48 protein-coding genes, 1 tRNA gene and 21 pseudogenes (2 of these 70 only partly in view) are annotated in these 57,671 nt (G+C 50.8%); 41 read left to right on the top strand and 29 right to left on the bottom strand.

Features of this window, described 5'->3' with window-relative positions; all coding sequences use genetic code 11:
• From ACMZI0_RS04090 to fadE, 5 genes and pseudogenes are all read right to left on the bottom strand, one after another.
• Positions 1–504, bottom strand: a pseudogene (locus tag ACMZI0_RS04090) (3-oxoacid CoA-transferase subunit B); it reaches 161 nt to the left of the window's first position.
• Positions 505–506: 2 nt separating this feature from the next.
• Complete coding sequence (atoD, locus tag ACMZI0_RS04085; RefSeq protein WP_415672038.1) at positions 507–1,166, bottom strand: acetate CoA-transferase subunit alpha; 660 nt, start codon at positions 1,164–1,166, stop codon at positions 507–509.
• Positions 1,167–1,415: 249 nt separating this feature from the next.
• Positions 1,416–2,783, bottom strand: a complete 1,368-nt coding sequence (atoC, locus tag ACMZI0_RS04080; protein ID WP_415672037.1) for an acetoacetate metabolism transcriptional regulator AtoC — start codon at positions 2,781–2,783, stop codon at positions 1,416–1,418.
• Positions 2,780–4,630: a two-component system sensor histidine kinase AtoS gene (atoS, locus tag ACMZI0_RS04075; RefSeq protein WP_415672036.1), complete on the bottom strand. Its 1,851-nt coding sequence runs from the start codon at positions 4,628–4,630 to the stop codon at positions 2,780–2,782. Before atoS ends, atoC begins: the two co-directional genes overlap by 4 nt.
• A 188-nt stretch (positions 4,631–4,818) precedes the next feature.
• Positions 4,819–7,266, bottom strand: a complete 2,448-nt coding sequence (gene fadE / locus ACMZI0_RS04070) for an acyl-CoA dehydrogenase FadE (protein ID WP_415672035.1) — start codon at positions 7,264–7,266, stop codon at positions 4,819–4,821.
• 360 nt (positions 7,267–7,626) lie between these two features.
• Between fadE and lpcA the strand changes: the two genes are divergently transcribed.
• Both lpcA and ACMZI0_RS04060 read left to right on the top strand, forming a co-directional pair.
• Positions 7,627–8,211 (top strand): D-sedoheptulose 7-phosphate isomerase, encoded by a 585-nt coding sequence (lpcA, locus tag ACMZI0_RS04065; RefSeq protein ID WP_415672034.1) that lies wholly within the window; start codon positions 7,627–7,629, stop codon positions 8,209–8,211.
• A gap of 39 nt (positions 8,212–8,250) precedes the next feature.
• A complete protein-coding gene (locus tag ACMZI0_RS04060; protein WP_415672033.1) occupies positions 8,251–8,850 on the top strand; it encodes a class II glutamine amidotransferase in 600 nt (199 codons plus the stop codon).
• On the opposite strand, the pseudogene dpaA reads toward ACMZI0_RS04060, so the two are convergent.
• Together dpaA and ACMZI0_RS04050 are read right to left on the bottom strand one after the other, a co-directional pair.
• Positions 8,821–9,544: pseudogene (gene dpaA, locus ACMZI0_RS04055) on the bottom strand (peptidoglycan meso-diaminopimelic acid protein amidase). The gene ACMZI0_RS04060 and the pseudogene dpaA overlap by 30 nt on opposite strands.
• Before the next feature lie 224 nt (positions 9,545–9,768).
• Positions 9,769–10,540 (bottom strand): annotated as a pseudogene (locus ACMZI0_RS04050) (class I SAM-dependent methyltransferase).
• A gap of 239 nt (positions 10,541–10,779) precedes the next feature.
• Here ACMZI0_RS04050 and dinB point away from each other — a divergent pair.
• Positions 10,780–11,786: pseudogene (gene dinB / locus ACMZI0_RS04045) on the top strand (DNA polymerase IV).
• A 54-nt stretch (positions 11,787–11,840) separates the two neighbouring features.
• Here dinB and pepD read toward each other — a convergent pair.
• Positions 11,841–13,292, bottom strand: a complete 1,452-nt coding sequence (pepD, locus tag ACMZI0_RS04040; RefSeq protein ID WP_415672032.1) for a beta-Ala-His dipeptidase — start codon at positions 13,290–13,292, stop codon at positions 11,841–11,843.
• Between the two features lie 416 nt (positions 13,293–13,708).
• Here pepD and gpt point away from each other — a divergent pair, with 416 nt between their 5' ends.
• The 8 genes and pseudogenes from gpt to ACMZI0_RS04000 all read left to right on the top strand — a co-directional run bounded on the left by gpt (position 13,709) and on the right by ACMZI0_RS04000 (position 19,988).
• The gene (gene gpt, locus ACMZI0_RS04035; RefSeq protein WP_195313987.1) at positions 13,709–14,167 is read left to right on the top strand and encodes a xanthine phosphoribosyltransferase; all 459 of its coding nucleotides are present in this window, start codon (positions 13,709–13,711) and stop codon (positions 14,165–14,167) included.
• A 118-nt stretch (positions 14,168–14,285) separates the two neighbouring features.
• Positions 14,286–15,555, top strand: a pseudogene (gene frsA / locus ACMZI0_RS04030) (esterase FrsA).
• A 97-nt stretch (positions 15,556–15,652) separates the two neighbouring features.
• Positions 15,653–16,027 carry a sigma factor-binding protein Crl gene (gene crl, locus ACMZI0_RS04025; protein ID WP_415672031.1) on the top strand — a complete coding sequence of 125 codons (375 nt, stop codon included), beginning with the start codon at positions 15,653–15,655 and terminating at the stop codon, positions 16,025–16,027.
• Positions 16,028–16,310: 283 nt separating this feature from the next.
• Positions 16,311–17,837, top strand: a complete 1,527-nt coding sequence (gene proA, locus ACMZI0_RS04020; protein WP_415672030.1) for a glutamate-5-semialdehyde dehydrogenase — start codon at positions 16,311–16,313, stop codon at positions 17,835–17,837.
• Positions 17,838–18,028: 191 nt separating this feature from the next.
• A tRNA-Thr gene (locus ACMZI0_RS04015) sits at positions 18,029–18,095 on the top strand.
• A gap of 437 nt (positions 18,096–18,532) precedes the next feature.
• Complete coding sequence (locus ACMZI0_RS04010; protein WP_415672029.1) at positions 18,533–19,348, top strand: isocitrate lyase/PEP mutase family protein; 816 nt, start codon at positions 18,533–18,535, stop codon at positions 19,346–19,348.
• Between the two features lie 94 nt (positions 19,349–19,442).
• A pseudogene (locus ACMZI0_RS04005) lies at positions 19,443–19,622 on the top strand (ash family protein); the annotation flags it as partial.
• Positions 19,623–19,775: 153 nt separating this feature from the next.
• Positions 19,776–19,988, top strand: coding sequence for a hypothetical protein (locus ACMZI0_RS04000; RefSeq protein WP_415672028.1), 213 nt, complete (start codon positions 19,776–19,778; stop codon positions 19,986–19,988).
• 115 nt (positions 19,989–20,103) lie between these two features.
• Here ACMZI0_RS04000 and ACMZI0_RS03995 read toward each other — a convergent pair whose 3' ends face one another.
• The 9 genes and pseudogenes from ACMZI0_RS03995 to ACMZI0_RS03955 form a co-directional block, all read right to left on the bottom strand.
• Complete coding sequence (locus ACMZI0_RS03995; protein ID WP_415672027.1) at positions 20,104–20,739, bottom strand: hypothetical protein; 636 nt, start codon at positions 20,737–20,739, stop codon at positions 20,104–20,106.
• Positions 20,740–20,839: 100 nt separating this feature from the next.
• Complete coding sequence (locus ACMZI0_RS03990) at positions 20,840–21,058, bottom strand: acyl carrier protein (protein ID WP_008454337.1); 219 nt, start codon at positions 21,056–21,058, stop codon at positions 20,840–20,842.
• 18 nt (positions 21,059–21,076) lie between these two features.
• Positions 21,077–22,427, bottom strand: a pseudogene (locus ACMZI0_RS03985) (AMP-binding protein).
• Positions 22,424–23,544 (bottom strand): annotated as a pseudogene (locus ACMZI0_RS03980) (membrane-bound O-acyltransferase). The pseudogenes ACMZI0_RS03985 and ACMZI0_RS03980 overlap by 4 nt, the downstream one beginning before the upstream one ends.
• 125 nt (positions 23,545–23,669) lie before the next feature.
• A pseudogene (locus tag ACMZI0_RS03975) lies at positions 23,670–24,810 on the bottom strand (D-alanyl-lipoteichoic acid biosynthesis protein DltD).
• Positions 24,811–24,978: 168 nt separating this feature from the next.
• Positions 24,979–25,808, bottom strand: a pseudogene (locus ACMZI0_RS03970) (class I SAM-dependent methyltransferase); the annotation flags it as partial.
• Between the two features lie 150 nt (positions 25,809–25,958).
• Positions 25,959–26,423: pseudogene (locus ACMZI0_RS03965) on the bottom strand (SAM-dependent methyltransferase); the annotation flags it as partial.
• A 12-nt stretch (positions 26,424–26,435) separates the two neighbouring features.
• Complete coding sequence (locus tag ACMZI0_RS03960) at positions 26,436–26,558, bottom strand: hypothetical protein (RefSeq protein WP_415672026.1); 123 nt, start codon at positions 26,556–26,558, stop codon at positions 26,436–26,438.
• Between the two features lie 73 nt (positions 26,559–26,631).
• Positions 26,632–26,801: pseudogene (locus tag ACMZI0_RS03955) on the bottom strand (YjhX family toxin); the annotation flags it as partial.
• A 397-nt stretch (positions 26,802–27,198) separates the two neighbouring features.
• Between ACMZI0_RS03955 and ACMZI0_RS03950 the strand changes: the two are divergent.
• The 3 genes and pseudogenes from ACMZI0_RS03950 to ACMZI0_RS03940 all read left to right on the top strand — a co-directional run bounded on the left by ACMZI0_RS03950 (position 27,199) and on the right by ACMZI0_RS03940 (position 28,511).
• Entirely contained in the window at positions 27,199–27,687 is a 489-nt protein-coding gene (locus tag ACMZI0_RS03950) for an NUDIX hydrolase (protein WP_415672025.1), read from the top strand.
• Positions 27,688–27,769: 82 nt separating this feature from the next.
• A pseudogene (locus ACMZI0_RS03945) lies at positions 27,770–27,862 on the top strand (hypothetical protein); the annotation flags it as partial.
• A gap of 4 nt (positions 27,863–27,866) precedes the next feature.
• The gene (locus ACMZI0_RS03940; protein WP_415672024.1) at positions 27,867–28,511 is read left to right on the top strand and encodes a carbon-nitrogen hydrolase family protein; all 645 of its coding nucleotides are present in this window, start codon (positions 27,867–27,869) and stop codon (positions 28,509–28,511) included.
• Between the two features lie 25 nt (positions 28,512–28,536).
• Here the strand turns inward: ACMZI0_RS03940 and ACMZI0_RS03935 are convergent, their stop codons facing one another.
• The 5 genes from ACMZI0_RS03935 to ACMZI0_RS03915 all read right to left on the bottom strand — a co-directional run bounded on the left by ACMZI0_RS03935 (position 28,537) and on the right by ACMZI0_RS03915 (position 31,273).
• Positions 28,537–29,346: a LuxR C-terminal-related transcriptional regulator gene (locus ACMZI0_RS03935; RefSeq protein WP_415672023.1), complete on the bottom strand. Its 810-nt coding sequence runs from the start codon at positions 29,344–29,346 to the stop codon at positions 28,537–28,539.
• Positions 29,322–30,017, bottom strand: a complete 696-nt coding sequence (locus ACMZI0_RS03930) for a hypothetical protein (protein WP_415672022.1) — start codon at positions 30,015–30,017, stop codon at positions 29,322–29,324. The genes ACMZI0_RS03935 and ACMZI0_RS03930 overlap by 25 nt, the downstream gene beginning before the upstream one ends.
• Positions 30,018–30,238: 221 nt before the next feature.
• Positions 30,239–30,514 (bottom strand): hypothetical protein, encoded by a 276-nt coding sequence (locus ACMZI0_RS03925; RefSeq protein WP_415672021.1) that lies wholly within the window; start codon positions 30,512–30,514, stop codon positions 30,239–30,241.
• Positions 30,515–30,643: 129 nt separating this feature from the next.
• On the bottom strand, positions 30,644–30,913 hold the full coding sequence (locus ACMZI0_RS03920) for a hypothetical protein (RefSeq protein WP_415672020.1): 270 nt from the start codon (positions 30,911–30,913) through the stop codon (positions 30,644–30,646).
• Positions 30,914–31,000: 87 nt separating this feature from the next.
• Positions 31,001–31,273: a hypothetical protein gene (locus ACMZI0_RS03915; RefSeq protein ID WP_415672019.1), complete on the bottom strand. Its 273-nt coding sequence runs from the start codon at positions 31,271–31,273 to the stop codon at positions 31,001–31,003.
• Between the two features lie 205 nt (positions 31,274–31,478).
• Between ACMZI0_RS03915 and ACMZI0_RS03910 the strand changes: the two genes are divergently transcribed.
• The 4 genes from ACMZI0_RS03910 to ACMZI0_RS03895 all read left to right on the top strand — a co-directional run bounded on the left by ACMZI0_RS03910 (position 31,479) and on the right by ACMZI0_RS03895 (position 33,872).
• Entirely contained in the window at positions 31,479–32,258 is a 780-nt protein-coding gene (locus ACMZI0_RS03910) for an acetoin reductase (protein ID WP_415672018.1), read from the top strand.
• Between the two features lie 192 nt (positions 32,259–32,450).
• Positions 32,451–33,215, top strand: a complete 765-nt coding sequence (locus ACMZI0_RS03905; protein ID WP_415672017.1) for a PD-(D/E)XK nuclease family protein — start codon at positions 32,451–32,453, stop codon at positions 33,213–33,215.
• 15 nt (positions 33,216–33,230) lie between these two features.
• Positions 33,231–33,677, top strand: coding sequence for a hypothetical protein (locus ACMZI0_RS03900; protein ID WP_415672016.1), 447 nt, complete (start codon positions 33,231–33,233; stop codon positions 33,675–33,677).
• Between the two features lie 24 nt (positions 33,678–33,701).
• A complete protein-coding gene (locus ACMZI0_RS03895; protein WP_415672015.1) occupies positions 33,702–33,872 on the top strand; it encodes a hypothetical protein in 171 nt (56 codons plus the stop codon).
• A gap of 53 nt (positions 33,873–33,925) precedes the next feature.
• On the opposite strand, the gene ACMZI0_RS03890 is transcribed toward ACMZI0_RS03895, so the two are convergent.
• From ACMZI0_RS03890 to ACMZI0_RS03880, 3 genes and pseudogenes are all read right to left on the bottom strand, one after another.
• Positions 33,926–34,624: an ABC transporter ATP-binding protein gene (locus ACMZI0_RS03890; RefSeq protein ID WP_415672014.1), complete on the bottom strand. Its 699-nt coding sequence runs from the start codon at positions 34,622–34,624 to the stop codon at positions 33,926–33,928.
• Positions 34,617–36,213, bottom strand: a pseudogene (locus ACMZI0_RS03885) (ABC transporter permease). Before ACMZI0_RS03885 ends, ACMZI0_RS03890 begins: the two are co-directional and overlap by 8 nt.
• A gap of 16 nt (positions 36,214–36,229) precedes the next feature.
• Positions 36,230–37,276: pseudogene (locus ACMZI0_RS03880) on the bottom strand (Fe(3+) ABC transporter substrate-binding protein).
• A 223-nt stretch (positions 37,277–37,499) separates the two neighbouring features.
• Between ACMZI0_RS03880 and ACMZI0_RS03875 the strand changes: the two are divergent.
• From ACMZI0_RS03875 to ACMZI0_RS03805, 15 genes and pseudogenes are all read left to right on the top strand, one after another.
• A pseudogene (locus ACMZI0_RS03875) lies at positions 37,500–38,261 on the top strand (cupin domain-containing protein); the annotation flags it as partial.
• A 264-nt stretch (positions 38,262–38,525) separates the two neighbouring features.
• Positions 38,526–38,831, top strand: a complete 306-nt coding sequence (locus tag ACMZI0_RS03870; RefSeq protein WP_415672013.1) for a glutamine amidotransferase-related protein — start codon at positions 38,526–38,528, stop codon at positions 38,829–38,831.
• A 20-nt stretch (positions 38,832–38,851) separates the two neighbouring features.
• On the top strand, positions 38,852–39,175 hold the full coding sequence (locus tag ACMZI0_RS03865; RefSeq protein ID WP_415672012.1) for a hypothetical protein: 324 nt from the start codon (positions 38,852–38,854) through the stop codon (positions 39,173–39,175).
• 267 nt (positions 39,176–39,442) lie between these two features.
• Positions 39,443–40,270: a nitrogenase iron protein gene (nifH, locus tag ACMZI0_RS03860; RefSeq protein WP_415672011.1), complete on the top strand. Its 828-nt coding sequence runs from the start codon at positions 39,443–39,445 to the stop codon at positions 40,268–40,270.
• Positions 40,271–40,337: 67 nt separating this feature from the next.
• Positions 40,338–41,294, top strand: a pseudogene (locus ACMZI0_RS03855) (nitrogenase subunit alpha); the annotation flags it as partial.
• A 101-nt stretch (positions 41,295–41,395) separates the two neighbouring features.
• Positions 41,396–41,917, top strand: a complete 522-nt coding sequence (locus tag ACMZI0_RS03850; RefSeq protein ID WP_415672010.1) for a nitrogenase component 1 — start codon at positions 41,396–41,398, stop codon at positions 41,915–41,917.
• Positions 41,914–42,258 (top strand): annotated as a pseudogene (anfG, locus tag ACMZI0_RS03845) (Fe-only nitrogenase subunit delta). Before ACMZI0_RS03850 ends, anfG begins: the two are co-directional and overlap by 4 nt.
• An 11-nt stretch (positions 42,259–42,269) precedes the next feature.
• A complete protein-coding gene (gene anfK, locus ACMZI0_RS03840) occupies positions 42,270–43,658 on the top strand; it encodes a Fe-only nitrogenase subunit beta (protein WP_415672009.1) in 1,389 nt (462 codons plus the stop codon).
• A gap of 66 nt (positions 43,659–43,724) precedes the next feature.
• Positions 43,725–44,168, top strand: coding sequence for a hypothetical protein (locus tag ACMZI0_RS03835; RefSeq protein ID WP_415672008.1), 444 nt, complete (start codon positions 43,725–43,727; stop codon positions 44,166–44,168).
• A 95-nt stretch (positions 44,169–44,263) separates the two neighbouring features.
• Positions 44,264–44,671 (top strand): pyridoxamine 5'-phosphate oxidase family protein, encoded by a 408-nt coding sequence (locus ACMZI0_RS03830; protein WP_415672007.1) that lies wholly within the window; start codon positions 44,264–44,266, stop codon positions 44,669–44,671.
• Positions 44,661–45,302: a Fe-only nitrogenase accessory AnfO family protein gene (locus tag ACMZI0_RS03825; protein WP_415672006.1), complete on the top strand. Its 642-nt coding sequence runs from the start codon at positions 44,661–44,663 to the stop codon at positions 45,300–45,302. Before ACMZI0_RS03830 ends, ACMZI0_RS03825 begins: the two co-directional genes overlap by 11 nt.
• Positions 45,303–45,739: 437 nt before the next feature.
• The gene (locus ACMZI0_RS03820) at positions 45,740–46,894 is read left to right on the top strand and encodes a sigma 54-interacting transcriptional regulator (RefSeq protein ID WP_415672005.1); all 1,155 of its coding nucleotides are present in this window, start codon (positions 45,740–45,742) and stop codon (positions 46,892–46,894) included.
• Positions 46,891–47,166, top strand: coding sequence for a helix-turn-helix domain-containing protein (locus ACMZI0_RS03815; RefSeq protein WP_415672053.1), 276 nt, complete (start codon positions 46,891–46,893; stop codon positions 47,164–47,166). The genes ACMZI0_RS03820 and ACMZI0_RS03815 overlap by 4 nt, the downstream gene beginning before the upstream one ends.
• A 3-nt stretch (positions 47,167–47,169) precedes the next feature.
• Positions 47,170–47,988, top strand: a complete 819-nt coding sequence (locus ACMZI0_RS03810) for a sigma 54-interacting transcriptional regulator (protein WP_415672004.1) — start codon at positions 47,170–47,172, stop codon at positions 47,986–47,988.
• 83 nt (positions 47,989–48,071) lie between these two features.
• Positions 48,072–48,248 (top strand): helix-turn-helix domain-containing protein, encoded by a 177-nt coding sequence (locus ACMZI0_RS03805; RefSeq protein WP_415672003.1) that lies wholly within the window; start codon positions 48,072–48,074, stop codon positions 48,246–48,248.
• Positions 48,249–48,304: 56 nt separating this feature from the next.
• Here the strand turns inward: ACMZI0_RS03805 and ACMZI0_RS03800 are convergent, their stop codons facing one another.
• The 4 genes from ACMZI0_RS03800 to ACMZI0_RS03785 all read right to left on the bottom strand — a co-directional run bounded on the left by ACMZI0_RS03800 (position 48,305) and on the right by ACMZI0_RS03785 (position 50,077).
• Entirely contained in the window at positions 48,305–48,634 is a 330-nt protein-coding gene (locus ACMZI0_RS03800) for a DHCW motif cupin fold protein (RefSeq protein ID WP_415672002.1), read from the bottom strand.
• Positions 48,635–48,740: 106 nt separating this feature from the next.
• Complete coding sequence (locus tag ACMZI0_RS03795) at positions 48,741–49,265, bottom strand: GGDEF domain-containing protein (RefSeq protein ID WP_415672001.1); 525 nt, start codon at positions 49,263–49,265, stop codon at positions 48,741–48,743.
• Positions 49,250–49,429 (bottom strand): hypothetical protein, encoded by a 180-nt coding sequence (locus ACMZI0_RS03790; RefSeq protein ID WP_415672000.1) that lies wholly within the window; start codon positions 49,427–49,429, stop codon positions 49,250–49,252. Before ACMZI0_RS03790 ends, ACMZI0_RS03795 begins: the two co-directional genes overlap by 16 nt.
• A 33-nt stretch (positions 49,430–49,462) precedes the next feature.
• On the bottom strand, positions 49,463–50,077 hold the full coding sequence (locus tag ACMZI0_RS03785) for a PAS domain-containing protein (RefSeq protein ID WP_415671999.1): 615 nt from the start codon (positions 50,075–50,077) through the stop codon (positions 49,463–49,465).
• A gap of 289 nt (positions 50,078–50,366) precedes the next feature.
• Here ACMZI0_RS03785 and ACMZI0_RS03780 point away from each other — a divergent pair, with 289 nt between their 5' ends.
• The 8 genes and pseudogenes from ACMZI0_RS03780 to sctN form a co-directional block, all read left to right on the top strand.
• Complete coding sequence (locus tag ACMZI0_RS03780) at positions 50,367–50,702, top strand: gamma-glutamylcyclotransferase family protein (protein WP_415671998.1); 336 nt, start codon at positions 50,367–50,369, stop codon at positions 50,700–50,702.
• Between the two features lie 292 nt (positions 50,703–50,994).
• On the top strand, positions 50,995–51,750 hold the full coding sequence (locus tag ACMZI0_RS03775; protein WP_415671997.1) for a helix-turn-helix domain-containing protein: 756 nt from the start codon (positions 50,995–50,997) through the stop codon (positions 51,748–51,750).
• Positions 51,751–51,988: 238 nt separating this feature from the next.
• Positions 51,989–53,428 (top strand): type III secretion system outer membrane ring subunit SctC, encoded by a 1,440-nt coding sequence (gene sctC, locus ACMZI0_RS03770; RefSeq protein WP_415671996.1) that lies wholly within the window; start codon positions 51,989–51,991, stop codon positions 53,426–53,428.
• Positions 53,419–54,003: an HrpJ domain-containing protein gene (locus tag ACMZI0_RS03765; RefSeq protein WP_415671995.1), complete on the top strand. Its 585-nt coding sequence runs from the start codon at positions 53,419–53,421 to the stop codon at positions 54,001–54,003. The genes sctC and ACMZI0_RS03765 overlap by 10 nt, the downstream gene beginning before the upstream one ends.
• Before the next feature lie 219 nt (positions 54,004–54,222).
• Positions 54,223–54,486, top strand: a complete 264-nt coding sequence (locus ACMZI0_RS03760; RefSeq protein ID WP_415671994.1) for a hypothetical protein — start codon at positions 54,223–54,225, stop codon at positions 54,484–54,486.
• A 97-nt stretch (positions 54,487–54,583) separates the two neighbouring features.
• Positions 54,584–56,545 (top strand): annotated as a pseudogene (locus ACMZI0_RS03755) (FHIPEP family type III secretion protein).
• 16 nt (positions 56,546–56,561) lie between these two features.
• Positions 56,562–56,963: pseudogene (gene spaK, locus ACMZI0_RS03750) on the top strand (SPI-1 type III secretion system chaperone SpaK).
• Positions 56,964–57,001: 38 nt separating this feature from the next.
• Positions 57,002–57,671: pseudogene (gene sctN / locus ACMZI0_RS03745) on the top strand (type III secretion system ATPase SctN); it runs 576 nt beyond the window's last position.

The following is a 57,671-nucleotide window of genomic DNA, read 5'->3' as shown; positions in this document are numbered from 1 at the left end:
GACCAGCATATGGGCTGCACTCTGTGCGGTCAGCGGCATGGTGCAGCGCTTAAGAATTTTGGCGGTACCGTCTTTGGCGCAGTGTTCCATCGCGATGATCACTTTCTTCGCACCGGTAACCAAATCCATCGCGCCGCCCATGCCGGGCACCATCTTGCCGGGAACGACCCAGTTGGCCAGATTGGCCTCTTCATCCATTTGCAGGCCGCCCAACACACAGGCATCCACGTGGCCGCCGCGGATCAGTGCAAAGGAGAATGCGCTGTCGAACATCGCTGCACCGGGCAGAATGCCGCAGGGTTGGCCGCCCGCGTTGACCAGATCGGGATGCGGTTCGGTAATCGGGCCGAGGCCAAGAAAACCATTTTCTGATTGCAGCGTAATATCAATGCCTTCCGGCAGATAGTTAGCAACCTGAGTCGTCAGGACAATCCCCAGATTGACGACATCGCCATCATGCAGTTCTTGCGCCACGCGGCGCGCAATACGTTGTTTGGCATCCATGATTAACGCTCCTCTGGGGTAATGATGTAATCAACAAGGGCACCGGGCGTGACCACCCGATCCGGCTCGATGTCGCGGATTGAGACCAGCTCATCCGGTTCGACCAGGGTGATATCTGCGGCGAGTGCAAGCAGAGGGTTGAAGTTTCTGGCTCTGAGTTGGTAGGTCAGATTGCCCAGCGGATCGGCCTGATGGGCGCGAATCAGTGCCAAATCTGCGCGTAATGGGCGTTCCAGCAGATAGGTGACGTCATCCAACGTGATCCGCTGTTTGCCTTCTTCAACCACGGTGCCGACGCCTGTTGGGGTGAGCACGCCGCCCAGCCCGGCACCGCCGCAGCGGATCTGTTCGATGAGGGTTCCCTGCGGTACCAGTTGAACCTCCATTTCGCCGTTAATCATGCGGCGACCGGTTTCCGGGTTGGTGCCAATGTGAGAGGCGATCACTTTCTTCACCCGGCCGTTGACGATCAGCGGACCAATGCCGGTACCGACGAACGCGGTGTCGTTTGCGATCAGCGTCAGGTCGCGTACGCCGGAATCCAGTAACGCATTAACGAGACGGGGTGGCGTGCCAATTCCCATAAAACCGCCCACCATGATGGTCATGCCATCACGGAACAAGCGGCTAGCCTGCGGTAAGGTAAGATGTTTATCTTTCATTATTTTTCCCTTTGTATACGCCGAAGTGGGTACGGGCAGGGAATAGCAAGGCGAGTGCCAGCCGTGATTTTCAGGCAATAAAATTTTTATTTATGATGTTTTTCAATTGGTTGTTTTTGTTTTTTCAAAAGTGAACGGTGTCTGGCTGGCTGCGGGAGTGAGAAGGAATTTGCACAGTGCGCAAATTCCTTCTCACGCTAAAGGGGGTTAGCAGTCTGTTTTTGGTGGAAGGGTGCCGATGCCGTATTCCTATAATTTATACATCAGCGCCCGGCGGCTGATACCCAATTGCAATGCACTGTGGGTGCGGTTGCCCTGATGTTTTTCCAGCGTGGAAAGAATCACCTGTTTTTCGTAGCGCTTGATCTCTTCTTTCAGGCTGGATTCACCCTGAGTGAATGACTGCGGCGGCTTTTCTCCATCGGCTCTGGTGGTTGCACTGTGAAGTTGTGCGGGCAGATCGTCGGCGAAAACCACCACGCCCGTGCTCATGATCACCGCACGCTCAATCACATTCGATAACTCACGAATATTGCCAGGCCAATGCCAGGCTTGCAGAACCGCAAGCGCCGCCGGATCGATATCAATGATTTCGCGCTGATTTTCCGCATAGAACTTTTGCAGGAAGTGGTTGGCCAGCAGCGGAATATCTTGCTGGCGTTCACGTAGCGGCGGGATTTCCAGATGGATCACGTTCAGGCGATAAAACAGATCCTGACGGAAATCGCCGGTATCGACCATCGCGGCGAGGTTTCGGTTAGTGGCGGCAATGATACGGATATCAACTTTCACCGTGTTGTGCCCGCCCACCCGTTCAAACTCTCGTTCTTGCAACACGCGCAGCAATTTTACCTGTAAGTTGAGCGGCATTTCGCCCACTTCATCCAGCAGCAGTGTCCCCTGATGGGCGCGCTCAAAGAGTCCTTGCCGCTGCACCTGAGCGCCGGTAAATACGCCTTTCTCATGGCCGAACAGTTCGCTTTCTAGCAACGATTCAGGCAACGCAGCGCAGTTGATTTTGATAATAAATGGGCCGTTGGCACGCCGGCTGTTGTAGTGAATGGCGCGGGCGATCAGCTCTTTGCCCGTGCTGCTTTCGCCGCTGATCAACACACTTGCCTGACTGAGCGCGATCTTGGCGGTGTCGCGGCAGATCTCCATCATCCGCGGGCTGTTTGTCAGTATGTGCCCCCATTGCCAACTGTCGCTCAACGCCTGATGTAAATGACGAATCTCCTGCTTCATCGCCTGAAGCTGCAGTGCGCGCTGAATGATGAGCGTTAGTTCATCGAGATCGAAGGGTTTGATCACGTAATCGAAAGCGCCGTGGCGTAACGCCTCGACGGCGGTTTCCACTGCGGCGTAGGCCGTCATCAGGATGATTGGTGTTTTAGGGTGATGCTGGCGCATCTGTTGCAGCGCTTCGATGCCGTTGAGTCGGGGCATGCGGATGTCCATCAGTACCACGTCCGGCGTGTGATCGATAAAGGTACGTACCGCTTCGCGGCCATCGCTGGCACAAAATGTTTGCTGACCGGCGAGCGAAAATGCCGTGGTGAGCATACGGCGCACATTCTCTTCATCATCGGCGATCAGGATACTGTAAGTCTGTTTCATTGCGGCGTATTTCCCTGATGGTGAATCGGTAGCAAAAGGGTAAAGGCGGTGCCGTGTTCGGGATCGCTGCTAAGCTGAATGTCCCCCTGATGCGCATTGATAATGCGCTGGCTGAGCGCTAACCCGAGGCTGGTTCCCGACGCTTTGGTAGTGAAAAAGGGATCGAAAATCTTGTTTTTGTGGTGCTCGGGAATGCCGCAGCCTGTGTCGCGGATGGTGACCGCCTGGCGCGCATCATCCACTTGCCAGGTTCGGATCTGGATTTCCCCCCGGGCGCTGATGGCCTGCACCGCATTGATCAAAATGTTAAGGATCACTTGCCGCAGCAGTTCGCCGTCGGCTTCGATCTCTTCGAGGTTAGGATCCAAATCTTTGCTCACGTCAATGCGGGCTTGCAGTCCGGTGGTTTGGATCAATACCAGGCACTCTTCGATAAGCTGGTTCAGGCTGACAAGCTGCCAATAGCCCTGACGCGGGCGGGTGAAATCGAGCAGTTGCTGAATCACCCGGTTGATGGAATGGGTCTCTTTCAGGATGGTGGCGATATATTCCTGATGGATCGGATCAGTGTCTTGCTGCTTGAGGATCTGTACGTAGCCTTTGATGGCGGTCAGTGGGTTACGCACCTCGTGTGCGACGCCCGCCATCAGTTCGCCCAGCGTGGCCAGTCGCTCTGTTTGCGCCAGCCGCCGTTGCACCTCTTTACGTGCAGTGAGGTCGGAGAAGATCACCAACGCGCCGACCAGCTCATTATGCGCATTATGAATCTGACCGGTGGTCACACTCAGTTCTATAGTGCGATCCCGTGCGGGAAAACTCACCTCCAGCGCGACGTGTTCGGTGCCTTTTTGCAGCGTATCCAGTACCGGGCTGTCAAAATGCGTGTTAGAGAATATTTTGGCATACGGTTGGCCCAGTAACTCATCTTGCCGATAGCCGGTTATCTCCTGAGCGGCAGGGTTGATAGTGGTAACATTGCCGTGTTTATCCACGGCGATCACTCCGTCGGCGGCACTTTCGATGATCAGATCGTTGAGGGTTTTGGTTTCGCGTAACGTCTGTGCCAACGCGTTGACACTGTGTGAGATTTTCCCAAGATCTCCCGATAAGGGCGGCAGCCGGGCATTCAGATTCTGAGCCAGATCCTCTAATCCGTGGGTAATCACGTCAATGCTGGTACTGAAACGTCGCGATAGCAGAATAATCAGGCACAGGCTCACCAGCAAACCCAGCACCAGCACCGAGACAATATTGATATCCATGCGCCGTGCTTGCTGGCTGATATCTTCAGATAACTCGTTGGCCCAGATATAACCAATCACGTTGCCATCGCGGGTGATGGGCTGCATGGAGTTCATGATGTTGCCACGCACCTGATTGCCGGAATAGACCTTGGGCTGATTGCTGGACATGACCTCTCTGCCGGGATGGTCGGCGTTGATCGTGACACCGACGTTGGACTGGAATTGTGCCGAAGGCGCATAGGTGATGATGGCGTCCAGCGCGCGATGGTAATAGCCTGCGCCGACGCCGTTAAAGGCGCGAGTGATCCTTTCTGTGATGGGGGCTAACTCCTGATTGAGCACCTGAATACGCTCGGCATGTGGGAGGTTGGCAAAATGTGTGAACCTATCTCCCAGCGCCTCATCCAGAAGATGGGTAATGGCAGAGAGTTTTTTCTCTTTCTCTTGCAGTAATGCCGCCCGGCCCTCGGTCTCGACGACATAACCGATGGTGAGGGTGGGGATCGTGACCATGAACACCGCAATCATAATGAGCTGGTTGCGTAGACGGCGGGGGTATATCCAGCCGAGACCAGAACGTAACCCACTGAAATGGGTGCTCATCGATCCTTTCCTTTCAGGTAAAAGAGGAATTATCGGGGCAATGGCGTTGGGTTTCTCGGAGGCGCTTCAAACTCCGCGTAGATACTGAGCAGGATAATGATACGTTCAGTGATGTAATTTGCACCCGAGTCTATATCGAGGGGCGCGACACGGAAAGTGCCGGGCCGCGAGGGCGGCCCGGCGGGTTATCAGGCTACGGCAACGGATTTTTTTGTTGCTGGTTTGGTGTGTGGAGCCTGAGCAGCAAGCGCCTCAGGAGTAAAATCATCCACATTGATGGCGCGTAATCGGCTAGCTTCGGCTCGGATCAAGATCTGTGCTTCTTCCGCTGTGATATCGCCTTCTGCCAATGCCTGCTCCGCCAACTGATCGAGTCGCATAAACGGCAGGGATTTACCCAACGCTTTCGACAGCCGCTGGTGGATCGGTTCGGCGGCCATCACATCCTGCAACGACTGTTCCAGCAGACCCACCGGGTTGTGTTCGCTGGCCGCTAGGTATTGACCGCGTCCTAACCGGCTGCGCGTGGCGCTTGGCGTTTGCAATAGTTTGGCGACTTGATGATCCAGACGATCGCTCGGTGCCGGACTGACCTGGCCCAGCGGGAACAGCGCTATGCGCATCACTGCCGCAACCGCCCGATTGGGGAAGTTGCTCAGCAGATCGTTTAAAGCAACTTCGGCTTGATGCAGGCTATCTTGCACGCCCCAGTGAACCAGCGGCAGGTCGGCCTGCTGGCGGCCTTCATCATCAAAACGCTTCAGTGTCGCCGAGGCGAGATAAAGTTGGCTCAGCACATCGCCCAACCGTGCTGAGATGCGTTCGCGACGTTTCAAATCACCGCCCAGCACCGCCATCGACACATCAGCCAGCAGAGCCAGATTGGCGCTGAGGCGATTCATTCGTTGATAGTAGTGACGCGTAGCATCTTTGGTCGGTGCATGACTCAAATGCCCATTGCTGAGCCCCAGCCAGAGGCTACGCGCCAGATTGCTGCCGACATGCCCGATATGACCAAACAGCGCGCGATCGAAGCTGGTCAGGTTGTCGTCCTGCGCAGCAGCCATCTCTTTGAGCACGTAAGGATGGCAGCGGATCGCGCCCTGGCCGAAAATGATCATGCTGCGCGTCAGAATGTTGGCCCCTTCAACGGTAATTGCGATGGGGGAGCCCTGATAGCTGCGGGCCACGAAGTTGGAAGGGCCAAGGCAGATGCCTTTACCGCCGGTGATGTCCATGGCATCCAGCGTGGCGCGTTGGCCGCGATGGGTACAGTGATATTTCACAATGGCAGAGAGCACCGCCGGTTTGGCTCCTTGCATGATGCCCACGGTCACCAGCGTCGCGGCGGCATCCATGACGTAGGTGTTGCCTGCGATACGCGCCATCGGCTCCTCAATCCCTTCCATTTTGCCGATGGAGATTTTAAACTGGCGTCGCAGGTGCGCATAAGCCCCGGTTGCCAGTGCGATGGATTTCATGCCCCCCGTCGAGTTGGACGGCAGCGTAATACCGCGTCCCACCGACAGGCATTCCATCAGCATACGCCAGCCCTGACCGGCCATTTTCGGTCCGCCGATAATGTAATCGAGCGGCACGAAAATGTTTTCCCCTTGCGTCGGGCCATTTTGGAACGGCACGTTAAGCGGGAAGTGGCGGCGGCCAATTTGTACGCCGGGCGTGTTGGTCGGGATCAGCGCACAGGTAATACCGATATCGTCTTCATCACCCAGCAGGTGATCGGGATCGTGCAGCTTGAACGCCAGCCCAAGCACTGTCGCAATCGGAGCTAGAGTGATATAGCGTTTGTTCCAGGTCAAACGCATACCCAGTACGCGCTCGCCTTGCCATTCACCGTGGCAGACAATGCCGACGTCAGGAATCGAGCCCGCATCGGAGCCGGCTTCCGGGCTGGTGAGTGCGAAGCAAGGAATCTCCTGACCGCGCGCTAGACGTGGCAGGTAGTGATCTTTCTGATCTTCGGTGCCGTAATGTTGCAGCAGTTCGCCGGGGCCAAGCGAGTTAGGTACGCCAACAGTAATCGCCAGAATGCTGGAAACGCCCGCCAGTTTTTGCAATACCTGAGACTGCGCATAGGCGGAGAATTCCAGCCCGCCATGCTGCTTTTTGATGATCATGGCGAAGAAACGGTGCTGCTTGAGGAACGCCCACAACTCCGGTGGCAGATCGGCCAGCTCATGGGTGATCTGGAAATCATTTGCCATCCGGCACGCTTCTTCCACCGGGCCATCGAGAAACGCCTGCTCTTCTTCTGTCAATTTGGGCTGCGGGTAGTTATGTAGCATTTTCCAGTCCGGTGCACCGCGAAACAGTTCGCCTTCCCACCAGGTTGTCCCGGCGTTGATGGCCTCTTTCTCGGTGTTTGACATGGCGGGCATTACCTTTTTAAACATCTGCAGGGCAGGGGCTGAAAGTGCCTTTTGGCGCAGCGCGGGCACCACGAGCGGAGCCAGTACCGCCAGCAGTGGCAACAACAACCAGAAAGACCACAATCCTCCGGCGCCCATCAACGCGAAGTAGGCCACGAGCAACGCGGCGCTGAGCGGCAGATTCACCCGGTGATAAAACAGGGCTCCCACCATTATCAGCAAAACAAGAATACTGACTGCGACCATAGTTCGTCTCCAGAGTTGTCATCGGCCGTTAATCCGATCCGTTCACGTTGCGCCTGTGCGCATCCCACTCAATCCTGTTATCACTACGGCAAACATCTGCTAAGAGGTCTGATCTGTATGTGTATAGTGTGTAGTGCATAGCGTGTTTTTTATCAATTTATTTACAACGCAATTACAACTTAACTCACAAACTGGTGCGTTTTTACCCCAGTAGTGATAAACATCAGCAATTGTCTTGATTGCGGCATAGCATACTTCTCGCGGTTTCCACGATCCGCTACACTGCCTGCATTCCCTCTGCACGCACCTCCCGTGTGATGTAGAGTTATCGCCTGTTACCGAACAAAACGAGAGGATCCTATGTATCAGGACTTAATCCGTAGTGAACTGAAAGAGGCTGCGGCTACGCTGGACGCTTTTCTGAGTGACGATGCGAATATTCAGTCGATCCAGAATGCTGCGGTGTTGCTGGCTGATGCGTTCAAGGCGGGTGGCAAAGTGATTTCCTGCGGCAATGGCGGTTCGCACTGCGATGCTATGCATTTTGCCGAAGAATTGACCGGTCGTTATCGTGAGAACCGCCCTGGCTACCCAGCGATTGCTATCTCCGATCCCAGCCATCTCTCCTGCGTGAGTAATGATTTTGGCTACGATTTTGTTTTTTCCCGCTACGTAGAGTCGCTGGGGCGTGAAGGTGATGTGCTGCTCGGTATTTCCACCTCGGGGAATTCCGGTAACATCATCAAGGCGATTGATGCCGCTCGCGCTAAAGGTATGAAGGTCATCACTCTGACCGGCAAAGACGGTGGCAAGATGGCGGGCACGGCGGATGTTGAAATTCGCGTACCGCACTTCGGTTACGCTGACCGTATTCAGGAAGTGCACATCAAAGCGATTCATATTCTGATCCAGTTAATCGAAAAAGAAATGGCAAACGGGCAGTAAGCTCGTCAAGCTGCCAGCAGTAAGGGGGTAGGAGGGGACATGTGTGAACTGCTTGGGATGAGCGCAAACGTTCCGACGGATATTTGTTTCAGTTTTACCGGGCTGATGCAGCGCGGCGGCGGCACCGGGCCACACAAGGATGGCTGGGGCATTACCTTTTATGAAGGCAATGGCTGTCGTACGTTCAAAGATCCGTTACCGAGTTTCAACTCTCCTATCGCCCGTCTGGTGCAGGATTATCCGATTAAATCCTGCGCCGTGGTGTCTCATATTCGTCAGGCGAATCGCGGCGAAATACCCATCCGCGAACTGTGGGGGCGTAACTGGACGTTCGCCCATAACGGTCAACTGAAGGGGTATCTCGGGCTGAAAACCGGCCATTTTCGTCCGGTGGGGCAAACTGACAGCGAGTACGCATTTTGCTGGCTGCTCAATCAGCTGGCGCAACGTTATCCGCGCACGCCTTTTGGAAAGGCGACGTTATTAGATCAGGATGTGGAAATCGATTTTCAGCAGCAAACGACGCCAAATGATGTGGTGACCGTGTTGGCGACGCAGCCGATGACGGGGAATGAAACCTGGCATCAAATTATGCCAGGTGAGTTCGTGCTATTTTGTTTGGGCGAACGCGTAGCGTGATGGCTTTTCACTGCCGATAACGGATGGATTAACCACATACTGTCCGTTAGTTACCGTGATTAACGGTGGCTGATAATTCTGGTTGAAATACGCATAACTCGGCTGAAGTTGACGCCAGAAACTGCTGTACGTGGAATTACGGTGGCGCTGCATGTTGGTTTCAGTCATACGGAAAGGATATATCGCCAAATCAATTTTGGTTTGTCCATTACGTAACGCCGCTTCGGCATAACGGTAAATTTCGTCGATATAGTTGTTGGTCATGGCATAACAGCCGACGGAGACGCATTCACCGTGAATCATTAAATAGCGACCTGAATAGCCCTGCGCACGATCGTATTCATTAGGAAAACCAATGTTGATCGCTTTGTAGTAGTGGCTGTCGGGTTTTAACTGCCGCAGATCAACCTGATAGAAACCTTCCGGGCTTTTCAGATCGCCCTCGACACGCTTGGGCCCTAATCCGCCGGAATATTTGCAGATGGGGGAGTGCTCCAGCAGGCGATATTCATTTCCTACCTTGGCGTACAGTTCCCGTATCCGCTCTTCTTTGAAGATTTGAATATAGATCGGTGAACCTAATAATTGTTGTTTTAATTCTTTTGCTATGGGAGCCGGTTCACTGGCGACACTGGTAACAACGACGGACGGCAAAAAAAAACAACATCGCAATAGACAGCGCGATTTTTTGCATTATTAATCCTGATGGTAAAAGCTGTGTGGCAAACGATAGCCGCTGCCCTGCTCATCTTTTTTGAGACAGGCGCTGCCACATTATCATTGCGTTTATTTTTATCAAGCGAGAAAAGCAGCAAAATGGCATTTTTACGTTAAGAAAATGGTGACAATGCTTTTCCTGTTAGTTTCTATAAGGTCATTTACAGGAAAAAATATTGTCACCTTATGTGTCAGCCCTATTTATGCGCGTTGCGCTTCAATGGTCATGATATCCGTGCTGAAGGAACCATCGGCTTGAATCGCAAATATAGTCGATGACTTCTGCGGACAAGGTTTTTTGTAGCGCCAGAATCGCTGTGGCGAAATGAGGCGGTGTGCGCATGCGTGCAATCCAACTGCTGAACTCCAGCGCCAGCTTGCCTGCCTCAAGCTGGCGTATGGCAAAGCCCGCCTCGGTCAACAGGGTCATCCACTCACCCGGTGCATAGTCACGCACATGTGAGGTATCGCGCAGCATTTCCACCGTTTGCAGGTAGATATCCAGTACAGGATGGCCCGGCGAAACCACATCCATCAGAATCACGGTGCCTCCCGGCTTCAACACTCGCTGTATTTCACGTAATGCCAGCCCCATGTCGTGCCAGTGATGTGCCGAATAGCGACTGATGACCACATCGGCGCTGGCAGTGGCAAACGGCAGGGACTCTGCTGGGCCGTTTTGAGTGTGAATGTTGTTCAGTCCCCTTTGCTGTGCCGTCTGTGCCACCACGCTCAGCATCTCTGTCGAAATATCGTAGGCCGTTACGCGGGCGACCTGTTGCGCAGCAACGAAGCTGGCATGGCCTGCGCCACATCCCACATCGATAACGTGTGCATCGGGAAACGCGGCAAGGCGCTCCGCCAGCCAGGTGAGATCTTTCCCTTGCGCGTGTACCGTGCTGTTTAAATAGTGCTGCGCTTGTGTGCCAAATTGCTTAACGACGTGCTGATGGTGATTGGGTGTCATTTTCATCATTGCTCTTATGGGGTTAGGAACGTCTGGCGCGGTGCTATGTCAGCCAACGCTTTACTATAGAAAGGGTGCGATGTCGGTACAAGATGAATCTGGGCCGCTATCGCAGGGCGTTTGGAGTAAGCTGGCGCTTACATCGCTTGCATACCGTTTTTTGTTACTGTATTTTTGTAAAGAAACTGGAGTATATGCGTAAAATTATTCATGTCGATATGGATTACTTCTATGCCGCCATTTAAATGCGTGATAATCCGCGCCTGCGCTATATTCCTCTGGCGATTGGCGGCAGTACGGATCGACGGGGCGTGATCAGCACCGCCAACTATCCCGCCCGCCGCTACAGCGTGTACAGCGCCATGGCGGCGGCCACCGCGTTCGTTTGTGCCCTCAGCTTAAGCTCCTGCCGGGGCGTATGGAGGTGTACAAAGCCACCTCGCGCCTGATTCGCGATATCTTTTCCCGTTACACCACGCTGACAGAACCCCTTTCGCTGGATGAAGCCTATCTGGATGTGACAGACAGCCCACAGTGTAACGGATCTGCGACGCTGATTGCTCAGGAAATTCGCCAGACGATCGCCAATGAGTTACAGCTCACTGCATCCGCGGGCGTGGCTCCCATCAAGTTTCTTGCCAAGGTGGCATCGGAACAGAATAAACCTAACGACCAGTTCGTGATTACGCCAAACAACATGGAAGCCTTTCTGCTGGCGTTGCCGCTGGAAAAAATCCCCGGCGTGGGTAAGGTGACGGCAAAACGGCTGGAAGAGAAAGGCTTGCACACTTGCGCGGATGTGAAGCAGTACGATTTGGCCGAATTGTTGCGCCAGTTTGGAAAATTTGGCCGTGTGTTATGGGAACGCTGCCATGGCATTGACGAGCGCGCGGTTTCTCCCGATCGTTTGCGTAAATCCGTGGGCGTGGAAAAGACGCTGGCTGCCGACATCCACCATTGGCATGAGTGTGAGGGGCTGGTGGAACAGCTCTATCAGGAACTGGAATTGTGCCTGCGGCGTGTGAAGCCGGATCTGCATATCGCCCGTCAGGGCGTGAAGCTGAAGTTTGATGATTTTTGCCAGACTACGCAGGAACAAGTGTGGCCCGAACTGAATAAGCAGGATCTGCTGCGTCTGGCACGGCAAACCTGGGAAGAACGGCGTCAAACGCGAGGCGTCAGGCTGGTCGGGCTGCACGTTACATTGCTCGATCCCCAAATGGAACGCCAACTGCTGCTGAATTTGGAGTGATGGGGCGTGAAGTAACAAACGCGCCGGCAGCAGTGAATGCCCCGGCGCGCTTGATTACGCTTTTTCTGGGATTGCCGCCAGCAGCGCTGTCAGCAGTTGCCAGTAACGGCCTACGCTTGCGATATGGACCTGCTCATCGGGCGAATGTGGGCCAGTGATAGTGGGCCCAATGGAGACCATGTCCATGTTCGGGTAGGGCTTTTTAAACAACCCGCACTCAAGCCCGGCGTGGATGACCATGATGTTCGGAGTGGTGTCGAACAGCTTTTGGTAGGTTTCACGCACCAACTGCATAACCGGTGAATGGGCATCCGGTTTCCAGCCCGGGTAGCCGCCTTTCGGCGCGGTGTGAGCGCTCGCTAACTGACCCAACTCAGTCAACGTACCGACCACGGCATCTTTACCGCTGTCAATCAGCGAACGGATCAAGCAGACGATTTCTGCCTGTTCTGTGTTCATGGTGACTACGCCCAGATTGAGCGAGGTTTCCACCACGCCTTTGACTTCATCACTCATACGAATGACGCCATTCGGGGTGGAATTCAGCAATGCCAGCAGGAAATCGCGGGATTCGGCGGTGAACGGCAGGGCATCGCTGGTGGTTTCTTCCAGCACCAGCGTCAGGTTTTTCTCCACGGCGGCCAGTTCGTGTTTCAGCGTCGCCAGATATTGCTCTGCCAGCGTTTTCAGCGTGGCGATGTTGCCAGCCGGAACGGCCAGCGTGGCGAAGGCCTCACGAGGAATGGCGTTACGCAGGGTGCCGCCATTCAAATCCAGCACGCGAATATCCGTTTTAGCGGCGTTCTGGAACAGAAAACGTGCCAGCAGCTTATTGGCGTTACCCAGCCCCAAATGAATATCGCAGCCGCCTTTTAGCCCTTTCAACGTCAGTTTGAACGTGGAGAGACCTGCGGGCAGCGCTTCACGCGTCAGCGGCAGACGGGTGATAAAATCGATCCTGCCCGCGCAGCCCATGTACACTTCACCTTCTTCTTCTGAATCGGTATTGATCAGAATTTCGCCCTGTAACCAGTTGGGCTGCAAGCCAAAAGCGCCATCCATACCGGATTCTTCCGTCATGGTCAGCAGCACTTCCAGCGGGCCATGTTTCACGCGATCGTCTGCCAGCACCGCCAGTGCAGAGGCCATCCCGATACCGTTATCCGCCCCCAACGTGGTGCCGCGCGCTTTGATCCAGTCGCCATCCACATAAGGTTGGATAGGGTCAGTGGTAAAATCGTGTACGGTGTCATTGTTTTTCTGCGGCACCATATCGAGGTGCGCCCGCAATACCACCGGTTTACGGTTTTCCAGCCCCGGCGTCGCGGTTTTACGCAGCAGGATATTACCGACTGCATCGCGCTCGGCGTAAATATTACGCCCTTTGGCCCAGGCTAAAATGTGCTGTGCCAACGCCTCTTCATGGTAAGAAGGATGGGGAATGGAACAAATGGTGGCAAAAATATCCCACAATGGCTGGGGAGCAAGTTGAGACAGTTCAGACACGATTAGCGTCTCCTCGTTAGCAGACCAGTCTGCGCATCAGGTGCGTAAGGACTGCAAGTTAAACGTTTTGGGGTGTGCCGCCGCAATCGGCACGTCAGTGACAGAATATCACTTTCCTTATCTATTGATGCATCTTCAATTTGTATTACCGATTGTCATGGTATTTTATTCTTTTAAAAAATAATAATTAAGAATATTGCATCGATTGTCTGGGCTAAGTAACCGGTATGGCCGTTATTTTCCGCTTTGTGCTAGGGTGTCTTGACCCGGCAGTCAGAGGGAAAAAGCAAGAGGTATACAGCGATTACGCGGATAAATACTGGTTTTTATGCTGGCGGCTATCTATAATCTCGCGCAACCTTTTTCCCCCTCAGACTCGAATTAAGCCAATTTAACGTTGGTCAGGATAGATTTTTATGAGCGAAAAGTACGTCGTAACCTGGGATATGTTGCAAATTCATGCCCGTAAACTGGCGCAGCGTTTGCTGCCAGCCGAACAATGGAAAGGCATTATTGCCGTTAGCCGTGGCGGGTTGGTTCCCGGTGCACTGTTGGCGCGTGAATTAGGCATCCGTCATGTGGATACGGTGTGTATCTCCAGCTATGACCACGACAACCAGCGTGAGCTGACTGTCCTGAAACGTGCCGAGGGAGACGGTGAAGGGTTTATCGTGATCGACGATCTGGTGGATACCGGGGGAACGGCGAAAGCGATTCGCGATATGTATCCGAAGGCGCATTTTATCACTATTTTCGCCAAGCCAGCCGGACGCCCATTGGTTGATGACTACGTGGTTGATATCCCGCAAGATACCTGGATTGAGCAGCCGTGGGACATGGGCGTGGTGTTTGTCCCGCCTTTGGCTGGACGGTAATCGCCTTCCGACGGGCAATTTTTTTAAAGGCTCCAAGAAGCCTGTGCAGCATTTTATTCCGTTGCGCATCTGTAGTGCGCTTTCGTGTTGTCAATCATGCCGTATCTAGGAGACTGCCGTGGTTCAGGCCAATCTCTCTGAGACACTGTTCAAACCCTCGTTCAAACATCAAGAAACGTCGACGTTGGTCAGATGCGCCCGACACCATGGGGACGTTGAACGCCATTCCGCGCTGGAAGGGCGGTATTCAAGACACTGGTATCGCACGCTTAATCGCCTGATGTGGATCTGGCGCAGTGTCGATCCGCGTGAAATCGAAGAAGTGCTGGCGCGGATTACGGTCAGCACAGCGCAACGCAGCAATGAACATATGCTGGACACTGTCGTGGGCTACCGCAGCGGCAACTGGATCTACGAGTGGGCCAAGCAGGGTGCCGCCTGGCAAACCAAAGCGATGGAAAGCGAAGAGACCCAGCACGATGGCCACTATTGGTTGAATGCCGCCAATCTCTACAGCATTGCCGCTTATCCCTATATCAACGCTTATCCCTATATCAAAGGGGATGAACTGGCCGAACAGGCACAAACGCTGGCTAACCGCGCCTATGAAGAGGCGGTGAACTACCTGCCGTATCAGTTGAAAGCGCTGGATTTTCCTATTGAGGGCGGCGGCAGCCTGCGCGGCTTTTTGCACTTACCCGAGCAGGGGGACGGCGCCTTTCCCGACCGTGCTGATGTGCGGCACGTTGGACATGCTGCAAAGCGACTATTATCGCTTGTTCCGTGACTATCTGGCACCGGCAGGCATGGCAATGCTGACTATTGACGTGCCATCGGTTGGTTTTTCGTCGCGTTGGAAGTTAAGTGAAGACAGCAGTTTCCTGCACCGGCAGGTGTTGCGCGCGCTGCCTGATATTCACTGGGTCGATCGTTGTCGCGTTGGCGCGTTCGGTTTTCGTTTCGGTGCCAATATCGCGGTGCGACTGGCTTATCTGGAGCCGGCCCGTTTGCGCGGTGTCGCTACCCTTGGCCCCATTGTGCACCATTTGCTGTACGACACTAAGCGCCAACAGCAGGTGCCGGATATGTATATGGACGTGCTGGCGAGTCGCCTTGGCATGGCGAATGCCACCGATGCCGCGCTGAAAACAGAACTGGGCCTCTACTCGCTAAAAGCGCAGGGGCTGCTGGGTCACCGTTGCCCGACGCCGATGCTGGCAGGCTATTGGGATAACGATTTGCTGTGCCCGAAAGAAGAGGCGAGTCTGATCGTCAACTCTTCCACCAACGGCAAACTGTTGCCCATCAAAGCTGCGCCGATTTACCGCAATTTCCATCAGGCATTGGGTCATATCAGCGATTGGCTAAGGGGCGCTCTGAACACTTAAACGTCTGCCTCACAAAGAAGGAATAACCTGAGGCGTAGCGGTTTAATTTCTTGTTGCCATCTGCTAAAAGAGAAGCTTCAACCTGAGGAGTAAACCGATGACATTACCGAGTGGACATCCGAAAGCCTGGCTCATGAAAAGTTTTGCCTCATTGGGGCCCTATCTACGCGGGAATCAGTGCGACAATGCGCGTTTTTTCTTTGATTGCCTGGCGGTATGCGTTAGTGTGAAACCTGTGCCGGAAAAACGGGAATTCTGGGGATGGTGGCTCCAGTTGGAAGCCCAGGAACAGACGCTCGTTTATTCCTACCATACTGGCTTGTACGATAAAACGGGCCGTTGGCAAGAAGAGAAAATTAAGGATACCGAAGTGCTGACGAAAGTGCAGGAGACGCAGCAGCAGTTTCATACGCGTCTGGAAAAGTTATTACATTCTCTGGAACCCGCCTTGATGCTCACCGAGCGACCGTGAAGCCTCTCTTTTGAGTCTGCGCCGCGTTACCGTTTGCGGGCGCGGGGCAGATGGCAGATTCGCGTAATCTCTGTTGCCATTATGAACGTGCTCTGTGGCAACGTTTTCACCATTTCGTCTTTTGACCAACATTAACGGCAGATTAATCATGAGTGGCAGCCAGACTTTGGTTGTGAAATTGGGCACCAGCGTGTTGACCGGCGGATCGCGTCGCTTGAACCGTGCCCATATTGTTGAATTGGTTCGCCAGTGTGCGTAGCAGCACGCGGCGGGACACCGTATTGTGATTGTGACCTCTGGGGCGATTGCCGCTGGGCGCGAGCATTTGGGCTATCCGGAATTGCCTACCACCATCGCCACCAAACAGCTGTTGGCAGCGGTGGGGCAGAGCCGTTTGATTCAACTGTGGGAACAACTGTTTTCCATTTACGGCATCCATATTGGCCAAATGTTGCTGACGCGCGCGGACCTGGAAGACAGAGAACGCTTTCTCAACGCCCGCGACACGCTGCGTGCATTGCTGGATAACCGCATCGTTCCGGTGATTAATGAGAACGATGCGGTAGCCACCGCGGAAATCAAGGTTGGCGATAACGACAACCTGTCGGTGCTGAGTACGGCGCAGAAGAATCAGGCGCTTAACGTGATTGCTGACCTGCTGGAAGCGGAAAGCGCAGAGATTCTGGCTGCGAACGCGCTGGATCTGGCGGATGCACGGCAAAACGGCATGAGCGCCGCGTTACAGGACAGGTTGCTGCTTACGCCGCAGCGCCTGAGCGCTATCGCTGACGATGTGCGTCAGGTGTGTAGCCTGAATGACCTCGTTGGCGAAGTGATCGATGGCCGCCTGCTGGGTAATGGGCTGAAACTGGAACGCCGCCGCGTGCCGTTGGGCGTGGTGGGCGTTATCTATGAAGCGCGCCCGAATGTGACGGTGGACGTAGCCAGCCTGTGCCTGAAAACCGGCAACGCGGTCATTCTGCGCGGCGGCAAAGAGACCTATCGCACCAATGCGGCCACGGTGAGCGTGATTCAACGCGCACTGGCGCGGAGTGGATTGCCCGCCGCAGCGGTGCAAGCGATTGAAAGCCCGGACAGAGAACTGGTCAATCAACTGCTTAAACTGGATCGTTACGTGGATATGCTGATCCCACGCGGTGGTGCCGGGTTGCATAAACTGTGCCGCGAACAATCCACCATCCCGGTGATCACGGGCAGCATTGGCGTGTGCCATATCTTTGCCGATGAAAGCATTGATTTCGCCAAAGCGCTGACCGTTATCGAAAGCGCCAAGGTGCAGCGCCCAAGTGCGTGCAACAGCCTGGAAACGCTGCTGATTCACCGCGCCATTGCCGCGCAGTTCCTGCCTGCGCTGAGCGAGAAAATGGCACAGGCGGGCGTGACGCTGCATGCCAGCCCTGAAGCCTTGGCAACATTGCAAAGCGGACCCGCCAAGGTGGTTGCTGTGGAAGCCAAGGATTACGATGACGAATGGCTCTCCAACGACCTCAATGTGGCACTGGTGGACGATATGGATGCGGCCATTGCCCATATTCGTGAACACGGCACGCAGCATTTCGATGCCATTTTGACGCGCTCCATCAGCAATGCGGAACGCCTTGTGCGTGAGGTGGATTCCTCGGCGGTGTACGTCAATGCCAGCACCCGCTTTACCGATGGCGGACAGTTTGGTTTGGGTGCCGAAGTGGCGGTGAGCACGCAGAAACTGCACGCGCGCGGCCCGATGGGGCTGGAAGCCTTGACCACCTACAAGTGGATTGGTTACGGCGAAGATTTAATCCGCGCCTGACAGCAGCCTTAAGCCTGAAAGTTATAGGATTCTCCGTTATTAGCAGTGAAAATAATGAGAGAATCCTGTTATTCTTCAGGTCGTTTACAAAACCAGCAAACGGACGGCAAAGCTATTGACTTGCTGCGGTGATTTCACTACTTTGTCACCCCGTAGTCCATCGTCAGTGCTCACTGACGAGTCTCAGGGCCGATATAGCTCAGTTGGTAGAGCAGCGCATTCGTAATGCGAAGGTCGTAGGTTAGACTCCTGTTATCACAATAAAATCAATAAGTTAATAAATTTCTTCTGCAAAATATTCTTGTCCTCATTCTCACGTGCTTACTGGTGTGCTTACTGGTGTGCTTATGTGGCTCGGTTTTCGCTGGTTATCATAACGCTACCCCGTAAAACATTACTCAGACTGACTACCGCTTTGATCACTCTATGTGCATTAATTACTCAGAAGATGGTGAAAACTAAACGAAATACTTTATGGCATACCTGGCTAATTTAATGCTTACTAAATTTTGAAAAAAGATAATTAAGAATGGCATTTCCCGAATAAAAAAGGCCTTTTCAAAACGCCAGTGAAAATACTTTTCTTCGCGCCATATCGAAAAAGGTAAAACATTAATCCTATGATTGATAAGCCTAATATCTGATATGCTGAACTTAGCGCTGTTTCTATTCGATACTTAGTTATGGGGTTAAGCATGGAAGATAAAGGAAAGGTTTTTCGTCGGCTACACGAGCTTGATGATATTTTCGTTATTCCTAACCCCTGGGATATGGGTACTGCCCGGATACTCGAAACCATGGGGTTCAAAGCGCTTGCGACAACCAGCGCTGGGCTTGCTTTTTCATTAGGGGTTCATGAAGGGACTGTTCCGTGGGAACAGACTATTCAGCATTGCCAGTCTATCGTTAATGCCACATCTTTGCCGGTATCCGCAGATCTTGAAAAAGGGATAGGGGATGACCCGGAAAGTGCCGCACAGACGGTTAATATCGCAGCGGGCATCGGTTTGGCGGGATGTTCTCTGGAAGATCATACAGGCATAGCCAGCAACCCTATTTATGATTTTAATTTGGCCGTAGAAAGAATTGAAGCCGCGGCCAAAGCACGAGATGCGCCGGCACATGATTTTGTCATAACGGCCCGCGCCGAAAATTTCATGTGGGGAATCACTGATCTGGATGAAACGATCCTGAGATTACAGGCTTTTGAAAAAGCCGGGGCTGATGTTCTTTATGCGCCGGGTCTCAGAGATATCGTGATGATTAAAACGGTGTGTCAGGCACTGACAAAGCCCGTCAATGTTGTGATGGGATTACCCGGAAATATATATAGCATTTCTGAATTGGCCGATGCAGGGGTAAAGCGTATTAGTGTTGGTGCATCAATGGCGCGGTTTGCCTATGGAATGTTTATACAAGCGGCGCAAGAGATCATGTCGACGGGGACGTTTAATTATTCAAAAGAAGCTATTGGGTTTACGGAACTGGCGTCGTATTTCGAGAGGAAATAATCCAGGCGTATTGCCAGCCAAGGTACTATAACGCTATAGTCTCCGCGCTGTCGCAAAATCGGCAGCCGGGCGTAGGAACCCGAGTTACTTCAAGGCGACGTCAGACGCACCATGCGTCTTTTTTACGTCGTAGCCTTAGCGCACCCGCATTTTTTTGCGATCGGTTTTATGCCGTTACTGCATCAAAATTATGGTGGCTCAGGCGGGGCAGCCCTTGGGCTGGCCGGTTTCCTTGAAGTCCGGTATTCCTACCCCCGTCTGGGCTACCACCCTTGGGCGTAGGAACTCAGGTGGTAGCGATAACCGCTACTTCAAGGATACTACCCCATGGCTACCACCCCGGTATCATCACCTCCGCTATTCACTTTCCTGCTTCTGTCCGTGCACCGCGCAGATTTCTGTGCCTTATCGCTGCGAGGTGTTGGTTATGTTTGATACCACGCACCTCACCCTGGAAGAAATGGTCGATCAGTGCCGCGCTCTGACGCACGCCGTGATTGAGCTGGATAATGCAATGGCAAAGGAAGTGCTGTTGTTCTTGCTGGCGGAAAGGCTGGAAGTGCTCTCTGCCGCACTGGAGGGGCCTGACACGCTTGGTGAGCCAAGCGAATGTGACGACGCCGATAGCAAACTGCATTAAGGAGAACGCATGGCGCGCTTTACCGCCACACTGGCTGTATGGCGTGCCTGCGGAATGGCTTATTCTGTGATAAAAGATGGGCTATAAACCACATGAGCAAGTGAAATGGTGGGGGTTACGCCGCTTCCAGCGGTGCTTTGCTGATAATCAGACGGCGGTGCCGATGTACGTCTTTGTCACCGCCCCACGCATACTCCAGCCAGCGATTTTCCAAATCATCCAGACTTTCAATACGATGTTTAGGCAAATCTTCGCCCTCTGTACCATCGGCAACATAAAGTTGATAGTTACTATGAAAGGCCCAGTCCAGCATGGTTAGCCAGAAACGTTGCCCGTCGCCGGTTTGCTCGCTATCTGAAACGACAATATTTGATGTATCCAGTACGTGCCGGAAAAACAATTGAGGAAAACCAGACACCACTGCCTTATAAATCAGTGAGGGCGTGCGCCAGACCATCCCTTGGGTAATTGCCGTATGCGGGTGAGTGATCTCGCTATGGGTGATCAGCTTTACCGCATAGGCGGTGTAAGGCTTCTCATTTTCTGTAGTTACTATCCGGTATTGTTCTTCAGTTCGGGATTTGACCAATCTGAATCCGGGCGGTAACAGGAAGCCTTCAAGTTGGTAATCTTCTACACCGCGCGCCAAAAATTGCGCCGTATGCTCTGCATTTTTGGAATATAGACCTAATTTCCGGCTAAAATTAGCGGAGTCAATGTTTAATGGTGGCACTTTCTCGAACGCTCTCATCTTACGCCTCCCGAACAGGCTGTGTTCAGTACAATAGCATGTACGAGGCATGCGCTCAATTGCTCACTATTTCACCATCGGTTATTACAGAGCGGCTCGCTTAGCGATTCTCTTCAATGTAGCGCGCCAAATCCGCCGGGGTTTTCAGCACGGTCGCGACTTCGGTTGGGGGAATCATGCAGCCGTATACGTCCTGCACTTCCAGCACCAGATCCACCGCCAGAATAGAGTCGAGAATATCGGACTCAATCAGCTCATCATTAAAGCCCACTTTGCGGGATAAGACCTTTTCAAACAGGGCGAGAATTTCTTGTTCCATCATTTTTTCCTGGTGTAATTAGTTAGTGCGGGCATGAGAGTCCAGCAACTTACGATCAATTTTGCCGTTAGGGTTAAGCGGCAATGCGTCTTTAATAATAATTTGCGAAGGCACCATGTAATGGGGGATCACCTTCGACAGCGAAGTTTTAATCGCTTCTGGGGCTAAGTGCGTCACGCAGAATGCGGCAATACGCAAAACGCCACCGCCTGATTTCATCAGCGGCAGAACAACCGCTTCGCTGATATCGGACATCGCCAGCAGGCGATTTTCGATCTCGTTGATTTCAATGCGGTAGCCATTGAGTTTGATCTGGCTGTCATTGCGGCCCTGGCAGTAAAGCAGCCCATCTACGTTCTCGTAACCGAGATCGTCGGTTCTGTAGCCGCGGAACGCTTCGCTTTCCCGGTGCAGCAATTTCTCGGCATTCTCTTTCGCAAGCCCGAGGTAGCCACGCATCACGTTTTTGCCACAAATAATCAGCTCACCGTCAGAGGTAATTTCCATTCTGGAATCCGGCATCATCACGCCAATCGGCAGCAGATCGTTTTCGCTGTGCAGGATGTCATCGGTAATTTCGATAACCGTGGTCGCGATGGTTGCTTCCGTTGGGCCGTAAGAGTTGAGGATTTTGGCGTGCGGGAAACGGCGGCGCAGTTGTTTTACCAGCGCTTTGTTTAACACTTCGCCGATGAACACAAAGACGCTGAGCTCGGGCAAATAGTCACTGCTAAACTGCGGCGATATCCTCTTTCGCATTCAGGACGATATGCCCTCCGGTGGCCAGATTTGCCAGCAGTGGAATCAGCGAGAGATCGAAGCTGAACACCGCATGGTTCATCAGCACCGGCACCTCAGGCAGCGCAAAATCCTGACGCACCCACTTCATGAAATGCCACAGGCTTTCACGCCCGATTTGCACACCTTTGGGCTTTCCAGTACTGCCGGAGGTGAACATGATATAGGCGAGATCCTGCTCAACGAGTGCCTGCTCGGTCACGCCCGTTGCAACGAACTGCCGGGTCGCCACGTCATAATAGTAGGGGGCGCTCGCCAGTTGGCAAATCTCTTTGAGCCGCTCCTGCGGGTAGATGCAGTCCACCGGGATATACGGAATGTTATGCAGCAGGCAGCTATAGATAGCGGCAGCGAACTCAGCTTGTTGATGTCCGTATAGCACAATCGGCGGGCCCGCAGACTGCTGGCAGTGGTGATAGCGCTTCGCCCAGTCGGTGACAGCTACAGAGAGCTGTTGCCAGGTCAGGGCTTCATCGCTGCCGCTAATCGCCGGTTGCTGTGGGTTCGCGGGGTCGAGTAATGCCGCACGCAGAAAATCTTGCAGTTCCAGAAGCTCGCTGTGTTGGTTCATAGAGGTGACATTCCGCTAAAGATAATAGAGGGAGGCCGCGGCGCTTGCTAGCGTCAAAATTCGACCTGTAAACTCACTAACCGGATGATCTAACCAATTGCTCAGGCACCGGGCTGCGTTTCGCCGACCATAGCAGCATATTGTGAGCAACAGAAATGGCGCCAAACAATGCACCGCTGATGACATAGTGTCGTTCCAGCCCGTTCCACGCCCCCATACAAAACAGGGTGCAGAAAATACCCATATTCTGCGCCAGCGTTTTGTTCTGAAGGAAAAAGTCGAGCTTCATCAAATTCATATAAATCGGCATAAAGACCACATCCCTCAGCCATTCAGACAGGCTGATGTGGAAGCGCCGCCAGAAATCCTGCGGGTTCTTTGCCAGAAAAGGCATATTGAAGTTTGCCGGGATATTCAGGCCAAATAAGCGTCCGGCCCCGATAGCCATATTGCTGTAGCCGGCAAAGTCAAAGTAGAGATAGGCGCTGCAGGCCAGAGACATTACCACGCCCACGCTTAACGTAAACGGCTGATGGCTCCACGGCTGAACAACCAGATTATCAATTAGCGTGGCTAATAGGTATTTCTGAATAATGCCGGTAAAAATTTGCTCCATGGCCAGTAAAAACTGTTCACGGGTAAGCGTGAAGACCGGTTTGTTAATGTCAGTAATCCATGTGCGCCAGCGATACATAGGGCCAGCCAGGATAATAAACGGCATAAACAGGTAGCAGAAATAATGCAGAAAACGTTGGCCATCTTTTTTACTGCGATAAAGCAGCACGTCAACGGCACGGAAGGTCATGAACGACAAGCCAATCATGTTCCAGTGGTTGTTAAGATCTAATTTCACCAAAAACATGGGAAGTAGCGTCAGACTGACGGCCTGCCAGGTTTTTAACCAGCCTTTTTCTTTTAATGTGACAAGGATATAAAACCCAAGAAAAACCGCCACGGGAACAAGGTAATCCCCCTGGAAAATATACGCCCAGCCAAATGCCGCCAGCACGGAAAAAGCAGACAAATAGGTCAGCCGATAATGCAATACGCGGTTAACCAGCGCAAACAGTAGAGCTGATGAAAACAGAAGGAAAAAAAACGTTCCGGAGCTGTACATCATTTACCCTTCAGAATTTTTGGTATTCGAAATGCACTTTCAAATCCATGCTGTCATCAACAGAGGTCCACGCAACAATGGTGACCGCCAGAAAGAAATAAAGGAAAAAAAGCGAATGGCAGTTTTCATCGTTTAAAACTCTCAGCAATAAAGCGGTCTATGGCAACCCACGTCAGTTCAGTAGGATGCAGACGATCCCAGTTCCAGCCGTTCTGATAAGGCTGGGCATACATATCAAAGTAGGGAACCCGATGTTGCTCCAGCATCGTTCGGATCTGCTGATCCACTAACTGGAATTTCTCTGAGTTTTTAACGGCCCACGGATTAATCGGGTCAACCACCACCACAAACTGGGCGTTGCGCGCTTTCAGCAGTTTGACGGTTGCCCGCAATGCTTCCAGTTGCGAGGGAATCGCTGGCGCGTTGTCCCACTCATCCGGCGTGTTATCGTCGGCAAAAATCGACTTATCCATCCACATAGTGTCTGCGCTTTGCTGGCGCGATTTGTTGAGCTCGCGCGCGTGGGCTAAAGCCATATCCCAATCCGGATTGACGATGTTGACGGGTTGTTCCGGCCAGGGTTTTGCGGGTTGTGGGGTAATGTTCAGGCATTGCCAGCCACTCGTTTTTTACCATCTCTCAGAAATTAGCAAAGAGATAACTCACTTCTTGCCAGATAATTTCTGGGTACCAGCTATAGATTTCCATTTGGCTGAAGGTTAAGTGGCTGATATCTTCTTTATCGATATTACGTAAGTATTTGACCAGCAAGGGGCGCGCCAACATATTTTTCATCAAGGGATTAAAAATAGATGAGGGGAAATTGTTGGCGAAAATTGCCGGAGGAATACCTTCAGAATAAAATGTATCGGGTGCTAACAGCAGAACAATCTTGCTGTTTGCGTTAATGTCATTTTTAAAACGTGAGAGCAGTAAAAAATGCGTGATGTTATCAACGTAACTATCACCGTAAGCCACTAAAGGACGATGTAATTGATTGTTGAAGTAATTATAAACTGCGTAATGTTCATCTTCGGAAGTAGAAACCTCAGACGCTCCAATAAAGAAAATCGCATTTCCCTGTAAAGCATGAGAAATAGTGGCAATGTTTTGCTTGCGTTCCTTTGGCGTTCCTTCCATTGATTTAATCAGTGGCTGGAATGTGAGTTCCGGATCAAAGGCCCTCACCAGCGGGGGTACGCTAAGGAACAGGACAGCCAGGATCGCCATCAGGATATGTAGGCAGAGAGTATTTTTGATTTTCATTATAAAAGTTATAATTACATGATATTCATTTGTTTAGAGTTTGTTGATTTATATCTTTACAGGGCATTGCTCCTGTGTTTTTTGCATTATATACTAGGCTTATCGGCGATGATGAGCGTTGCTGTGTAACGGTATGTATAGTGTTTGGCCTGCCCACATAATCTGATTAAGCAGCACAAATAATTTGCCTTCAAAGGTGTCGCTTGCTGGCCAATCCGTGGGATCAACCCGTTGTGATGAGTGAAATCCACCTTCTGTCAGTAATTGCAGATACGCTTCGTCTTGCCATGCTGTCATCTGGCTGCCGAATTGCGTTACTGTGCCATTTTCTTCTATCGTCCAAAAATGTGTGGGGCTGGTTTGCGCCTCTTGATCCCACAGATGCTCTGTTAACAGTAAATGAGGAAGAGCAAGAAACAGCCCCTGCGCGCATCGCTGCCAGCTCGGTGCAGCCGCCAGACCCTGGCGTTTTTTACCTCTTCGAAGGTATGCACTTCGATAAGCAGTTTCCCGCCGGGTATCAGCCACTGCGCACTGCTATTAACGAGTTTGCGAGCGTCGGCTGCTCTGAAAACATTCAGTTCGCCAAAGGTCATCATGATGAAATCGAACCGGGCTATGGGTGAGTACTCCCTCACGTCCTGCTGTAGATAGTCAATGTTCAACCCTGCTACCTGTGCTTGCTGACGTGCGTAGGCGATGGATGCTGGTGAAAAATCTACTCCTGTACAGTCAAAGCCTCGTTGTGCCAGTCGGTGGGTATAGAAACCTGGGCCGCAGCCGAGGTCGAGAATCCGTGCGCCCATCGGGAGTTGGCGGGCAATCCATACCACTTGTTGTTCGATGACGGTGAGCCTGCAGCTGGCCCAGTCGCGCTGCTGTGACAGATGATTTTCAAGCATGCGCTGGCTAAAGGCCGGGTCGTTCCAGGGGATTTTGCTTTCGTCGGAGGACAGTTTCATGATGCGGAAACCGTTAATCATCTCGCTGATGTTCATGGGTTCACCTCGTTCCCCCTCCGAAGAGGGGGGATTGTTTTATTTACGGATATAGCCAGTCATTTTGGTGAAGTTAAACCAGTGCCCAGCTTCTGCTGCCATCATGTCGCGATCGCGAATGGCGTAGGGGTGTGAGCAAGCCAGCCATTCTTACCAGGCCTGCTCGCAACAGGCGCTCTCAGTGCACCCATCTATCTGCAAATACGCGCTTTGCTGCCAGAGTTGCCGCCACCAGTCGACGGTAAAGAAGTTCATGCCGGACTGCCAAAATTGGGCCAGTTCAGGAGGAACACCGTGATCGAAAGGTCTTTTTAAACCCGGAATGACGATAGTGACGCGGCCACCGGGTTTGATCCACGGCGCAAGGTGGCTGTCGAAAAAGGCTGAGCTGGCACCAAAGTAGTGGTATGCATCAATATTAAGCAGCGCGTCGAAATGGTTTTCAGGAAACGGTTTTAAAGCGGGAAGGTCGGCAACATCCATATGTAATGGGGTTATCAGGTTGGACAATCCGTGTTCATTGAAGCGGCATGCGTTATCTTCGGAGGCAATCCATAAATCTATTGCGACCACTTCAACACCACATTGGCTTGCCAGATAGAGGGACGTCAGGCCGGTACCGCAGGCTCAATCGAGCACTCTCATACCGGGTTTTAATGCCAGAAATGCGCTGACTTCTTCTGCAAGCAGTAGGGCGCTTGGCCCCATCAAATTGGCATTAATAAACTCAGGTGAAAACACAGTGTTCATGATTCTCTCCTTAGCGATTGTCTGATTGGGCGCGGACGTTTTTCAGCCCGGCGGTGTTAATGCGATACGGCTGACCATTAACAGTTTTTTGAAGACGGCGAGCGTGCAGTCACTCAGTAGCAAGCCTTCGCGGCTGTAGCATTCGACGGAGGTGACGCGACCGGAAGTGTCGCGAACGTGCGCAATACGTCCTCCTTTGGCGAGAACGTGCAGCGTTCGTTGTTCCTGACGGGATAAATTCATACTGGAAACCTGTTAATCATCATGTGCAAAACGTGCAAACACCTTGCGGTGCTCGCATTCGATTTCAGCGCATTGATAACTAGCCCGGCCTGAATAAGGTCGGCAAACCGATTATCGGATGATTACATTCTCCAGCATCAAAGCCTCGGTGAGAGTAGATAGGAAATTACAGCGTAAAGGATAGCACGCACGCTTTGTAAGGGAATAAACAAGTCTGAAAAGTGTGATTTGAAAAGGAAATATCGACCCTTTTCCCGTTGTCAGCGAAAAGGCACTAGGCGTTTGGCACTGCAGATTCTGTGGTTGAGTCATATTGCTCAGGCACGAAAAAGCCTGGCGTGCTGACAAATGTTCTGGCAATCGCATAAAATGACGAAGATTCTATTAAGGGAATAGTATGAATATTCGTCATTCAGCACGCGCATTACTTATTGATAACGATAATAACGTCTTGCTTTTTAAGTTCAGCTTTAAAAATATCAAAGACAATATTAATGCCAGTATCAATGAGTTTTGGCTCACTCCCGGTGGGGGATTGGAAGGGAATGAAACGTTCGAGCAGGCGCTTAGCAGAGAGCTGATGGAAGAAACGGGCTTAATCATAAAAGAGACGCCGGAATGGGTGTGGTCAAGAGAGGTGGTTTTTGAGCGTAACGGCAGTCAATTTATCAGCCATGAACGCTATTACCTGGTTTATGTTAGCGGTTGTGATACCTGTGAGCCGAACCTGAGTGATAATGAAAAAAGTAACCTGTTGCAAAAACGCTGGTGGAGCATAGAAGAGATGCTGGCCTCAGAAGAAGCGTTTCGGCCTGTTTGTATGGCTCAGGAGTTAAACCGCATTATGTTGAACGGTATTCCTCCGTCACCCAAGGTTATCCCTTGAGATTGATATTTTTTTGTAATTACCGTTCTCGACGGTGTCGTTATAGAGTAAGCGTTTCTGGGTAAACAGCACGTGGGTGATAATGAAAATCGGTGTTGCACAACTGGCGTCTGTCGCTGGGAATATTAATGAGAATGTGAAAAAGCACCGACATATGATACTGGCGGCTGCACGGTATTGTGCCGATATCATTGTCTTTCCTGAACTCTCTCTCTGGCTACGAGCCCACATTAGCAAAAGCTCTGTCATTAACACCCGAGGCATTCGCATACGATACTTTTCAATCGCTGAGTGATGAGCACCATCTGTCTATTGCCGTCGGTTATCCGGTAAAACAGTATGATGGAGTAACCATCAGTATGGTTATTTTCCAGCCGAAGAAAGACCTGTCATTTTATTCAAAGCAATTACTTCATCCCGATGAGTTGCCCTTCTTTGTGCCCAGAAAAGAGCAAACAACGATCAGTATTGATGGGAAGTTGCTGGTACCTGCCATCTGCTATGAGTCCTTACAGCCGGAGCATGCGCGGGAGGCCGCGGCGTTGGGGGCTGATGTTTATGTTGCGAGTGTCGCAAAATCAGCCAATGGCGTTATCCGTGCTAATGCGCATTACCCCGCTATGGCAAAAGCGCATGGCATGTTTGTGTTGATGGCAAACTGTGTGGGCAAGGCCGATAATTTTATTGGTGCAGGGCAATCGGCAGTGTGGAATCAAGAGGGTAAACTTCTCCTGCAAGCCAATGCTACGCAGGAGGCGTTGCTGATATTGGATACTGCAACGGGAGACGTGAATATGCTGGATGGCGCGTTTTTATCGCCATAGCGACTATCTGAATGTCTGCACCGGCTCACTTCAATAGCTGCCATTTTCGCGCCTGATTCACTGCTTGAATGCGGCCATTTACCTGAATTTTTTCATATAGTTGCTTCAAGTGCCATTTCACGGTTTCCGCCGAAATTCCCAGTGCGCGGGCGATCTCCTTGTTTGAAAAGCCATCAGCGATCAGTTGCAACGTCTGGTGTTCCCGTTCGGTTAATCGTGATACCACAGGCGAGGTGTTTTCAGGCTGAGAGGGGGCAAGCGTGGTCCATAATGCTGCTATTGCACGGTTGAACGCATCATCGAACGTCTGCTGTTGGTGCAAATGGCTCAATAGCGATAGCAGTTCCGGGCCTGCATCTAGCAGGCTGCGATGCAGACCTTGTTTCACCGCGCACAGAATCGCCGGTTTACACATGGCTATCGCTTGTTCTGTTTCACCGGTGCGCCATAGAACGACCGACAACAACAGTCTTGAACGCGTGGCTGCAAGCCATTCGCCACATCGCTCTTGCTCGAGAATGACGGCGTGAAGCACCTCTGCTGCCATCAACAGATCGCCTGACGCAATCAGTAATCGAGCCCGACTCTGTTCGGTATACCAGCGCAGGGCGTCATTTTTTTCTACGGCCATTTCGTCGGTCAGACGCTGTAGCTGACTAAGCAACTGCGCCGCATCTGCGTTATCCCCAGACTGGAGCAGGAAAGTGATGCGCTGTGCCAAAAGGGCAACCCGTGCGTGCCGACATCCTCGCTGGAGAGTCAGGCTTTCAGCGTGCAACAACAGCGCGTTAGCGTCTTCCTCCCGAGCATTTAACTGAGCCTGTTGTGCCAGCACGATATAGCAGCGGCTGAAGCCATCAGGGGGCAGAAGTCGTCAATCATTTGCAGGTGCAGCGTCAGCAGTGCATTGATGCGTGCTACATCCCCTTGCTCCCAGGCTATTTCTGCCAGAAGGGGGGACAGTGTGGCACTGCTGCTGGAGTGGGGACCGGTTAGCTGTTCGGCACGTTGCAGTGCCTGTGAGGCTTGACGCTCCGTTTCCCGAAGATTGCCCTGCCGCAGGAGCCCTTGCGCGATGACATACGCGCGATAAACCTCAACGAAGAGATTGCGGTTCGCCGTTTTGGTGTTGGGTATCAGGGCTTGTACATCCAACGCTTGCTGCGGGCGTGCGTTTGCCAGATGGCAATAGCTGAGAATATTGCACACCAGACCATCCACCCAGATATCCCCGCAGGGAACCTCCCGCAGCAGGGGTTCAACCAGCGTCATGCTGTAGGCAATGTTTTCCGCGAAGGCTTCGCAGATGGCACGTACAACGCGTAATCTTACCCAGGTGGTGTGGTCCAACGCTTCTGGATGGTTAGCCACAAACGTTTCGATGGCATCAAGCAGTTGGCGGGCATCGTTAAACTGAAAATGGTGCGATAAGGCCCATGCCAGCTTGATTTGCAACGCGATACGTGAAGATTCCACATTTGCAGGTAAGTAGCGGATCCAGCGCACCAGCGTATCAATGTCTCCCTCCTCAGCCAGCGATTGCTCGCCCGCTTCGGCATGGGGGTACCCGGTTTCCCCGCCGCCAGCGCGTGGCGTATGGCTTCCGCCCAGAGCTGTTGCGCTGCAAACCAGTTACCGGCTCGCTCATGTAACCGGTGGATATCATTACCCATGCGATGTTGCAGACGGCTCTGTAGCGCATCGCGCATCAACGGATGGTAACGAAACTAGAATCCGCCTTCATCCAGGGTGGAAAGAAACAGGTTATGTTGCGCTATCCAGGTGAGCATCACCTCGCCATTGCGGTATCCGGTGACGGCATCGCACAGGTCAGGATGGAGACGATTAAGCATCGAGGTTTGTAGTAGAAAATCCAGCACCTCTGGCGGGAGGGGCGCAAAAATCACTTCCTCCATATACCGGCTCATCGACCGCGAATTGGCATTCAGATATCCCAACCCGTGGTGATGGTGTGTGTTGTCACCCATAGAGAATGCAGCCATTTTCATGCCTGCAATCCAGCCTTCGGTAAGGGCGATCGCCTGCTGTATATCTTTCTATTTTAGCATCGTATTGGCTGACTGCGCAAAGTAACTGCTGGCTTCGTCGAGGCTGAAACGCAGTTCATCGTGTTAGATCTCAACCAGTTGGTCTTGCACGTGAAGTCGGCCAAGCTCCACGGGAAGTTGGCTGCGGCTGCCAATAATCAAGTGAAGGGATGCCGGCGCATGGTTAAGAAGATAATTCAGCCCATCGTGAATATCTGGGTGACTGATGCTCTGGTAGTCGTCAAGGATGAGGTAGAGTGGGTGTGGGCAACCGTGTGATTGATTGACCAATTCAGCCACAAACAACGAAAAATCGACGGGGAAATCGCCCTGGAAATAGCGTTGAAACGCCATACTTCACCCATGATACAGCGGCCGCAGCGCCTCCAGCAGATAGCGTGTAAACATCAGCGGCGTATTGTCATCGTCTTCAAGGCTGAGCTAAGCCAGCGCATCCCCCTGCCGCTGTCGATGCTGATACCACTGGGTCAACAGCGTTGTTTTGCCAAACCCCGCAGTGGCACAGACCAACGTTAGGCTGCTGGATACTGCACTATCAAGGCGTTGCAGCAAACGATCGCGCTGTAATAAGGCTCCCGGAGATCGTGGTGGAGTGAATTTGGTGAGAATGAGCGGTAGCTTGCGTGTGAAGCGAAAAGGTTCTTCGTTAACAAATGTTGCAGATGATGCCTGCATCGGGGGCAAAAATGCCATACTGCCGCTACCTCATTATATCGTCAGTGACCTGAGTGTACCGAAGGACAACCGGTAGAACCACGTTTACTGATTGATAACCGGGTTTCTCTTCCATTTTTATCTCTCTCTGCCCCCCAACAGGGGGGGGGTAGGCCATACTTATGCGTGCCTATAAAGTAAATCATCTTGTGCATTGTTAATCACGACGAGGTGAATACAGAGTATGGCTATCGAAAATAAAGTCGCGTTAGTAACCGGTGCTGGGCAGGGTATCGGACGAGGTATTGCACTGCGTCTGGCTAAAGATGGCGTATCAGTGATGTTGGTGGATGTTAATTCTACGGGTATTGAGGCCGTAGCAGCGGAGGTGGCGGCGTTAGGGCGTAAGGCTGCGACTTTTGTCGCTGATATTTCCGCTCGTGCTCAGGTGTATGCGGCTATCGATCAGGCTGAACGCCAACTGGGTGGATTCGATATTATCGTCAACAATGCAGGCATTGCTCAGGTGCAGCCATTGTCCGATGTGACGCCGGAAGAAGTCGATCGCATTATGCGCATCAACGTTCAGGGAACGCTGTGGGGGATTCAGGCAGCGGCGAAAGAATTCATTGAACGCAAACAGAAAGGCAAAATCATCAATGCATGTTCGATTGCGGGGCACGATGGTTTTGCGATGTTAGGCATCTATTCTGCCATAAAATTCGCCGTGCATGCGCTGACCCAGGCTGCTGCAAAAGAATATGCCAGCCGCGGCATTACGGTAAACGCGTATTGCCCAGGGATTGTCGGGACGGGAATGTGGACAGAAATCGATAAGCGTTTCTCAGAAATCACCGGTACTCCTGTCGGCGAAACCTACAAAAAATATGTTGAAGGTATTGCGCTGGGTCGTGCTGAGACGCCGGATGACGTGGCCAGTCTGGTCTCCTGTCTGGCAGGGCCAGATTCAGACTATGTCACCGGCCAGGCAATTCTGATTGATGGTGGTATTGTTTACCGCTAAGTCCTGTAACCCGAGTCGCTGTGTGCTCAATGCGGCTCGGGAAATTTCCTTCCTGTTTGCATTCTCTGAATTCACAAACACTCGCTTTTTACTGATTGGCACTTATGATGATGCTTTTGCGGCTTATGCAAACGGCCAGTAATACGCGTTGTCTTCGGCGCATGTCTATCGGTGAAAGGGAAGGTGTTGAATATGGAGACAAATCATCAGTATCTGGTGGAATGGCTGCCAGGCTTTTTTCAACAATGGCCAGAAAACGCATTAACGTTCAACGAGCCGATAAGCACTGAAAAAATAGACATCGATGTTGGCCAACTCATGGTCTTTTTTAGTCGCTTAGCAACACCGCTTCAGACGGTGCAGCATCGCGTATTGTCTTTTGATCCTTGGGATATCGCGGGGTTAAAGCGCAAAGAAGTGCGTAATTCAGCCGTTCTTGCCTGGTTGCTGAATCCGCAAGGGTCACATGGTTTTGGTGCTGTTCCTTTATATACCTTGCTGGCATCAATACGCACATCAGAGAATAAGGCTTTTCCTGCTGAGTTTACGCGCTTTTGCCGCGTGCGGGTTGAATCCAATCCGAATGGTGACAGTAAAAATCGGGTTGATATTGAGATTGACGCCGATAATTTCTTTGTTTTAATTGAAGTGAAGATAGATGCTTTTGAGCAGGAAGAGCAAATCGAGCGTTACTGTCTGGATGCTGAAAAACGTGCGACGAAAAAACGCCGTTGGGGCGTTGTGTTTTTAACGCCACAGGGTAAACAACCCAAGAGCATTGGTGCGGATAACCCACACTGTATTTCTTGCCTGTCGTGGAGCGACCTTGCGACACGTTTTGAAGAATCCATGCGGGCGGATTACCGCAAAACAGGTTCTCTGTATGATGGGTCATCCATGAGACAAATGGCTGCTCATTCTGCTTTTTGTTTTCTTGAACGCATGCGCAAATTTTAATCAAAGGGAAGATCAATGAAATCATCTAATAAGGAAGAACGATTGGCTGGAACCCTCATTTTGTCGCAATTCAAGATGTTTAATGAGGCTGTTGTTGTTTTCGAAAAGCAAATAGAACCTGCCTTTTGGAAGGGATTTGACCAATGTATTCATCGTTTCATAAAGGACAATGGCTGGGAAGGGGAAGTCGGTTTTGTGCAAAAGGGATATTGCTGGCTTGCACCTAAAGCATGGAAATTAGAAGACGATGATTGGAAATATTGGTTTGAAACGCATACTGCCGGGGGCGATGGCGTTGATTATAGTTTGGAGACTATCGCTGGACTGGGGACCGAACAGGTCGAGTTCGGTTTTTGTTTCGAAATAAGAGCGCGCCATTTCGGTGGAACAAAAAAGCTGAGTGCCTATGTGAATGCCCTTGATACTAAGTGTCACCAGCAACTGATGGGTATGGATTTTTAAGATTTAACCAAAGGAAATTACTACTTGCCATTCACCGTGGATATCAATCTGGTGACCGAGTGTTGGCAAGAATATGGTGAATTTCCCGAAGATCATGAGGTGTTTTATCTTCTCTGCGCCGCTTTGGGAAAACTGAAAGAGGCCATTTTAATTTTTGATGAGATGTTTTCCGCCTCTATTGAACCTGGTGAATAATGCCTATTTTCGGGCAATAGCTCCTCTTCGCGCAGGAGTCGCGTTGGCATGTTTTATCTTTCCACACTTGAGGCACTAGCTGGCGCTTCCCTATACGCTCCCGCGTGCATATAACCGATACGATCGCTCATCATCATCGCTTCTTGCTCGCTGTGCGTGACCATCAGGGCCGTTTGTCCTGATAACTTGAGAATGTCGCGCACATCCTGTCCCAGCCGCTGGCGCGTCTCGGCATCCAGGCTGGAAAACGGCTCATCCAGCAGCAGAATGCTGGGTTCCGGTGCCAGCGCGCGTGCCAGTGCGATACGCTGCTGCCGGCCGCCGGACAGCTCATGAGGATAACGTTCTGACAAAGCGCTTAACCCGATGAGCTCAATCAATTCACGCACACGAGACTGTATGACTGAGGTTGGCTGCTTGCGCAAACCAAAAGCGATATTCTTTGCCGCAGTCAGATGAGGAAACAGGGCATATTCCTGAAACACCATGCCGACGTGGCGTTTCTCCGGCGGCAGGTGGATGCCCGGCCCCGCAACGCAAATGTCCGAAACCTGAATACGGCCTGCTCTAAGAGGTTCAAATCCGGCAATGGCGCGTAATACGGTGGTTTTCCCGCTGCCGGACGCCCCCAACAGGCAAGTGAGTTCACCCGCCTGAACCGTTAGCGAAAAGCCATTAAGGACATGATGTTGCTGTTGTCCATGTCCGTAGGCAACATGGATGGCTTCCAGAACCAGTGTGGCGTCAGACATGTCGCGACGATTCTCCTTGATAAGATGCGCTGCTCTGTTGCGGTTCGTTGGGCTTGCGCGATGTGCTGAACTGGCTGTGCGCCAGCAAAATCACCGGTAGCGTTCCTGCCAGCACGATGAGCAAAGCGGCAATGGCCCCTTCTTCGTAAGTGCCGCGTGCGGCTTCGGCATACAGCACGGTTGCCAGCGTTTCGAAATTGACCGGTCGTAGCAGTAACGTTGCGGGTAACTCTTTCATCGCATCCGCAAATACCAGCAAAGCGCTGGTGACCAACGCCGGATGTAATAACGGCAGATGCACGCGAAAAAATGTCCCCGTGGCGTTCTCCCCCAACAGGCGTGAAGCTTGTTCAAGAGCTGGAGACAGGCGCGTCAGGCCCGCATCCGTCGCACCGATGGCGATAGTCTGGAAACGAATCGCGCAGCAGATAACCAATAGAATGCCACTCGAGAGCAGCGGTAACCCCTGGATAATCCAGCAGGCTTGCCAGCCATTTATCCACTGCCAGCCCTGGCGTCAGTAACCCTATTGCCAGTACGGTGCCCGGCACGGCGTACCCCAGAGACGCAACGCGCAGCAGTGAGCGGCGAAAGCCACCGCGTTGCGAACTGATGGCGGAATGGCGTGCGAACCAAGCGACAATCATGCCGGTTATCAACACCGTGAGTGTTACGCCGAGAGCCAGCAGCAGCGAGTTTTGGAGGGACTGCCACAGCCCGTGGGAAAGGGGCGTCTCCTGATGCAGGCGCTTGGCACTCTCCCAGGCGAGAAACAGTGCAGGGGCGATAAAGCCGAGTACTACGGGTAAGGCCGTTAAGGTAAAGACCAGCATCCCTTTTACGCCAGATAAGCGTATTGGCGTTACCGGGCGCTGTGAGCGGCTGCTGCCGTAGCGCTGGCGGCGTCGACCATAATATTCCAGCGTCAGCAGTATCATCACGCCAAACAGCATTAATACGGCAATTTGTGCCGCAGCGGGCAAATCAGAGCGAGTCACCCAAGTGGTATAAATGGCGACCGTTAGCGTGTTGACGCCAAGAAATTCGGATGCACCGATATCATTGAGCGTTTCCAACAGGGCCAGGCTGACACCCTCTGCGAGTCATAAGGGTAGAGCACGATCCCCAACGGGATAATGGCACCTGTCATGGAGCGAATATCAGGCAAGCGAAATTGGCGTGGGCTGTCAATAGCCGAGCGGGGCACGCAGCGCTGTCTGAACTGGGCCGATAGGGTGCAGCAGATCCAGCCAGGCGAAGGCCACGATATAGGTTGGGATGGCCAGTGGTGAAAGCAGCGCCCAACTGAGGATACGCCGCCCCGGGAAATCATGCAGGGTAACTAGCCAGGCACAGCCTGCGCCGATGACGGTCACCAGCAACGCAACGCCCACGAGCAGGATCACCGTGTTGCGCGTCGCGACAGGCAGCACGTACTGAAACAGGTGCGCCCAGTGGCTGAAATTAGTATCGGCCGCCAGCCAGAGCAGAGAAAAGATCGGCATCAGCACGCCGAGTGCAATTGCACAGGTGGTGATGCCGAGTGGAGAAAACGGTACGCGCAGCACATCAAACACGCTGCGCGCCATCAGTGCATCTCGATGCTTATTGATCAAAGCCAACTTTATCGACCAACTGGCTGGCTTGTTTACGGTGTTTCACGATGTCGGTTAAAGGCAGAGAATCGACGTTCAGTTCACCAATGGTGTCACGAATAATCGGGTCCAGCTCAACGCCCTTGCGAACTGGATATTCATAGTTGGCCTTGGCATAGAGTTGCTGGGCCGGTGCCGAAACCAAATATTCCAGCAGTTTTACTGCCTGCGCCTTATTCGGTGCATAACGGCTGACCGCCGCTCCGCTGATATTTACATGAGTACCGCCTTGCTCGAAGGTCGGTTTCACGACTTTGATAGCATCGCCCCATTGGCGAGCATCAGTACCCTCTTTGGCATTCTTCATGTGGCCTACATAATGGGTATTGGCCAGGCCGATATCACAGATGCCGCCAAGAATATCTCGTGCTACATCACGGTCACCGCCGGTGGCTTTTCGTGCCAGATTGGCTTTAACGCCACGCAGCCATTCTTCCGTTTTGGCTTCACCGTGGTGCGCGATCATGGCCGCAATTAAGGCCGTATTGTACGGATGCTGTCCGGCACGGATACACACTTTGCCTTTCCATTGCGGATCGGCCAGCGCTTCATAGGTGAAGCTGTTCAGCGGCAGCGATTTTTCCGCATACAGCACGCGACCGCGCATTGATAAGCTGAACCATTGATCATCGGCACCGCGCAAATTGGCAGGAATGGCGGCTTCCAGCGCTGCCGACTTCACGGGTTGCGTAACGCCTGCTTCGACCAGATCTACCAGATTACCAATATCGACGGTCATCAGCAGGTCCGCCGGGGAGTTTTACCCTTCAGCTTTTACTCTCTCGAGCATGCCATCTTTGATAAAAACCGTATTGACCTTCACGCCACTGTCTTTAGTAAAAGTGTCCAGCAACGGCTGGATAAGGCCCGGCTCGCGCGTGGTATACAACGTTAATGACTCTTCGGCCAGTGCGGGGGCGGCGTAAGCGGCCAGCAGCGCTGAAGCCAGCACCAGACGACGTATACCGCGGCGGGCAGATGAAAGCAGGATAGCCATATCGTTATCTTCTCCAGAGTAAAAACCTTCGCATTGATAGGGAATTATCACGTGGTGAAACATTTTCTAATGGGAATAAAAATATAGATGATAATTAGTCTCGTTTTCAACTCATTAATGCGACAATGCGTGGGAGGATGCGTAGAGTCTTGACGCATGACAAGGCGGGACGGGGTCACTCTTTTTATAATCTCGTCCGTTTCTCTTCCCACTGGTGTGAATTATGTCTTTCCAACTCAATCTGAACTGGCCCGAATTTTTAGCCAATTACTGGCAAAAAAAGCCGGTTGTATTAAAACGCGCGTTCCCTGATTTCGTCGACCCTATCACGCCAGATGAGCTGGCTGGCCTGGCAATGGAACCTGAAGTGGATAGCCGCCTGGTGAGCCATAAAAATGGGCGGTGGCAAGCCAGCAATGGGCCGTTTGAGCATTTTGATGACTTAGGGGAAACCGATTGGTCGTTGCTGGCACAGGCGGTCAACCATTGGCATGCGCCGTCTGCTGAGCTTGTTCGCCCATTTCGCGTACTGCCGGACTGGCGCCTGGACGATCTGATGATCTCTTTCTCTGTGCCGGGTGGCGGCGTTGGGCCGCATATCGATCAGTACGACGTATTTATTATTCAGGGGATGGGGCGTCGTCGCTGGCGCGTGGGCGACAAGCTCCCTTTGAAACAGCATTGCCCGCATCCGGCGCTGCTGCACTGTGAGCCATCTACGCCGATCATTGATGTCGAAATGGAGATTGGCGACATTCTGTATATTCCGCCGGGCTTCCCCCATGACGGTTTTACCTATGAGACAACACTCAATTATTCCGTCGGTTTCCGCGGACCTAATGGCAGGGATTTAATCAGCAGTTTTGCCGACTATGCGCTGGAAAACGATCTTGGCAGTGAGCACTACAGCGATCCGGGTTTAACGGTGCGTGAACATCCTGAGCGCGTTGAAGCGCACGAGCTTGAACGTTTACGCAGCGCTTTATAATCCAGCGGTAGTGCTGAGCTGACGGCACTGACTTAATCTGGGATACTGGTACTTCGAAGAGTAATAATGACGTTTGAACCCTTGCGCGGTCCTGTCAGGCGAGGGTTCTACCAATGAATAACCCGTGCAGAAAGCGGACCCGTCGTGCCACAGACAGGAAGAACAGGCCAGTATTTTGCATGACAGGTAACGGCTGTTTTTCATTAGCGACAAAGGAGCTTTCGATGAAAACTGTGGTTGTTTTTCGACAAAGATTTGGGCATGCTGAGCGATACCCTTCATGAATGTGGTTTTCAGTATCACTATATCGATGCGCCTATAACCTCTTTGGAGACGTTCGATCCTCTGCACGCCGATTTGCTGATTGTGCTGGGTGGCCCGATCAGCGCCAATGATGAAACGGGTTATCCCTTTTTGTGCCGGGAGTTAGAGATTATTCGGCAACGGCTGGCGCAGCAGCGCCCCGTGCTCGGTATCTGCCTGGGGGCGCAATTGATGGCGCGAGCACTCGAAGCGAGCGTAGCACCGATGGGGGGAAAGAGATTGGTTATGGGCCCATTCAACTGACGTCTGTGACGGAAGCTTCTGTGTTGGCTTCGCTATCTGGAGTGCCTGTTTTGCACTGGCACGGCGATCGCTTTGAAGTTTCAGATTCGGCGATACGGCTGGCGGGCAGCACGGTATGTGATAATCAAGCCTTCAGTGTGGGTAAACATGCTCTTGGCCTTCAGTTCCATCCTGAGGTGAGCCAAACCGGACTGGAAGGGTGGCTGGTTGGGCACGCGTGTGAGTTGGAGCTGGCTGGACTTCATCTGGGCGAGCTACGTGAGCAGGCGGCGCAATATTCAGCATCGCTGGCGCTGGCGGCACAACAGGTTATGACTCGCTGGCTGGATCAACTGGACGCCTAGATTTTCCTTTGCCGAACATCTCGCTGGTGAAAAGTTCATCAATGAACAGCCAGCGGGAATCTCATCTTTCCGGGATTCTCTTTTTCACTTCGTTACGCTATCGGTCAATAAAAAAATAACTGTAATAAATTCAGTCGATAGGCTTGAAGCAGTCTCTTATCTTATTTCTTTTTCTCCTTTTTTTCTTTTAGTGGCCCCAGTTTTGCAATTTCATTCTGGCATACCCAGTTGAACTTACTTAATGCTTTTATTCTTGGGAGAGAAATAATGACGCGTAAACTGGCTATTTATGGTAAAGGGGGGATCGGTAAATCGACCACCACGCAAAATACGGCAGCTGCTTTGGCTTATTTCCATGGCAAAAAGGTATTTATTCATGGTTGCGACCCTAAAGCGGATTCGACTCGCCTTATTTTAGGAGGTAAACCTCAGGAAACCTTGATGGATGTATTACGCGATCAAGGTGCAGAGAAAATTACCAATGAGATGGTGGTGAAAACCGGCGTATTTGATATTCGTTGCGTAGAATCTGGCGGCCCGGAGCCGGGCGTTGGTTGTGTGGGGCGCGGCGTTATCACGGCCATTGATCTGATGGAAGATAATAAAGCCTATACCGATGACCTGGATTTTATCTTCTTTGATGTATTAGGCGACGTGGTGTGCGGTGGGTTTGCCATGCCTATCCGTGATGGCAAGGCTCAGGAGGTTTACATTGTTGCCTCCGGTGAAATGATGGCCATTTATGCCGCAAACAATATTTGCAAAGGGTTGGTGAAGTATGCCAAGCAAAGCGGTGTTCGGCTTGGTGGCATTATTTGTAATAGCCGAAATGTTGATGGCGAAAAAGAATTTCTCGAAGAATTTACCACAGCGATAGGAACCAAAATGATCCATTTTGTTCCGCGCGACAACATCGTACAAAAAGCCGAGTTTAATAAAAAAACGGTCACGGAATTTGATGCACAAGCGAATCAGGCGCAAGAATATCGGGAATTAGGGCGCAAGATTATCGAGAATGAGGATTTTGTAATACCGACACCACTGTCTATGGACCAATTAGAAAAAATGGTCGTGAAATATGGGCTGATGGATTAATTCTATTCGCTGCCCGGTTTCTTTTTTCACTGTCGTTATTCTGCCTTGCCCTTATGGGAGAGAAATTATGCCGTACCATGAGTTTGAATGCAGTAAATGCATTCCTGAACGTAAACAACATGCCGTGTTGAAAGGTGAGGGCGAAGATATCACTTCTGCATTGCCGCTGGGATATCTCAACACTATCCCGGGCACGATTTCAGAACGAGGTTGTGCCTACTGTGGAGCCAAGCATGTGATTGGCACACCGATGAAGGATGTTATTCACATCAGTCACGGTCCTGTAGGGTGCACCTATGATACCTGGCAGACCAAGCGTTATATCAGTGATAACGATAACTTCCAACTGAAGTATACCTTCGCTACCGACATGAAAGAAAAACACATCGTGTTTGGCGCGGAGAAGGTGCTGAAAAAGAACATCGTTGAAGCCTTTGATGCGCATCCAACGATTAAACGCATGACTATCTATCAAACCTGCGCCTCTGCGCTGATTGGCGATGATATTGCAGCGATCGCGCAGAAAGTGATGGATGAACGTCCCGATGTCGATATTTTTGTCTGCAACTCACCAGGGTTTGCCGGGCCAAGTCAGTCTGGCGGTCATCACAAGATTAATATCGCCTGGATCAACCAAAAGGTAGGCACGGTTGAACCCACCATTACCAGTGATTATGTCATCAACTATGTGGGTGAATATAACATTCAAGGCGATCAGGAAGTGATGGCGGATTATTTCAAACGCATGGGTATTCAGGTGCTGTCTACCTTTACCGGTAATGGTTCCTATGATGACCTGCGGGCGATGCATAAAGAGCACCTGAATGTTCTGGAGTGCGCGCGTTCAGCGGAATACATCTGTAATGAGTTACGGGTGCGCTACGGCATACCCCGTTTGGATATCGATGGCTCCGGCTTTGGCCCACTCTCTGATTCGCTGCGTAAAATTGGTTTGTTTTTTGGGATTGAAGACCGAGCACAAGCCATTATCGACGAAGAAGTTGCCTGCTGGAAGCCAGAGCTGGATTGGTATAAGGCGCGATTGCAAGGGAAGAAGGTCTACCGGTCTACCTATGGCCCGGAGGTTCCAAGCTGTGGCACTGGGCGCACGTTATCCATGAAGAGATGGGTGTGGAAGCGGTCTCGGTGTATACCAAATTTGGTCATCAGGGCGATATGGAAAAAGGGATTGCACGGTGTGAAGAGGGTGCATTGGCGATTGATGATCCCAATGAACTGGAGTCACTTGAAGCCATGTATACCCTTAAGCCGGATGTGATCTTTACCGGCAAACGGCCTGGCGAAGTGGCGAAAAAAATCCGGGTGCCGTACCTCAATGCCCATGCTTATCACAACGGTCCTTACAAAGGGTTTGAAGGCTGGGTGCGCTTTGCGCGGGATATCTACAACGCAATTTATTCGCCGATTCATCAGCTCTCGATGCTGGATATCAGCGAGCAAGAGATCCCTGCCGATCGCGGTTTTGCTACGGCACGCATGATCTCGGATGCCACGTTGAGTGAAGACATCCGTCAGGATCCGAACTTGCGGGAATATACCGGCGGCTTTGACAGTGTCACCAAATTGCGCCAGCGCGAATATCCCGATTTTTCCCAAGACAAGCCGCAGCGACAGGAGGCGGTATGACCCAGGAACAACAGGTTGAAGCGCTGGTGGATTACATCATGAAACACTGTCTGTGGCAGTTTCATTCCCGCAGTTGGGATCGGGAAAAACAGAACGCAGGTGTGTTAGGTAAAACCCGGCAATTGCTGTGCAGTGAAGACGTGGATCTGTAAACGCCCGCCGATCGCTGCTACTGGGTGGATGCGGTGGTGCTCGCTGATACCTGGCGCAAGCGCTTCGATTGGCTGGTGGGGATGTCCACTGACGCTATTTCCAATCTGATGTACGCGTTACATCAGCGTCTTGATTATTTAACCATTACCGGTTCGTTGAATGCCGAACTGACCGACCAGCGCTATTAATGAGGTTAGCCATGTCCCGTGAACTGAAAGCGAAAGATCGCACGGGGGTGATCAACCCCATTTTTACCTGCCAACCGGTAGGTGCACAGTATGTGAGTATCGGCATCAAGGATTGTATCGGTATTGTGCATGGCGGTCAGGGATGTGTGATGTTTGTCCGTTTGCTTATTTCTCAGCATCTGAAAGAGAGCTTCGAAATTGCCTCATCATCGGTACATGAAGACGGGGCCGTGTTTGGCGCGCTGGATCGCGTAGAGCAAGCGGTCGACGTTTTACTAATGCGTTATCCCCACGTCAAGGTAACCCCGATTATCACCACCTGTTCCACAGAGGTGATTGGTGATGATGTGGATGGCGTGGTATGCAAGCTCAACGATGGGTTGCTGAAAGAGAAATACACCGGTCGAGAAGTGCATCTGATTCCTATCCATACGCCAAGTTTTGTCGGCAGCATGATCAGCGGGTACGACCTGGCGGTACGCGATATCGTCAAGTATTTCGCCCGAAAAGGGGAACCTAACGGCAAGCTCAATTTGATTACTGGCTGGGCGAACCCCGGTGATGTGACGGCATTGAAGCATCTGCTATCGAAGATGGAGATTGATGCCACCGTGCTGTTCGAGATTGAGGATTTCGACTCCCCCTTGATGCCGTCCGGTAATACCGTTTCTCACGGCAATACCACCATCGCCGATTTGACCGACACGGCCAATGCCAGCGCGACGCTTGCGCTCAATCGCTATGGAGGGGGCAAAGCGGCGAATTATCTGGAAGAGACGTTCCAGATCCCGACCATCATTGGCCCGACACCGATTGGTATTCGTAATACGGACACGCTGTTGCATAACCTGAAAACCCTGACGGGGAAACCCATTCCGCCTTCACTGGTGCGGGAGCGCGGGATCGCCTTGGATGCCCTGACAGATCTGGTGCATATGTTTCTTGCCGACAAACGGATGGCGATTTATGGCAACCCCGATTTGGTGATTGGGCTGGCGGAGTTCTGTCTCGATCTGGAAATGAAACCGGTGCTTTTGCTGCTGGGCGATGACAATGCCGGTTATGTCAATGATCCCCGCATTCACGCTCTGCGCGATGGGGTATCGCATGATATGGAGATCATTACCAATGCGGATCTGTGGGAGATGGAGCAGCGTATTACCCAAAACGATCTGCAACTGGATCTGATCCTCGGGCACTCCAAAGGCCGTTTCACCGCGATTGATAACCAGATACCCATGGTCAGAGTCGGTTTTCCCACTTATGACCGAGCGGGCCACTACTGGCATCCTGTCGTGGGGTACGCCGGTGCCATCTGGTTGGAGGAGCAAATGGCAAACAGCCTGTTTACCGACATGGAATACAAAAAGAACAGGGAGTGGTTGCTCAACGTTTGGTAAGTCGGCGGTTTCCATTCTATCGACATGCGATAAGGCACCGGGAATCGGTGCCCTGTTCGGGAGGAAATGATGTCAGGATTGCTGTTTGAAAGCGATGAACAACGATTCACTCGCTGTTATGAACATGCGCGTGGCTATCATCGCCGCGCCATGTTGTTGGCACCACAATCATCGTCCGTCAGTCTGGTATTTAACGTGGCATCGCTGGCGGTGGAGTGCTACCTGATTGCGCTGTGTTCGCTACATAACATCATGCCGATGAATCACAATTACCGTAGCCTGCTGGCCAGTGCCTCGGAGAAAGTGACGTTTACCTCTGCGTTAATGGAGGATATTGCCGCGCTCGATGCACTTTTCGGTATTTGCTCTATTGATGATTACTACCATGGAACGCCGGACGAACAGGATAAAGCACGCATTCTTTCTGTTTGTGAGACATTGGATGCGCTGATTGTGGCGGAGCGAAAACGGTCACCAGTACTTGGCCACTTTCGGGAGAATAGACGATGAATACGCCTGCTAACCTGGCTTTGGCCGATTTTCCCCATAACGAAATGCGGTGAGATGAACGGGAGATCACCGATCCCACATTAATTGATGCCATTTTGCGCGAAGAGCGAGTGATGTACATTGCGCTGGCCAATAATGATGTGCCCTTTCTGGTGCCTGTTTTCTATGTCTGGGATGGCACGGCGATCTATTTTCACTCCGCGCGCAGTGGCAGCAAGATCGAGTTGCTTAAACGTAACAATACCCTTTGTTTTGCTATTTCTCATTATGGTGGCGTGGTAGAGGATGCGCTGGCCTGTAATTTTGAGGCTCGGCATCGCACTGTGATTGGGTTGGGGAAAGCGCAATTCATCAACGATAACCAGGAAAAAATCCCCATATTGCAACGATTAATGGCGGGTTTCACCGATCGGCACTATGCGTTCCCTGAAGCAAATCTGCAAGCAACGTTGGTGATACGCATCGACATCGAATCCATGAAGGGGAAGCAGCATGGTTTTTGATACAGACATGACACCCCCTCTCTACATTGCCGCGTATCTCGACAATCAAGGAATGATAACGGCGTCCGGGCAGCCCGGCGTGGCAACGCTGTTTGTCAAGGCGCGTTCTGGCTGGCAATGCTGTCGTGAAGTCCCTTACCCGTCAACATCGTCAATGTCATTGGCCGCTTTGCGTCAGCAAACATTGACGATGCTTGAGGTGTTACCAGAGTGTCGTCACATTGTGGCTCGGGAGATTCAGGGCGTGTTACTGGCCTGGCTTGATGGGAGAGGGATTACCATGTGGCGATGCAGTGGCAAACCGGTCCCGCTTCTCGATCGTATCGCGGAGCGTATCCATTCTTCCTCGCAAGTGACGCCACTCCATACCGAGACATTTTTTCAGCCGGGCATACAAACCGGGGATTTTCATTTCAATCTGATAGATGCACTGGCAAACAGCGGTGAGGGGCACATCTCGCGGCGGTTATTACAGCCCTTCCTGCAACAAAAGCAATTTCGACGTCTGGAAGTCATTTGCGATCATTTGCCGAAGTGTTTTGCCACGCTTGATGCGCGTGAATTCAGCATTGTGAGTGAGCCACGTGCAGATGGAACGTTTTGTGTCGTGGTGATGCCACAGAATGTCTGAAAACGTTCGTTGAAGTACCAAATCGGACAGGAATGTTCTCAATGGAACATCTTGCGTATTCGCTGAGACTGAGGTGGTTTTTCTCTCCTTGATTATCAATGAATTATAAAAAAGACCGTTTTGCTTGTATTGGCGCTGATTTTGCAGGTTTGTACATGGACTGTGCACAAGAGCCTGCGACTTAGGATACCAATGCTTCTGACCTGCTGTGGTTCACTCTGCTACGTAAGAATGGGCACTTGTCGGGAGAGATATGATGCGCCTGGAAAGAAAAAGTTGTGTAACGGACATGCTGTCACCCTTGAAGACACCGTTGTCTTTCACTTGTAAATTGGGTGAATGCCGTTCAGAACTGATGTCGCTGCTGTCTGAAGTCAGCAAAGTGGTGAGCACCGAGGGGGGATCTTTCCAAAACCCTCAAACTGGTTCTGCAATTGATGCAAAAACACATGCAGGTGATCCGCGCGATGATCACGCTGTACGACACCAGTAGCGATCGCATTTACATCCATGAAAGTTACGGGCTCTCTCCGCAAGAAGTGGAGAAGGGCGTCTATATGCCGGGGGAAGGTATTACCGGACAAGTGATTGAAACGTGCCAACCGGTCATTGTGCCGCATGTGGCAGACGATTCACTATTTCTCAATAAAACCGGCAGTCTCGACAAAACCAGCGACGGTGAGTTTTCATTTATCTGTGTGCCGATCATTCGCAGTTCCAAAGTGATGGGAACCATCGGCATCGAACGGGTTTACAACAATCAGCAACTGCGCTACCTGGATTTGGAAGTGCTGAAAGTGATTGCGGTGATTATCGCGCAGGCCGTTGAATTGCATCTGCTTGAACAAGCGCATCAGAAAGTGTTGCTAGTGGCGTCTTTGCACCAACAAACAACGGATACACTGCGGCCTGCCAATATTATTGGCAATTCGCGGGCCATGCAGTCGGTGTACCGGTTGATTCGCAAGGTCAGCCCAGAGCGTACTACGGTACTGATTCTGGGGGAGAGTGGCGTTGGCAAAGGGCGGGTAGCTGCTGCGATTCACCATAGCAGCCTGTGTGCTACTGGACCTTTTATCACCTTCAATTGTGCATCATTACCGGAAAGCGTGCTGGAAAGTGAGCTGTTTGGGCATGAGAAAGGCGCATTTACCGGTGCAATATCTCGCCGTGCAGGATGTTTTGAAGAAGCGAATGGGGGAACCATTTTTCTTGATGAAGTCGGGGAGTTGTCGCTATCGGCACAGGCCAAGCTGTTACGTGTGATTCAGGAGCGCAGTTTTGAGCGAGTGGGCAGCAATGACACGCTTCATGTCAATGTTCGTATTCTTGCCGCCACACATCGAGATTTGAGTGAAATGGTGAACAAGGGGCTTTTTCGTGAAGACCTTTACTACCGCCTTAATGTGTTTCCGATCACCATCCCGCCTTTGCGTGAACGTGGCAACGATATTCTGATTTTGGCCGATTACTTCAATGCCCTTTTTGCCAGAGACCAGGGCGTGGAAGTGCCTACGATCGCCACGCCAGCGCTGAATATGTTGCTTAACTACGACTGTCCGGGAAACGCGTCCGGGAGTTGGAAAATGTGATAGAACGGGCGGTATTGTTATCAGATGAAGGTGTCATTCACAGCTACCATCTTCCGTTGTCGTTACAGCCGATCTTGGAGCACCTTGCGGCAGAAGAAGGGTTGGAGGCGCGGGTATCCCAGATAGAGTACGATTTAATTGTTGAAGCGCTCTCAATGTTTCAGGGAAATGTCTCCCGGGCGGCGGAACATCTTAATATCACGCGTCGTGCATTAGGACTGCGGCTGGATAAGTATCGCCTCAACTATAAGCATTATCGCAACAGGGCGTGAGCGATGGTTGAGCCGCGCGCCGCATTAGTGGCAGAACAACCCCAAGAGGCAGCAAGACGTCCACCTCGTCGGCTTATTGTGCGTTCGGCAGCAATGCGTCAAGTCATGGCGCGTTTACATCAGTATGCGCCGATGCAAACCCCTATATTATTGCGCGGTGAGCCTGGTACCGACAAAGATGCTATTGCTCGGGCACTCCATGAACACTCACTGCGTAGCCAGGGGCCATTTATCAAACTGGGTTGCCATTATGCGCAGGATGAAGAGGTCCTGTTCCATCTTCTTGGCAATCAACAAGGTATGCCGCAGACGCAGGGCGCGTTGGCACAAGCACGGCAGGGAACCTTGTTCTTCAGTGAGATTGGCCATTTCTCCTTACGCTTACAGCAACTTTTGTTGCAACTCATACAGCAGAAGCCATTTTTTTCGCCCACGGATCGCGTGTTGCACTGTGGTGATGCCCGGCTTATTTGTGCCAGCGAGGCAAATCTGGAGGAAAAAGTTGCCGCAGGAACATTTCTGCCAGAATTGTACTATCGGCTGCATGTTGCCCATATTGTGTTGCCAACGCTGTTGGAGCGACGTGACGACATTGCTGAGCTGGTAGCTGATTTTTTCTGCGTTTTAACCAGCACAGCCATACCCGAATCACCGTGCTACCGGATGCATTGGCTCCGCTTTATCTCTGCCAGTGGCCGGGTAATATTCGTGATTTGGAGAGTTGTCTTGAATATGCTGCATTGCACTGCGAAACGGACGTCATTTGTCAACTCCCCTGTATTCAAGGGCAGTGTCTGCGCAAACAGCTCAATTTACGGATAGATTATTACTCTCTACACCATAAAGATGAGATCCCATTACCTGAACACTGGGATCCCAACACTTCAGCATCTCATGTGACGATTATGCCTGCGGATTCCTTTAGCGGTACGGATATTGACGATCCGATTCGCTACCGTTTTATTGCCGCTTTGGAAAAAAGCGGCTGGCTCAAAGCCAAGGCTGCTCGTCTGCTTAATATCACTCCACGCCAGCTTTATTACGCGTTGCAAAAATTGAATATTGAGGTGAAAAAGTTCTGATGTTGAAAGGGCCGCGAACTCGCGAGTCAGTGCAACTCAACACAACGTCTACTTTTTCAGTCAACAATAAACAGTTTTGCGCCTTTGGGCGCTGTAGAACGATGCGCTTCAGCATTTTCAGCCACCTGGTAACTGACACCTGGCGTTAAGGTAAAGCTTCTTCCGTCATCAAGTTCGGTAATGAGTTCGCCTTCAAGACAAAGAAGAATGTGTCCTTTTTCACACCAGTGATCCGCAATGTATCCTGCAGAGTATTCCACCATTCTTACACGAATATTGTCGAAATGTTGTGTACGCCATAATGCGTGGCCGACGTCGCCGCTGTGCGTTGTCGGTTCAATGAGTGACCAATCGGTGATACCAAACGGAATATTTGCCATGTGCATCTGGATGTTACCTCGGCGCAATTTGCGTGTAAGACCCTCATTGTTAGCAGATATCATTACTCAGCTTCAAGTGGCGTAGCCATTCCCTTTTCTTATCGAATGCGTATCACCGTGTTGTTGTGTGACTGGTCGCGTCCTGATGATCGTCATCCGGGTCTGCAACAACCCGGTTTCGCCCTTGATTTTTTGCTGCATAAAGGGCTGTGTCTGCTTTATGTATCAGACCGCTGGCAATCATATGCAGCGGCCTGTCTTCCGGGGTTGTCAGGCCGTCATTCAGGGTCGCTACACCAATACTGATCGTGAGATAGCCCGTTGCGCTGGCGCTGTGTGGCAATCGCAACGCATGAATGTTTTCCCGCAGGCGCTCGGCAACCGTGACTGCTCCCACTTTGTCCGTGTGCGGTAAAATCACCAGAAACTCTTCGCCGCCATAACGGCTAACGTTATCATCGCTGCGCAACCGAGAGGAAAGCAGCGTTTTTGCCACAGCGCGCAAACAGTCATCCCCCGCCTGATGCCCAAAGGTATCGTTATAGTGTTTAAAAAAATCGATATTGGCAAGGCACACTGAGAGTGGAATGCGTTTCTGGAGCGTGTGTGTAATTTCTTCAATCAGGCATTCGTCCATCTTACGGCCTTACGGCGGTTGAAGAGTCCGGTAAGGTGGTCGTGTTGCGCATATTGTTGCAGCACTTTATTGGCATCAGCGAGCTTTTGTTCCACCTGACGGCGTCGGGTGATATCAACCCAGGTGACGGATAGCCCCACCACATTATCGCTGGCATCCCGCACTGGTACGGGTTGGGTGTAATAGCAGCGATCGAGCTATGTGACTTCACGGCTAGGGATGTCCGAACCGTTGTCGGCCAGTGTGAAATCGGTTTCAAATTGGGACCAACAATCGGGCATTAATGCGGATACATAGAGTTCCGACGTAGGCTCTTCGGTGTGATTCAGTAAGCGCGTCATGGCCTTATTGGACATCACAAGACGGCCAGCGCGATCGATCATACAAAGGGCAACCGGCGTGGTGTCATAAATGGTTTCCAACTGCAAAACCCGCTCACCGAGCGTTGAGATATTGCGATCAACGCCGCGATAACCGCGTAACTCACCGTCGGAGCCAAACAGGGGAATGCCGCTGGTCTCCAATACCACAATACGACCGTCTACGCGTTGATTGCGATTCACCAGGCCAGAGAAAGCTCTTTTCGCCATGACAATTTCACCGAAAGCTTGCCCAACGCGTTCTGCTTCACCCGGTGGCATAAAATCAAACGGCGTTTTGCCGATCACCTCTTGCGGTGTATATCCCAGCAGTTCGGTGACGACTTCAGAAGCCCAGGTATAGCGCCCCTGTGCGTCGACTTCCCACACCCAATCAGAATTGTGATTGAGCAATTCAAAGAGATGGTTTGCATCGACCTCGTGGAAGCCCAATGGTTTTTCTTCATCTATCGGTACGTTCCAAAATGTATGCAGGTAATTGGGTCAATAGAATAAGAATACACGTTACGGCGGGGAGAAAGTATCTGGTATTGATGAAATGGATTTAGAAATATTACAGAGACAACCTTGTCTCTGGGGCAAGTGGACTGCTTTTAGAGGAGGCTCGGTTCGCTCATCGACAATATGATAATGACAATATTGCCGAGTTCCTTTAAAAATAACTCGACGCTCCCCGCTCTCGGGGAGCAGGGCAAATCATTTTTAGCATGATAGGGGATGCATGGACAGTCTCTTTGTATATGGCACTCTGATGCCGGGATGCGAAAATGCGCATCTGCTGGAGTCGATAGGGGGGAACTGGGTGCAAGGCTCAGTGTATGGTTCGCTGCTTGATCAAGGGTGGGGAGCCGGTATGGGGTACCCTGGGATTGTTCTGGATAACACAGGGAACCGCGTTGATGGGTACCTGTTTTGCTCAGAGCGCCTTTCTGAGCATTGGGATGCGCTTGATGAATTCGAAGGTGAAGAGTATGCACGAGTGCCCGTCGAGGTCACCACAAAAGACGGAGAGATTGTCATCTCTTTCATCTACATGGTGGTACCTGAAGCACACTGATGCGGCGGCATTGCTGTAGTCTTATCATGTATGACGGTGAGCTTGCTATAAAAAAAGCGTTTTTTACGTACCCTTGGTCCACCGTCATTATCTTTAATCCTCTCAATATTGACCATGGTCATACCTATTTAACTTTAATTATCTTTATGAAATAAAATATAAAAAAACTATTTGTTCTTATACTTTGATGAAGGCGCCGGGGACGATAAGGTCATCCATTATTATCTCATCAGGAATGCCATTGTCGAGACTTTATACTGCGCCCAACGTTTGGATGCAAAAGAGTTAATCAATGGAAGAGATGAGTCAATACAGTCAGCTCAAGGCCGGTGAGGAATACCCTTTCTCTCAGTACGCTTTATTACTGGCACAGAATAATGAGCAAGAATGCCATCCTCGCATCAGTGACAAGGGAAGTACAGCGGTATGTACGATTCCTGGTAACCAGCGGAGTTTACTAGTCATCGCACCGGCCTCAGTTACTGTGGAATGGGGTGAATTGCATTGTTTATTTCTTGATTTTACGTTACTGGCAAAATTGCAAGTGTTTATCGATAAATCAATGAATAAAGAAAGCACACATTGTCCACGTACGCTGGTGGGGTGCATGCCAACGGCACTCCGCGCTGAGCCTGAGCAAAAGGATATTGAGTATTGGCTGCTTCATCAGGCTTTGCAGGGAACTGATGGCCTGGAGCATTTTTCCAATGTATTAAGACAATCTGAATGGTATGCCCTGGTTGAGTTTCTGTTCGATTCTTATAGAAGTAACTCCGGCCAACGTTTGCAAACACTTTGTGCACGTTATGGGCTCTCCGTTTCTCATTTTCGACGTTTATCGCGGCGTGTATTGGGCAATACGGCAAAATCTGCACTACGTGATTGGCGTCTGGGGCAGGCACTGTTTGAATTGATTAACGGCGATAATAATTTAACGACTATCGCAATGAATCATGGATATGTATCACTTTCTCATTTTTCCAATGAGGTGAAAGAGGTGATTGGTGTTTCGCCAAGGAATTTGAAGAAATTATTGCAAGCGAGTTAAGGCAAGATGAGTACAGTTTTTTCGACAAAAATACGGGCCTCAATAGCCATGTTACTGTTTGTATTAATGCCAATACAGGCATTCGCACAAACAGTAAACGAACATAATGATGCATCTCGCCAGGGAAACGGATATATGGTTCGACAGGAGAGTGTGAATGGCATTTTTGACGCCATCTCTGCTGCAATGAGAATTAAGTAAGCTGGCGGCACGTAAGAAAGTCACAGGTGAGTTTGATTTGAGTCGTCCGCAGGATGTGCTGGTATCGGTATCTGAGCAGCTTGGGCTAATTTGGTACAGTGATGGCCAGGCTATTTATGTCTATGACGCAACGGAAATGCGTAATGCGGTTATCGTTTTACGTAATACTTCTTTCAGTGTTGTTGAAAGCTTTTTGAAGAATTCAGGTTTGCACGATCCCCGTTTTCCTTTGCGTTCGGATAATCGTAATTCTACCTTTTATGTCTCTGGCCCACCAATCTATGTCGATCTGATTACAAGTACGGCAAAATATCTCGATCAAAAAGACGATACTTTCGATAGGCGAGAGAGTATTGCAGTGATTCAATTACACAACACCTTTGTAGAGGATCGCTCATTTAAATACCGTGATGAAAAAATCATTATTCCAGGCATTTCGACGGTGATTAATAAAATTATCAGTACTGGGCCGACTGCGGGGAGAAGCATGCAGGTCGTGCCGCGTAAACCTGTAAAACCTGAATTGGATACCTCCGATCTACCGCAAGATTTGCTCGACAGCTATGCTCATGAAGATGCTATGGCCGCAGCTAATATTGCACAAAATGCAAGTGAAGTGAGTGTTATTGATGAACCAGGAACCAATAGCCTCTTGGTCCGAGGAAGCCCCGAGCAGGTTGAGTATATTTGTAATCTGGCGAAAACATTGGATATCGCCAAGAGACACATTGAACTTTCCGTTTGGATTGTTGATTTACAAAAAGAAGCATTCGATAACCTTGGCGTTCAGTGGAGTGGTAATCTGAATGTGGGAGGAAATCTGGGTATTTCGCTCAACGGTGGTACTAGCACCATTGATGGTGCAAGTTTTATGGTTACAGCATTGGCGCTCAGCGAAAAGAAAAAAGCCAATATTGTTTCTCGCCCCATGCTGCTGACCCAAGAAAATATTCCTGCTATTTTTGACAACAGTCGAACCTTCTACGCTAGCCTGGTGGGGGAACGTACCGCACAGTTAGAAAATGTTACCTACGGTACTTTGGTGAGTGTGCTTCCACGTTTTACAGCGAACGGGGAAATAGAAATGATGCTGAATGTTGAAGATGGTAGCCAGTTCGATACCACGAAAACCAATGAATCAACATTGCCTGAAGTGGGAAGAACCAATATCAGCACCATCGCCCGCGTTCCGAAAGGAAAGAGCTTACTGATTGGCGGATATACGCATGATGAAAGAAGTACCGTTGAAGGCAAAATCCCTTTGTTGGGTGGTATCCCCATGCTGGGGAAAATGTTCCGTTACTCTCGCGACCGAGATTCAAGTATGGTTCGGGTATTCTTGATTCAGCCAAGGGAAATTGATGCACCGTTATCACCGGATGCACATACGATGATTAACGATATACGCAAAGATCTCAGTAACGATCAATTGCAAAACTGGATGACCAATTATTTGGACAGCCCAAAATGGCGATAAGTATCGGACACGGTAATACTCATCTCCAGCTTCTGATGGCTCGACGAGAAAAGCAGAATGTAGAAAAAAGTATTTCTGCTGAACAGAGCAATGTCTCATCGGGCGATGAAATGCAGGATATGGAAGATCTTTCTCCCGCAGCCAGATCGCAGAAGTTGCATCACGCTTCGGATGAAATGTCCGCTGCTGCGGGGCGTTTTCGCCAGCGCAGGGAATATGAAAAGAAATCAAGAGCGATGGAAGAGAGCAGCTTTGATCGAGTGTTAGATGATGATACTCAGCCTAAGGTGGGCAATCTGATTCAAGCCTTGAATGGGAAAGAAGGTGCTGCTATTACGCGTTTATTACAACAGGCGCGCGCATTGTTTCCTGATGAGAGCGATCTGGTGATGGTTTTACGCGAGCTCCTGTATCGACGAAATCTCGATGAAATACGCCGAAAACGTCTCAAAGCGCTGCTGTCCCAGGTTGAAAAAGAAGCGGATCCCAAGCGTCTAAAAGCCGGGATTAATGTTGCGTTAAAAGCACGGTTATTAGGCACAACCCATCAAGATGACTCCCGCATTACTTCGTGAGAGTTATCGAAGCTTTTTAGCCAATGATGATACGGATCTGATGCAGTACCAGACATGGATATCGACCTACGGAGTTGAAAAAAGGGGGATTCTGACCACGTTTATGGAAGATGCCTTATTAGCGGATATCGATGCGGCAGATCCAAGCTGTAGTCACTCGGAGTTTTTTTTCTCCAATCAAGAATAAAGCAAATAAAGCGTATCCGATCGAGTGATATTTTGTTTGTTCAAGGGTTACTCACGAATAGCATCATTCGTAATGTTGATGAGAAAGAAGAAACATGGCTTCTTTTACTCTTCGGTGTGATCGAACACACCGATGATTTGGATACGTTGCTTGCGCAAACTATAGAGCATCACTTACGTTTTGCTGAGCATAAAAACCGAGCGGTAGTTTTACAAATGATCTACTACTATTGCAAAAAATTACTTCATGAGATTTTTTTCAGAGGAAGAAAGAATAAACTTATTGATGTGTTTTGAAGAACGACTAAATACAGCATTATATCACGAGCGAATTGAACAGCGGAAAACCGCGCAGTGATTTTTATAAATAAGTTGATTGAAATAGGTTGATAGGATGATTGACTTTTTAAACCGGGTAAGGAGCCATCCGGAACTCTTTATTCTTATATTGATTGTTGTGATCATTTCTATGTTGGTGATTCCTCTGCTAACCTATTTGGTCGACTTCTTGATTGGGTTAAACATTGTTTTATCCATTCTGGTTTTTTTGCATCATTTTATATTGATAAAATACTTAGCTTTTCAACATTTCCAGCCGTGTTGTTGATTACGACGCTGTTTCGACTAGCATTATCCGTGAGTACCAGCCGCCTGATATTAAATGATGCGGATGCGGGTGACATTATTTCCACTTTCGGTGAATTCGTTATTGGGGATAGCTTGGTCGTTGGGTTCGTGATTTTTGCGATAGTAACCATCGTGCAGTTTATGGTGATAACCAAAGGTGCCGAGCGTGTCGCGGAAGATGCTATGTCACGGCGCAGTGTGGTCGAGCGTGAGAGCCAGCTCTATGGCTCTTTTGATGGCACGATGAAGTTTATTAAGGGCGATGCTATTGCCGGTATCATTGTCATTTTTATCAACTTCATTGGTGGCATTAGCGTCGGGGTATCGATTAATGGCATGGATATATCAACTGCGCTGTCTACCTATACGATGTTGACGATCGGTGATGGTCTGGTTGCACAAATCCCGGCGCTTTTGATCGCCATCGGTGCGGGCTTTATTGTTACCCGTGTTAATGGCGATGGTGACAACATGGGGCGTACCATTGTTGATCAACTATTCACCAACTCTTCGGTGCTGGTTATTGCGGCGATTATTGCATTGGGCATTGGCAGCTTGCCTGGATTCCCTTTTTCAGTATTCATGATCTTGGCATTGCTGCTCGCCGGACTTTACGGTTATCAACGTTGGAAAAACAAGAAGGCACATGTTGATCAGGATGCAGCAACGTCATATCAAGGGTATGAAGGGGATGTGTTAGCTGAAGGGGAAAGTTCACTCGGCATCATTAATAATCTGGATAATGTTTCAGCAGAAATGGTGCCCTTGATTCTTGTCGTTAACAAAAGTGATGAACAGATACTGGGAAATGCGAATGTTACTGAACGCTTTCGGAGTCAATTCTTCATTGACTATGGGATAAATCTGCCGGAAATAACGGTTTCAGCCTCCGAGCACATTGAGGCTGAAACCGTATCTGTTTTAATTAATGAAGTCAGCGCAGAGCGTTTTCAAATAAAATTCAACCAATACCGCGTTGTTAACGGCTCTGAAGAGCTGCTACAACTTAGGATACCGGTGTCTACTATTGATAACATGCAATGGATTGCCGAAGAACAGCGGGAATCGGTTGCGGCCTTAGGTTACCAGCTGCGTAGTGGTATTGATGAAATGTATTACACCTTAGCTGCTGTGTTGATTCGTCATGTTAATGAGTATTTCGGTGTTCAGGAAACAAAGCATATTCTCGATAAAATGGAGGAGAAATACCCCGATCTCATGAAAGAAGTTATGCGTCATGCAACTATTCAGAGAATTTCTGAAGTATTGCAGCGGCTTCTTAGTGAACGTATTTCGGTGCGCAATATGCGGTTAATTATGGAAGCCCTGGCCCAATGGGCACCGCGTGAAAAAGAGGTTATTTCTCTGGTGGAACATGTGCGTGGTGCACTCTCACGTTATATCTGTCATAAATTCTCTGTGGGAAATTCTCTGCGTGTAATTATGTTATCTGAGGAGTTTGAAGACCAGATTCGTCAGAGCATCAGAAATACATCAACGGGTGTGTTCCTCCATCTTGATCCTTCTGTAGCAGATGAGTTGATTGATAGATTTGCACTGGCAATGGAGAGTGTAGCGATGTCTTGTAAAGATTTAGCTGTGCTCTCTTCAGTGGATATACGCCGTTTTTTTAAAGCGTTTCCTGGAGTCACACTTTAAAGATCTTGAAGTTATGTCGTTCGGTGAAATTACCGATACGGTGTCAATCAATGTTGTGAAAACAATTTAGTAAAGGAATTCCTGAAATGTATATCGATATTGTAACGTTGGTTCGTGATGCGCTATTGCACAGTGGTGTTGATGAGTCAATTCTGAGCGACTTTGATGGCCATTCAACCATTGCGCTAGATTTTGACAATTATCCCAGTTTGTTAATCAGTAATGTTGATTGACAGATATGGATCTGGTCACAACTCAGCGAAAACACACTCGGCTTATTGCAGCATAAGTCAGCTCAAATCCAAGAAAAAATTATGGAGGGATGCCATTTTGCGATGACTGGGCAATTACAGATTTCCATTAATAATGACACCATTGAATTAAAAGGATTGGTACATCCTGATTATCTGGCTGGTGGCGCACGCTTTGCTGACGCAATGGATGAATTCTTCCAGCTGCAGGAAGCCTTTTTGGGGGTGATTCGGTAATGGCGAACCGATAGCTCTTACGTCAACAAGCACATCCTTTGCGCCTGTCTGGAGCCATTATTGAAGCGCGGTTACCTGGCGTTACTGCCGGGGAAGTCTGTGAGGTCCGCCAAGGCTGGAGCCAACCAGATATCTTGGCTCGAGCACAGGCCTTGGGGTTTCATGGTGATACAACACTGCTGAGTTTGATGGGCAATGCGCAAGGTTTGTCGCGAGAGGCGGTAATTTGTCCTACAGGGACAGGGCTGTCGGTAGTACTTAGTCACGATCTGCTGGGTTGTGTGCTGAACCCTTTTGGTGAGGTAGTGGAGCAAGGGTTTGCCTGGCAGCGCCGCACAATTGATGCGCTCCCCCCTCCACTGTACCAGGACCGGATGGGGATTCAGCAACCGTTTTTGACGGGAATCCGGGCCTTTGATGGGCTGATTACCTGTGGTGTTGGTCAGAGTATGGGCATTTTTGCATCGGCTGGGTGTGGGAAAACGACCTTGATGCACATGCTTATTGAGCAATCACAAGCAGACGTTTTTGTGATAGCGCTTGTGGGTGAGAGTGGGCGTGAAGTGACGGAGTTCATTGAAGCATTGCGTCAGTCCGATCGTCAGAGCCAGTGTATCTTGGTTTACGCAACTTCAGATTATTCATCGTTGAATCGTTACAATGCAGCGCAAGTAGCAACCACTGTTGCTGAATATTTTCGCGATGCAG

The organism is Symbiopectobacterium sp., assembly GCF_047692315.1.
GTDB lineage: Bacteria > Pseudomonadota > Gammaproteobacteria > Enterobacterales > Enterobacteriaceae > Symbiopectobacterium.
The sequence above is the reverse complement of the archived record's forward strand: the minus strand, read 5'-3'. Positions and strand labels throughout refer to the sequence as shown.

Coding starts and splice junctions, on each gene's coding strand:
- atoD (WP_415672038.1), bottom strand. CDS start 1,166: ATGAAAGATAAACATCTTACCTTACCGCAGGCTAGCCGCTTGTTCCGT.
- atoC (WP_415672037.1), bottom strand. CDS start 2,783: ATGAAACAGACTTACAGTATCCTGATCGCCGATGATGAAGAGAATGTG.
- atoS (WP_415672036.1), bottom strand. CDS start 4,630: ATGAGCACCCATTTCAGTGGGTTACGTTCTGGTCTCGGCTGGATATAC.
- fadE (WP_415672035.1), bottom strand. CDS start 7,266: ATGGTCGCAGTCAGTATTCTTGTTTTGCTGATAATGGTGGGAGCCCTG.
- lpcA (WP_415672034.1), top strand. CDS start 7,627: ATGTATCAGGACTTAATCCGTAGTGAACTGAAAGAGGCTGCGGCTACG.
- ACMZI0_RS04060 (WP_415672033.1), top strand. CDS start 8,251: ATGTGTGAACTGCTTGGGATGAGCGCAAACGTTCCGACGGATATTTGT.
- gpt (WP_195313987.1), top strand. CDS start 13,709: ATGAGCGAAAAGTACGTCGTAACCTGGGATATGTTGCAAATTCATGCC.
- crl (WP_415672031.1), top strand. CDS start 15,653: ATGACATTACCGAGTGGACATCCGAAAGCCTGGCTCATGAAAAGTTTT.
- ACMZI0_RS04010 (WP_415672029.1), top strand. CDS start 18,533: ATGGAAGATAAAGGAAAGGTTTTTCGTCGGCTACACGAGCTTGATGAT.
- ACMZI0_RS04000 (WP_415672028.1), top strand. CDS start 19,776: ATGTTTGATACCACGCACCTCACCCTGGAAGAAATGGTCGATCAGTGC.
- ACMZI0_RS03995 (WP_415672027.1), bottom strand. CDS start 20,739: ATGAGAGCGTTCGAGAAAGTGCCACCATTAAACATTGACTCCGCTAAT.
- ACMZI0_RS03990 (WP_008454337.1), bottom strand. CDS start 21,058: ATGGAACAAGAAATTCTCGCCCTGTTTGAAAAGGTCTTATCCCGCAAA.
- ACMZI0_RS03960 (WP_415672026.1), bottom strand. CDS start 26,558: ATGAACACTGTGTTTTCACCTGAGTTTATTAATGCCAATTTGATGGGG.
- ACMZI0_RS03950 (WP_415672025.1), top strand. CDS start 27,199: ATGAATATTCGTCATTCAGCACGCGCATTACTTATTGATAACGATAAT.
- ACMZI0_RS03925 (WP_415672021.1), bottom strand. CDS start 30,514: ATGGCTGCATTCTCTATGGGTGACAACACACACCATCACCACGGGTTG.
- ACMZI0_RS03920 (WP_415672020.1), bottom strand. CDS start 30,913: ATGGCGTTTCAACGCTATTTCCAGGGCGATTTCCCCGTCGATTTTTCG.
- ACMZI0_RS03915 (WP_415672019.1), bottom strand. CDS start 31,273: ATGGCATTTTTGCCCCCGATGCAGGCATCATCTGCAACATTTGTTAAC.
- ACMZI0_RS03910 (WP_415672018.1), top strand. CDS start 31,479: ATGGCTATCGAAAATAAAGTCGCGTTAGTAACCGGTGCTGGGCAGGGT.
- ACMZI0_RS03905 (WP_415672017.1), top strand. CDS start 32,451: ATGGAGACAAATCATCAGTATCTGGTGGAATGGCTGCCAGGCTTTTTT.
- ACMZI0_RS03900 (WP_415672016.1), top strand. CDS start 33,231: ATGAAATCATCTAATAAGGAAGAACGATTGGCTGGAACCCTCATTTTG.
- ACMZI0_RS03890 (WP_415672014.1), bottom strand. CDS start 34,624: ATGTCTGACGCCACACTGGTTCTGGAAGCCATCCATGTTGCCTACGGA.
- ACMZI0_RS03870 (WP_415672013.1), top strand. CDS start 38,526: ATGCTGAGCGATACCCTTCATGAATGTGGTTTTCAGTATCACTATATC.
- nifH (WP_415672011.1), top strand. CDS start 39,443: ATGACGCGTAAACTGGCTATTTATGGTAAAGGGGGGATCGGTAAATCG.
- ACMZI0_RS03850 (WP_415672010.1), top strand. CDS start 41,396: ATGGGTGTGGAAGCGGTCTCGGTGTATACCAAATTTGGTCATCAGGGC.
- anfK (WP_415672009.1), top strand. CDS start 42,270: ATGTCCCGTGAACTGAAAGCGAAAGATCGCACGGGGGTGATCAACCCC.
- ACMZI0_RS03835 (WP_415672008.1), top strand. CDS start 43,725: ATGATGTCAGGATTGCTGTTTGAAAGCGATGAACAACGATTCACTCGC.
- ACMZI0_RS03825 (WP_415672006.1), top strand. CDS start 44,661: ATGGTTTTTGATACAGACATGACACCCCCTCTCTACATTGCCGCGTAT.
- ACMZI0_RS03820 (WP_415672005.1), top strand. CDS start 45,740: ATGCAAAAACACATGCAGGTGATCCGCGCGATGATCACGCTGTACGAC.
- ACMZI0_RS03810 (WP_415672004.1), top strand. CDS start 47,170: ATGGTTGAGCCGCGCGCCGCATTAGTGGCAGAACAACCCCAAGAGGCA.
- ACMZI0_RS03805 (WP_415672003.1), top strand. CDS start 48,072: ATGCCTGCGGATTCCTTTAGCGGTACGGATATTGACGATCCGATTCGC.
- ACMZI0_RS03800 (WP_415672002.1), bottom strand. CDS start 48,634: ATGCACATGGCAAATATTCCGTTTGGTATCACCGATTGGTCACTCATT.
- ACMZI0_RS03795 (WP_415672001.1), bottom strand. CDS start 49,265: ATGGACGAATGCCTGATTGAAGAAATTACACACACGCTCCAGAAACGC.
- ACMZI0_RS03780 (WP_415671998.1), top strand. CDS start 50,367: ATGGACAGTCTCTTTGTATATGGCACTCTGATGCCGGGATGCGAAAAT.
- ACMZI0_RS03775 (WP_415671997.1), top strand. CDS start 50,995: ATGGAAGAGATGAGTCAATACAGTCAGCTCAAGGCCGGTGAGGAATAC.
- ACMZI0_RS03765 (WP_415671995.1), top strand. CDS start 53,419: ATGGCGATAAGTATCGGACACGGTAATACTCATCTCCAGCTTCTGATG.